Source organism: Acidovorax sp. 69, assembly GCF_002797445.1.
Classification (GTDB): Bacteria; Pseudomonadota; Gammaproteobacteria; order Burkholderiales; family Burkholderiaceae_C; genus Acidovorax.
On record NZ_PGEP01000001.1, the window covers coordinates 55,413 to 112,141 of the forward strand.

The 56,729-nt window shown below is 64.3% G+C and carries 51 protein-coding genes and 1 pseudogene (1 of these 52 only partly in view); 27 read left to right on the forward strand and 25 right to left on the reverse strand.

Annotated elements, in window-relative coordinates:
• Both CLU85_RS00275 and gstA read left to right on the forward strand, forming a co-directional pair.
• Positions 1–73: the final stretch of a class II aldolase/adducin family protein gene (locus CLU85_RS00275; RefSeq protein ID WP_100408536.1), read on the forward strand. Its footprint begins 698 nt before the window's first position; only the last 73 of its 771 coding nucleotides appear in the window; its start codon lies beyond the left edge, outside the window; the stop codon is at positions 71–73.
• A 116-nt stretch (positions 74–189) separates the two neighbouring features.
• Positions 190–798, forward strand: a complete 609-nt coding sequence (gstA, locus tag CLU85_RS00280) for a glutathione transferase GstA (RefSeq protein ID WP_100408537.1) — start codon at positions 190–192, stop codon at positions 796–798.
• 13 nt (positions 799–811) lie between these two features.
• Here the strand turns inward: gstA and CLU85_RS00285 are convergent, their stop codons facing one another.
• Positions 812–2,044, reverse strand: a complete 1,233-nt coding sequence (locus CLU85_RS00285; protein ID WP_100408538.1) for a YbfB/YjiJ family MFS transporter — start codon at positions 2,042–2,044, stop codon at positions 812–814.
• Positions 2,045–2,223: 179 nt separating this feature from the next.
• On the opposite strand from CLU85_RS00285, the gene CLU85_RS00290 reads away from it, so the two are divergent.
• Entirely contained in the window at positions 2,224–3,330 is a 1,107-nt protein-coding gene (locus CLU85_RS00290) for an alkene reductase (protein ID WP_100412289.1), read from the forward strand.
• A 107-nt stretch (positions 3,331–3,437) separates the two neighbouring features.
• On the opposite strand, the gene CLU85_RS00295 is transcribed toward CLU85_RS00290, so the two are convergent.
• The 3 genes from CLU85_RS00295 to CLU85_RS00305 form a co-directional block, all read right to left on the reverse strand.
• Positions 3,438–4,016, reverse strand: coding sequence for a hemerythrin domain-containing protein (locus CLU85_RS00295; protein ID WP_100408539.1), 579 nt, complete (start codon positions 4,014–4,016; stop codon positions 3,438–3,440).
• 215 nt (positions 4,017–4,231) lie between these two features.
• Positions 4,232–5,902, reverse strand: coding sequence for a methyl-accepting chemotaxis protein (locus CLU85_RS00300; protein WP_100408540.1), 1,671 nt, complete (start codon positions 5,900–5,902; stop codon positions 4,232–4,234).
• A gap of 118 nt (positions 5,903–6,020) precedes the next feature.
• Positions 6,021–8,372, reverse strand: a complete 2,352-nt coding sequence (locus CLU85_RS00305) for a cation-translocating P-type ATPase (RefSeq protein ID WP_100408541.1) — start codon at positions 8,370–8,372, stop codon at positions 6,021–6,023.
• A gap of 167 nt (positions 8,373–8,539) precedes the next feature.
• Between CLU85_RS00305 and CLU85_RS00310 the strand changes: the two genes are divergently transcribed.
• From CLU85_RS00310 to CLU85_RS00335, 6 genes and pseudogenes are all read left to right on the forward strand, one after another.
• Positions 8,540–8,743, forward strand: a complete 204-nt coding sequence (locus CLU85_RS00310) for a heavy-metal-associated domain-containing protein (protein ID WP_100408542.1) — start codon at positions 8,540–8,542, stop codon at positions 8,741–8,743.
• 96 nt (positions 8,744–8,839) lie between these two features.
• Entirely contained in the window at positions 8,840–9,391 is a 552-nt protein-coding gene (cueR, locus tag CLU85_RS00315; protein ID WP_232727685.1) for a Cu(I)-responsive transcriptional regulator, read from the forward strand.
• Positions 9,392–9,514: 123 nt separating this feature from the next.
• Positions 9,515–11,077, forward strand: coding sequence for a class I SAM-dependent DNA methyltransferase (locus CLU85_RS00320; protein ID WP_100408544.1), 1,563 nt, complete (start codon positions 9,515–9,517; stop codon positions 11,075–11,077).
• A pseudogene (locus CLU85_RS23205) lies at positions 11,074–12,006 on the forward strand (restriction endonuclease subunit S); the annotation flags it as partial. The gene CLU85_RS00320 and the pseudogene CLU85_RS23205, both read left to right, overlap by 4 nt.
• A 216-nt stretch (positions 12,007–12,222) precedes the next feature.
• Positions 12,223–12,513, forward strand: coding sequence for a nucleotidyltransferase family protein (locus tag CLU85_RS23210; RefSeq protein ID WP_100412290.1), 291 nt, complete (start codon positions 12,223–12,225; stop codon positions 12,511–12,513).
• Positions 12,510–12,878, forward strand: a complete 369-nt coding sequence (locus CLU85_RS00335; protein ID WP_100408545.1) for a DUF86 domain-containing protein — start codon at positions 12,510–12,512, stop codon at positions 12,876–12,878. The genes CLU85_RS23210 and CLU85_RS00335 overlap by 4 nt, the downstream gene beginning before the upstream one ends.
• A gap of 395 nt (positions 12,879–13,273) precedes the next feature.
• Here the strand turns inward: CLU85_RS00335 and CLU85_RS00340 are convergent, their stop codons facing one another.
• The gene (locus CLU85_RS00340) at positions 13,274–14,683 is read right to left on the reverse strand and encodes an ATP-binding protein (protein WP_232727686.1); all 1,410 of its coding nucleotides are present in this window, start codon (positions 14,681–14,683) and stop codon (positions 13,274–13,276) included.
• A 297-nt stretch (positions 14,684–14,980) separates the two neighbouring features.
• Here CLU85_RS00340 and CLU85_RS00345 point away from each other — a divergent pair, with 297 nt between their 5' ends.
• Both CLU85_RS00345 and CLU85_RS00350 read left to right on the forward strand, forming a co-directional pair.
• Positions 14,981–15,235: a helix-turn-helix domain-containing protein gene (locus CLU85_RS00345; RefSeq protein WP_094289931.1), complete on the forward strand. Its 255-nt coding sequence runs from the start codon at positions 14,981–14,983 to the stop codon at positions 15,233–15,235.
• Positions 15,232–18,711: a DEAD/DEAH box helicase family protein gene (locus CLU85_RS00350; protein WP_100408547.1), complete on the forward strand. Its 3,480-nt coding sequence runs from the start codon at positions 15,232–15,234 to the stop codon at positions 18,709–18,711. Before CLU85_RS00345 ends, CLU85_RS00350 begins: the two co-directional genes overlap by 4 nt.
• Before the next feature lie 97 nt (positions 18,712–18,808).
• On the opposite strand, the gene CLU85_RS00355 is transcribed toward CLU85_RS00350, so the two are convergent.
• Complete coding sequence (locus tag CLU85_RS00355) at positions 18,809–19,609, reverse strand: TetR/AcrR family transcriptional regulator (RefSeq protein ID WP_100408548.1); 801 nt, start codon at positions 19,607–19,609, stop codon at positions 18,809–18,811.
• Positions 19,610–19,758: 149 nt separating this feature from the next.
• Between CLU85_RS00355 and CLU85_RS00360 the strand changes: the two genes are divergently transcribed.
• The 7 genes from CLU85_RS00360 to CLU85_RS00390 all read left to right on the forward strand — a co-directional run bounded on the left by CLU85_RS00360 (position 19,759) and on the right by CLU85_RS00390 (position 27,261).
• Positions 19,759–20,622 (forward strand): ABC transporter ATP-binding protein, encoded by an 864-nt coding sequence (locus tag CLU85_RS00360; RefSeq protein WP_100408549.1) that lies wholly within the window; start codon positions 19,759–19,761, stop codon positions 20,620–20,622.
• Positions 20,619–21,500, forward strand: coding sequence for a branched-chain amino acid ABC transporter permease (locus CLU85_RS00365; RefSeq protein ID WP_100408550.1), 882 nt, complete (start codon positions 20,619–20,621; stop codon positions 21,498–21,500). Before CLU85_RS00360 ends, CLU85_RS00365 begins: the two co-directional genes overlap by 4 nt.
• A complete protein-coding gene (locus CLU85_RS00370) occupies positions 21,500–22,537 on the forward strand; it encodes a branched-chain amino acid ABC transporter permease (protein ID WP_100408551.1) in 1,038 nt (345 codons plus the stop codon). The genes CLU85_RS00365 and CLU85_RS00370 overlap by 1 nt, the downstream gene beginning before the upstream one ends.
• Before the next feature lie 16 nt (positions 22,538–22,553).
• Positions 22,554–23,735, forward strand: a complete 1,182-nt coding sequence (locus CLU85_RS00375; protein ID WP_100408552.1) for an ABC transporter substrate-binding protein — start codon at positions 22,554–22,556, stop codon at positions 23,733–23,735.
• 13 nt (positions 23,736–23,748) lie between these two features.
• The gene (locus CLU85_RS00380; RefSeq protein WP_100408553.1) at positions 23,749–24,570 is read left to right on the forward strand and encodes an ABC transporter ATP-binding protein; all 822 of its coding nucleotides are present in this window, start codon (positions 23,749–23,751) and stop codon (positions 24,568–24,570) included.
• Complete coding sequence (locus tag CLU85_RS00385; RefSeq protein ID WP_100408554.1) at positions 24,567–26,381, forward strand: long-chain fatty acid--CoA ligase; 1,815 nt, start codon at positions 24,567–24,569, stop codon at positions 26,379–26,381. Before CLU85_RS00380 ends, CLU85_RS00385 begins: the two co-directional genes overlap by 4 nt.
• A 94-nt stretch (positions 26,382–26,475) precedes the next feature.
• Positions 26,476–27,261, forward strand: coding sequence for an enoyl-CoA hydratase/isomerase family protein (locus CLU85_RS00390; protein ID WP_100408555.1), 786 nt, complete (start codon positions 26,476–26,478; stop codon positions 27,259–27,261).
• 11 nt (positions 27,262–27,272) lie between these two features.
• Here the strand turns inward: CLU85_RS00390 and CLU85_RS00395 are convergent, their stop codons facing one another.
• The gene (locus tag CLU85_RS00395) at positions 27,273–27,425 is read right to left on the reverse strand and encodes a diguanylate cyclase domain-containing protein (protein ID WP_100408556.1); all 153 of its coding nucleotides are present in this window, start codon (positions 27,423–27,425) and stop codon (positions 27,273–27,275) included.
• 323 nt (positions 27,426–27,748) lie between these two features.
• On the opposite strand from CLU85_RS00395, the gene CLU85_RS00400 reads away from it, so the two are divergent.
• A complete protein-coding gene (locus tag CLU85_RS00400; protein WP_100412291.1) occupies positions 27,749–28,498 on the forward strand; it encodes a gamma-glutamylcyclotransferase in 750 nt (249 codons plus the stop codon).
• A 6-nt stretch (positions 28,499–28,504) separates the two neighbouring features.
• Here CLU85_RS00400 and CLU85_RS00405 read toward each other — a convergent pair whose 3' ends face one another.
• Positions 28,505–29,569 carry a recombination-associated protein RdgC gene (locus tag CLU85_RS00405; RefSeq protein WP_100408557.1) on the reverse strand — a complete coding sequence of 355 codons (1,065 nt, stop codon included), beginning with the start codon at positions 29,567–29,569 and terminating at the stop codon, positions 28,505–28,507.
• Positions 29,570–29,903: 334 nt separating this feature from the next.
• On the opposite strand from CLU85_RS00405, the gene CLU85_RS00410 reads away from it, so the two are divergent.
• Positions 29,904–30,470, forward strand: coding sequence for a Spy/CpxP family protein refolding chaperone (locus tag CLU85_RS00410; protein ID WP_100408558.1), 567 nt, complete (start codon positions 29,904–29,906; stop codon positions 30,468–30,470).
• Between the two features lie 1,068 nt (positions 30,471–31,538).
• Here the strand turns inward: CLU85_RS00410 and CLU85_RS00415 are convergent.
• From CLU85_RS00415 to leuA, 4 genes are all read right to left on the reverse strand, one after another.
• Entirely contained in the window at positions 31,539–36,425 is a 4,887-nt protein-coding gene (locus CLU85_RS00415; RefSeq protein WP_100408559.1) for an EAL domain-containing protein, read from the reverse strand.
• A gap of 275 nt (positions 36,426–36,700) precedes the next feature.
• A complete protein-coding gene (locus CLU85_RS00420; RefSeq protein WP_100408560.1) occupies positions 36,701–37,810 on the reverse strand; it encodes a 3-deoxy-7-phosphoheptulonate synthase in 1,110 nt (369 codons plus the stop codon).
• A 174-nt stretch (positions 37,811–37,984) separates the two neighbouring features.
• A complete protein-coding gene (locus CLU85_RS00425) occupies positions 37,985–38,521 on the reverse strand; it encodes a C40 family peptidase (protein WP_100408561.1) in 537 nt (178 codons plus the stop codon).
• Positions 38,522–38,653: 132 nt separating this feature from the next.
• The gene (leuA, locus tag CLU85_RS00430) at positions 38,654–40,333 is read right to left on the reverse strand and encodes a 2-isopropylmalate synthase (protein ID WP_100408562.1); all 1,680 of its coding nucleotides are present in this window, start codon (positions 40,331–40,333) and stop codon (positions 38,654–38,656) included.
• 428 nt (positions 40,334–40,761) lie between these two features.
• Here leuA and CLU85_RS00435 point away from each other — a divergent pair, with 428 nt between their 5' ends.
• The 6 genes from CLU85_RS00435 to CLU85_RS00460 all read left to right on the forward strand — a co-directional run bounded on the left by CLU85_RS00435 (position 40,762) and on the right by CLU85_RS00460 (position 44,880).
• The gene (locus CLU85_RS00435) at positions 40,762–41,127 is read left to right on the forward strand and encodes a YciI family protein (RefSeq protein ID WP_100408563.1); all 366 of its coding nucleotides are present in this window, start codon (positions 40,762–40,764) and stop codon (positions 41,125–41,127) included.
• Between the two features lie 226 nt (positions 41,128–41,353).
• On the forward strand, positions 41,354–41,767 hold the full coding sequence (locus tag CLU85_RS00440; RefSeq protein WP_100408564.1) for a YciI family protein: 414 nt from the start codon (positions 41,354–41,356) through the stop codon (positions 41,765–41,767).
• A gap of 34 nt (positions 41,768–41,801) precedes the next feature.
• Entirely contained in the window at positions 41,802–42,338 is a 537-nt protein-coding gene (locus CLU85_RS00445; protein WP_100408565.1) for an SRPBCC family protein, read from the forward strand.
• Between the two features lie 61 nt (positions 42,339–42,399).
• Entirely contained in the window at positions 42,400–42,807 is a 408-nt protein-coding gene (locus CLU85_RS00450) for a VOC family protein (protein ID WP_100408566.1), read from the forward strand.
• Positions 42,808–43,028: 221 nt separating this feature from the next.
• Complete coding sequence (locus tag CLU85_RS00455) at positions 43,029–44,276, forward strand: RNA polymerase sigma factor (RefSeq protein WP_100412292.1); 1,248 nt, start codon at positions 43,029–43,031, stop codon at positions 44,274–44,276.
• 76 nt (positions 44,277–44,352) lie between these two features.
• On the forward strand, positions 44,353–44,880 hold the full coding sequence (locus CLU85_RS00460; protein WP_100408567.1) for a GFA family protein: 528 nt from the start codon (positions 44,353–44,355) through the stop codon (positions 44,878–44,880).
• 83 nt (positions 44,881–44,963) lie between these two features.
• Here the strand turns inward: CLU85_RS00460 and CLU85_RS00465 are convergent, their stop codons facing one another.
• The 10 genes from CLU85_RS00465 to dinG form a co-directional block, all read right to left on the reverse strand.
• Entirely contained in the window at positions 44,964–45,461 is a 498-nt protein-coding gene (locus CLU85_RS00465; protein ID WP_100408568.1) for a ribonuclease HI family protein, read from the reverse strand.
• Positions 45,458–45,724 carry a DUF3297 family protein gene (locus tag CLU85_RS00470; RefSeq protein ID WP_100412293.1) on the reverse strand — a complete coding sequence of 89 codons (267 nt, stop codon included), beginning with the start codon at positions 45,722–45,724 and terminating at the stop codon, positions 45,458–45,460. Before CLU85_RS00470 ends, CLU85_RS00465 begins: the two co-directional genes overlap by 4 nt.
• Positions 45,725–45,798: 74 nt before the next feature.
• Positions 45,799–46,380, reverse strand: coding sequence for an NnrU family protein (locus CLU85_RS00475; RefSeq protein WP_100412294.1), 582 nt, complete (start codon positions 46,378–46,380; stop codon positions 45,799–45,801).
• Between the two features lie 199 nt (positions 46,381–46,579).
• On the reverse strand, positions 46,580–47,200 hold the full coding sequence (locus CLU85_RS00480; protein ID WP_100408569.1) for a PolC-type DNA polymerase III: 621 nt from the start codon (positions 47,198–47,200) through the stop codon (positions 46,580–46,582).
• Between the two features lie 81 nt (positions 47,201–47,281).
• Entirely contained in the window at positions 47,282–48,121 is an 840-nt protein-coding gene (locus CLU85_RS00485; protein WP_232727688.1) for a PHB depolymerase family esterase, read from the reverse strand.
• Positions 48,106–48,561, reverse strand: a complete 456-nt coding sequence (locus tag CLU85_RS23215) for a hypothetical protein (RefSeq protein WP_232727689.1) — start codon at positions 48,559–48,561, stop codon at positions 48,106–48,108. The genes CLU85_RS00485 and CLU85_RS23215 overlap by 16 nt, the downstream gene beginning before the upstream one ends.
• Before the next feature lie 62 nt (positions 48,562–48,623).
• Entirely contained in the window at positions 48,624–49,046 is a 423-nt protein-coding gene (locus CLU85_RS00490; RefSeq protein ID WP_100408570.1) for a CopG family transcriptional regulator, read from the reverse strand.
• Positions 49,047–49,420: 374 nt separating this feature from the next.
• Entirely contained in the window at positions 49,421–49,924 is a 504-nt protein-coding gene (locus tag CLU85_RS00495) for a pyridoxamine 5'-phosphate oxidase family protein (protein ID WP_100408571.1), read from the reverse strand.
• A 164-nt stretch (positions 49,925–50,088) separates the two neighbouring features.
• Positions 50,089–50,448 (reverse strand): zinc ribbon domain-containing protein YjdM, encoded by a 360-nt coding sequence (locus CLU85_RS00500; protein ID WP_100408572.1) that lies wholly within the window; start codon positions 50,446–50,448, stop codon positions 50,089–50,091.
• Between the two features lie 51 nt (positions 50,449–50,499).
• Positions 50,500–52,677 carry an ATP-dependent DNA helicase DinG gene (dinG, locus tag CLU85_RS00505; RefSeq protein WP_100408573.1) on the reverse strand — a complete coding sequence of 726 codons (2,178 nt, stop codon included), beginning with the start codon at positions 52,675–52,677 and terminating at the stop codon, positions 50,500–50,502.
• A 163-nt stretch (positions 52,678–52,840) separates the two neighbouring features.
• Between dinG and CLU85_RS00510 the strand changes: the two genes are divergently transcribed.
• Positions 52,841–53,140 (forward strand): hypothetical protein, encoded by a 300-nt coding sequence (locus CLU85_RS00510; protein WP_100408574.1) that lies wholly within the window; start codon positions 52,841–52,843, stop codon positions 53,138–53,140.
• Positions 53,141–53,237: 97 nt separating this feature from the next.
• Here the strand turns inward: CLU85_RS00510 and CLU85_RS00515 are convergent, their stop codons facing one another.
• From CLU85_RS00515 to CLU85_RS00525, 3 genes are all read right to left on the reverse strand, one after another.
• Complete coding sequence (locus CLU85_RS00515; protein WP_100408575.1) at positions 53,238–55,118, reverse strand: radical SAM protein; 1,881 nt, start codon at positions 55,116–55,118, stop codon at positions 53,238–53,240.
• Positions 55,119–55,251: 133 nt separating this feature from the next.
• Positions 55,252–55,830: a gamma carbonic anhydrase family protein gene (locus tag CLU85_RS00520; protein ID WP_100408576.1), complete on the reverse strand. Its 579-nt coding sequence runs from the start codon at positions 55,828–55,830 to the stop codon at positions 55,252–55,254.
• 71 nt (positions 55,831–55,901) lie between these two features.
• Positions 55,902–56,582 (reverse strand): TetR/AcrR family transcriptional regulator, encoded by a 681-nt coding sequence (locus CLU85_RS00525; protein WP_100408577.1) that lies wholly within the window; start codon positions 56,580–56,582, stop codon positions 55,902–55,904.
• Positions 56,583–56,729 lie beyond the last annotated feature (147 nt).

Consider the following 56,729-nt stretch of genomic DNA (forward strand, 5'->3'; position numbering starts at 1 on the left):
CTTGGGCGGGGCATTTGCCTGGCCTGCGCTGTTGCGCAAGGTGCAGCGCGACCTGCCCGGGTACGACAGCTGACGCGGCACATCCCCGCTGCACAACGCAACGGGGGCCGGGGTTGCACTCCGGCGCCTGCAAGAATCCGGCACAGCGCATAGCATCAGCGGTTTCCGCCCGTTTTCAAGGACCGATCCATGAAGCTTTACTACTCCCCCGGCGCCTGCTCCCTGTCCCCCCACATCGCCCTGCACGAGGCCGGCCTGGCCTACACCCCGGTGCTGGCCAGCACCAAAAGCCACAAGCTGCAGGATGGCACCGACTACTACACCATCAATGCGCTGGGCTACGTACCCGTGCTGGAGCTGGACAGCGGCGAGCGCCTGCGCGAAGGCCCGGCCATCGTGCAGTACATCGCCGACCAGGTGCCCGACAAACAACTGGCGCCCGCCAACGGCACCCTGGCACGCTACCGCCTGCAGGAATGGCTGACCTTCATCGGCACCGAGCTGCACAAAGGCTTCAGCCCCCTGTTCAACCCCGCCACCCCCGAGGAATACAAGGCAATGGCCCGCGAGCGGTTGCTGCAGCGGCTGCAGTGGGTAGACGGCCAGCTCGCCAACAAGCCGTACCTGATGGGCGATTCATTCACTGTGGCCGATGGCTACCTGTTCACCGTGACCAACTGGACCCAGCCCACCAACCTCGACATTTCGGGCCTGGCGAATCTGGCCGCCTACCGTGGCCGCGTGGGAGCCCGCCCTGCCGTGCAGGCCGCCATGAAGGCCGAGGGATTGCTGAAGTAACGGCAGACAGGGGCTACAGCGGGCGCTGGCGCCATGCCACCAGCGCCCCCAGCCACAGTGCGCAGGCCGAGAACACCAGCCCCCGCGCCAGGCCCCCGGGGCCATCGGCGATCCAGCCCACCACGGTGGGCCCCACGATCTGCCCCGCCGCAAACACGATGGTGAACGCGCTGATGCCGCTGGCCCACAACACCTGCGGCAGGTTGTGGCGCACCAACGCGGTGGTCGATGCGACCACCGACAAAAACACCCCGCCAAACAGCAGGCCCGAGGCCAGCACCACCGGCCAGGCCCCGGTGAGCGCCGGCAGCAGGGTGGCCACACCCAGCAGGGCGTTCAGCCGCGCCAGCGCCTCGCCACCCCGGCTGCGGTCCAGCAACCCGGCCCACACCCGCGACGACGCCACCACAGCCAGCCCCAAGAGCGCATAAAACAGCGTCACCTCACCTGCGCCCCGGCCCTGCTCGCGCAACAGCGCCACCACAAACGTCATGTAGCCGATGTAGCCCACGCCAAACAAGCCATAACCCAGCAACGCCGGGGCCAAGGCTCGCCAACGCACCCGCTCGGGCGATGTGGCGGCAGGTGTGGCCCCTGCTCCGGCGGCCACGGGTGCTAGCGCCAAACCGCTCAACACCCGCGCAGGCCACACCAATGCCGCCGTTGCGCACACGCACGCCAGCGCCAGTGCCCACCAGGCCCAGGTCCAGCTGTGGGGTTCAGGGGCGGCCGCCAGCACCGCCGGCACCAGCAAGGCCGACAGGCTGATGCCCCACCCCGTGCCCCCGTAATACAGGCCGAGCAACAGCCCGCTGCGGCCCGGCACCTGGGCCCCCAGCCGCGCCGCCAGCAAGCCCCCGGCAACGAACACGAGTGCGCTGGCACCACCGGCCAGCAGGCGCTGCACCAGCAGCGGTGCCGCCTGCGCGAAGAAGCCGCTCAAGGCCATGAACACCGTAGCCATCACGGCCCCAGTCATCAGCACCGCACCCGGCGCCATGCGCCGCAGCAGCAGCGGCGTGGCCAGCGCGCCCAGCAGATAGCCCAGCGCATTCACCGTGTTCATGGCACCCGCCAGCGTGTACGACCAACCCAGGTCTTCGCGCATGGGCGGCAACAGCAAGGCATAGGCAAAACGGGTGATGCCCAGCGACAGGGCGGCGCCCATCGACAAAGCCACCGCCAGCCATACACTGCGGAAGGGAGAGGGAACGGAGGAAGGGGCGGGTTGGCTTGGCACAGACATAAGCGGATCATTCTCATACAGCCACGCCATGGCTGCAGACCGCCTGCGGGCAAACCACCAGGCAGCCGGGGTAGCACAAAACCGGAGCCCTTGTTGACGCCAGTGTGCTGCACGTTTTGCGTTGCAGCATTAAGCTTTGGGGCTGCTTTTATTGCACGAACCTTTTCAGGATGTTCCCCATGACCTCATTGTTTGAACCCACCCGCGCGGGCGACCTCCAGCTGACCAACCGCATTGCCATGGCGCCGCTCACGCGCAACCGCTCGCCCGAGGCCATCCCCACCGATCTCGTCGCCACCTACTACGCGCAGCGCGCCAGCGCCGGGCTCATCATCTCCGAGGCCACCGCCATCAGCCCCCAGGGCCAGGGTTATGCCGATGTGCCCGGCCTGTACGGCACCGAGCAACTCGACGGCTGGAAAAAAGTGACCCACGCCGTGCACGCGGCGGGTGGCAAGATCGTGGTGCAGCTGTGGCATGTGGGCCGTGTGTCGCACACCGACTTGCAGCCGGGCAATGCCCACCCCGTGGCTCCCTCGGCCATCCGCGCCCACACCAAGACCGTGCTGATCAAAGACGGCGTGCCCACGTTCACCGAGACCTCACAGCCCCGCGCACTCGATGCCGAAGAAATCCCCGGCATCGTGCAGGACTACCGCCACGCGGCCCGCAACGCCATTGCAGCGGGCTTTGACGGCGTCGAGATCCACGCCGCCAATGGCTATCTGATCGACCAATTCCTCAAGACCGGCGCCAACCAGCGCACCGACGATTACGGCGGCAGCATCACCAACCGCGCCCGCCTGCTGCTGGAGGTGACCCGCGCCATCGTGGAAGAAATAGGTGGTGGCCGCACCGGCATCCGCCTGTCACCCGTCACGCCCGCCAACGACATCGTGGACGCAGCGCCCCAACCGCTGTTTGACTACGTGGCCCGCGAACTCGGCGCATTGGGCCTGGCCTACGTGCACATCATCGAAGGCGCTACCGGCGGCCCGCGCGAAGTGGAGGGACGCCCGTTTGACTACGCTGCGCTCAAGGCTGCGTACCGCGCAGCAGGCGGACAAGGTGCCTGGATGGTCAACAACGCCTACACGCGCGAACTGGCCGACGCCGCCCTGGCGAACGGCGCCGACATCGTGGCCTTTGGCCGCCCGTTCATCGCCAACCCCGACCTGGTGGCGCGCCTGAAAGCCAACGCAACGCTCAACGAAGTGAACCGGGCAACGCTGTACGGCGGTGGTGCCGAGGGCTACACGGACTACCCCGCCCTGACAGCGGGCTAAACAAAGCGGGCTGAACAAAACCCCTGTCCACCCGCCTCAAAGCCGCGCCACAGCGGCTGATGCGGATACCGGCGCGGCCCTGACCAGGGCCGTCGCGCTGGGGGTTGTTACCCCAAACCGATGGGGCTGGGTGCCCGCATCACGATGCGGGTAAACAAGCGGTCATAGGCGGCATCGCGTGGCTTGCCTTGGGCCAGCGGATTGGTATTGCTGGCAAAAGCTGCGTCCATGGCCGCCCAGTCGCCCTCCTCCAGGTGCTGCTGGGCAGCCGGAATCACCACGGTTTCTTCCACGCGCATGTGCTCCAGGTAAAAGCGGATATAGCGCTCCAGCGCCTGCGCAAACGCCTCACGGCGTGCATCCCCCATCAGCTCCCAGCCCAACAGCAGGTGCTGCAACTCGCGCACGGCGGCTTCGCCGCCTTCGTGGTCACGCTCCAGTTGCGCAATGGCCTCGGCCGCCTCGGGTGAGCGCGCCGCCACCTTGGGAAAGAGCCACTGAGACTCCTTGGGATGGTGCTGCCGTTCCGGGAACTCATCGATGTAGAACAACATCGCCCGCATCACGTCGAAAAACGCGGCAGGTTCATCGCCCGGGCCCTGATCAAGCATCAGGCGCAGCGAGTGCAACACCGCTGCCAGCGACGCATGCTCCTCGCGAATGGTTCGCAGACTGATCGACGGCATGGCGCTCTCCCCAGGTTAGACAGGGCTCAAGGGTGCCACGCAGGCCCAGGCCGGCCCATGACGCAGGTCAATAAACACCACCGAAGGGTGGCCTGCGCGCAGGCGCGCACCGCCCCCCAAAAAAAAGGCCCTGCAAGCCAAACTTGCAGGGCATCGGAGGGGCGCCACTCCCGCAGAAGCCACACAGGGCGGCGGCGGGTAGCGTGCGGGCGAAATCAGCGGGCCAGCCGGGCCTGTGCAGGGCCCGAGGCCAGCACCTGCGGCGCATGGCGAGGCGCAGCCACGCCGCTGCCATGGCTTTGGTCGTGGCCATGCCCCATGGCATCCGCCAGGCGAAACTGCTGCACCACCTGCGACAGGCGCGCCGCCTGCTCGCGCAGCGAATCGGCCGCGGCGGCGGACTCTTCCACCAGCGCCGCGTTCTGCTGCGTCATGCGGTCGATCTCGCCCACCGACTGGTTCACCTGGCCAATGCCGGCCGACTGCTCGGACGCCGCAGCCGTGATCTCGCCAATGATGTCACCCACGCGTTGCACGCTGCTCACGATGTCCTTCATGGCCGTGCCCGCGTCTTCCACATGGCGCACGCCGCCGTCCACCGCCGTCACACTGCTCTGGATCAGCCCCTTGATGTCGCTGGCCGCTGCGGCCGAGCGTTGCGCCAGGCTGCGCACTTCACTGGCCACCACGGCAAAACCACGGCCTTGCTCGCCAGCGCGGGCGGCTTCCACCGCCGCGTTGAGTGCCAGGATGTTGGTCTGGAAGGCAATGGAATCGATCAGGCCGATGATGTCGCCGATCTTGCGGCTGGAGGTCGAGATCTCGTGCATGCTGGCCACAGCCTGCTCCACCACCGACCCCCCGCGGGTGGCGGTGCTGGAGGCCGACGCAGCGAGCTGGTTCGCCATCTGCGACGACGACGCGGTCTGCTGCACGGTGGAGGTGAGCTGGGTCAGCGAGGACACGGCCTCCTGGGCATTGCTGGCAGTCTGCTCGGTGCGCTGCGACAAATCCTGGTTGCCAGTGGCGATCTCCTGGCTGGCCGTGGCAATGTTGCCGCTGGCATCACGCACCTGCGCCACCAGCGCACCCAGGCCCTGCTGCATGTCGCGCAATGCGCGCTGCAGGTCGGCCACTTCATCTTTGCCCTCGGCCGAAATATGCTGCGACAGGTCGCCCCCCGCAATGGCCTGCGCCATCTTGCGGGCATCTTCCAGCGGACGGCAAATAGAGTTCATGTTCATCAGCGTGGTGGGCACCACCACCACCACCGTGATCAGCACGGCCAGCACAAACAGCCACTTGGTCTGGCTCGACACTTCGCCTTGGTCGGCGACAGACTGCGTGACCTCATTGCGCAGCACCACATCGAGTTCGCCCATCAATTTGTCGGCCTGGTCGAACTCGGCCACGGCCTTGCCGCTCATGCGGTTGGCAATGGTGGCGGTGTCATAGCCGCTGGCCTCCAGCTGGCGTGCCACATGGGCGAAAAGGTCCTTGTAGCTATCGAGCTTGGTGATGATTTTGCGCACCACCACGTTGTCTCCGTCCTCGGCGCCTTCCAGAAATTTGCCCGCAATCTTCTTGGCTTTCTCGTGGCTGGCCAGCCACTTGCCGTAGGCCGCTTTCACGGCCTCGGGCTTTTCGTAGCCGATGATCATGTCCTTCTCATACTGGCGGATGGCCCCCATCTCGCCCCGCAACTCGGCCATGTTGCTCACCTTGGCGAACGAGTTGTCCATGAAGTTCTGGCTCATGTCGTGAATGCGGAACATGCCCAGCATGCCTGCACCGCCCAGCAGGCCCAACAGGCCCAGAACCACCGCAATGGCGCCCAGCATTCGAAAACGTATGGTGAACTGCCGCATGAGCGAGAAAAGATTCATGATCTGTCGTCCTTGATATGGGGGTGGTACGCGCCGGACCTTCAGTCCGCTGGGGTCCACGATCTGCAACAAAACGTTGCAGTTTGCCAGACATACGTAACACGGTCGTACGTGTTTATCACATGCGCCACCGCTTGAGTAGCAGGGCATTCGCCATCACGCTGACCGAGCTGAGCGCCATGGCCCCGCCTGCCACCACCGGGCTCAGGTAGCCCAGCGCCGCCAGCGGGATACCCGCCACGTTGTACGCAAAGGCCCAGAACAGGTTCTGGCGGATCTTCATCACCGTGCGCCGCGAAATATCCAGCGCTGCCGCCACCAGCATCGGGTCGCCGCGCATCAGCGTGATGCCGGCAGCGTGCATGGCCACATCCGTGCCATTGCCCATGGCCATGCCCACATCAGCGGCGGCCAGCGCCGGGGCATCGTTAACGCCGTCGCCCACCATCGCCACATGATGGCGCTTTCCATCCGCACCCTGTTGCAACGCCACCACCTTGGCGGCCTTGTCGCCTGGCAACACCTCGGCCATCACCTCGCCCGCGTCCGGGTCCAATCCCAGGCGCCGGGCCATGGCCTCGGCCGCGCCCCGGTTGTCGCCCGAGATCATCACGGTGCGAATGCCACGCGCCTTCAGCGCCGCCAGCGCCTCGCGTGCGCCGGGCTTGGGTTCGTCCCCAAAGGCCATCAAGGCCCGCAAGACATGGTGAGCCCCCACGCTCGGCACTAGCGTGTCCTCGCTGCCCCCCAAGGGGGCGTTCGCGGCTTCGGGCGGCCGTGCGCCGCTCAACAACCCTTCGGTCACGCGCTGGGCCACCGCCGACACGGTGGCTCCCTCGTTCTGCAACTGTTGTGCCCGCGCCGCCAGCGCCCCCAGGTCCACCCCCAGCTCCTGCATCCAGCGCAGGCTGCCCACCAGATAGCTCTGGCCATCCACCTCGCCCTCGGTGCCGCGCCCGGGTACGGCGCGCACATCCTGTGCAGTGACCACGCTGATCTGCCGCTCACCCGCAGCCGCCACCACGGCACGCGCCAGCGGATGTTCGCTGCCGCTTTGCACCGCAGCCACCGCAGCCATCACGGCCGCCTCGTCCAGGCCGGGCACCACATCAAACGCAGTCAGGCGGGGCTGTCCCACGGTCAGCGTGCCAGTCTTGTCAAAGGCCACCACATCCACCTTGTGGGCCAGCTCCAGCGCCTGCACATCCTTGATCAAAATGCCGTTTTTCGCAGCCACCCCGGTGCCCGCCATGATGGCAGCGGGTGTCGCCAGCCCCAGCGCACAGGGGCAGGCAATCACCATCACGGCCACGGCGTGGATCAGCGCAGCCTCTATGCCCACGCCCGCCCACAACCAGCCCAACAGCGTCACCACCGCCACCACCAGCACCACCGGCACAAAAATGGCCGATACCTGATCCACCAGCCGCTGGATGGGCGCCTTGGCCGCCTGGGCGTCCTCCACCAGCCGGATGATCTGGGCCAGCACCGTCTCGGCCCCCACGGCCGTCACCGCCATCACGATGCGGCCGTCGCCATTGATCGAGCCACCCGTCAGGGCCGCGCCCACATCACGGGCCACCGGCAGCGGCTCACCGGTCAGCATGGATTCATCCACTTGCGTGTGGCCCTCGTGCACCGTGCCATCCACGGGAATGCGCTCGCCGGGCCGTACCACCAGTTGGTCGCCCACCAGCACCTCAGCCACGGGCACATCCACCTCGCCGTCTTTGCCCAGCAGGTGCACCACATCCGGCCGCAGCGCGTGCAGCGCACGAATGGCCGCCGTGGTTTGCCGCTTGGCGCGCGCCTCCAGCCACTTGCCCAACAACACCAGCGTGACGACCACGGCCGACGCCTCGAAGTACAGATGCGGCACATGGCCCGGATGGTCGGTGGGGGCCGTGAGCCACAGCCACATCGACAAGCCCCAGCCCGCGCTGGTGCCCATGGACACCAGCAAATCCATGTTGCCCGACAGCGCCTTGGCCGCATGCCATCCTGCCTTGTAAAACCGCGCGCCCAGAATGAACTGCACCGGCGTGGCCAGCACAAACTGCACCCAGGCGGGCAGCATCCAGTGCTGGCCGAACAGGTCACCCACCATGGGCAACACCAGCGGCGCCGACAGCAGCAGGCCAATGCCCACGGGCCAAAAGCCCGCCCAGGGCGACAGATCCTCCGGCGCATCCTCCTGCCCCGCCGCTCGCGGCTCGTAGCCCGCGTTGCGCACCGCACGGCGCAGCAGCGCCTCCATGGCGGCGGCATCCGCGCCCACGCTGGTGGCAAAGGCAATGCGCGCAGACTCAGTCGCTAGGTTGACCGAGGCCTCCTGCACACCTGGCACCTTGCGCAGCGCACGCTCCACACGGCCCACACAGCTTGCGCAGGTCATGCCGGAAATACCCAGGTCCAGCGAGTGGGCTGTCTCTGGCGCAGTGATGGGGGTTGGGGTGGTGGTGGTGTTCATGGCGGGGATAGTGATCCTTGACGTGATGGCAAGGTCAAGCATTGATATTGATCAACCCTCACATCATGAGTGCCTTGGAGCCCATTTGACTCTGCCACGATGTCAAGCTTCATCATTCGTTTCGGTCAATACAACGGCCCTCTTGAAAACCAACCCAAGGACACTCGATGACAACCACCACCACATTCCAAGTTCAAGGCATGACTTGCGGCCACTGCGAACGCGCCGTCACCCAGGCCGTGCAACAGATCGACCCCAACGCCCAGGTGCGCATCGACCGCGCCAGTGGCAAGGTGGACGTGGACAGCACCGCACCGCGCGAGGACTTGGCCGCCGCCATCGCCGAAGAAGGCTACACCGTCGCGGCTTGATGCGGGTATGCATTCAAAAATCTCAACCCGTTCACGCTGAGCCCGTCGAAGCGCCGCGCGAGGCTGCGACAAGCTCAGCCCGAACGGTTGTGATGGATGAACGCGAACAGACACTGCCCCCACCATGACCACGCCAACGCCCCAGCACGTACGCACCCCGCCCCCACACCTGGCAAACCAGCAGTGCCCCGCGCCGTCTCCTGGCCCGTGCCCATCGGCATCGCCGCCCAGCGCGCGGGCATCTCGGCGCGCATGGTGCGGCACTACGAATCGCTGGGCCTTGTCAAAGGCGTGGGCCGCACCGACAGCGGTTACCGCCAGTACACCGAGGCCGATGTGCACGCCCTGCAATTCATCCGCCGCAGCCGCGACCTCGGTTTTTCGATGGAAGAAATCGCCGACCTGCTGGGCCTGTGGCACGACCGCAGCCGCGCCAGCAGCCAGGTCAAACGCATCGCGCAGCAGCACATCGACGACCTGAGCGAACGCATCGCTTCCATGCAGGCCATGCAGCGCACGCTGCAAACCCTGGTGTCCTGCTGCCAGGGCAATGACCGGCCGGACTGCCCCATCCTGGACGACCTGGCGGCGGGACATGGTGAACCGGGCAGCAGCAGCCCAAAAAGGAAAACGCTACCAAATAAATAGCTGCCAGCGCTTATCCAAAAAGCGCTAGATGCCAAAAATACCAGGAACTTTCGCAACCCGACCCCCGGCGGCGCCCCATGGCAGACTCTCAGGCTCCCTTACAGCCCCCTACAGACTGCCCCCATGCTCACCGGTGACCTGCGCAACAAAGTCGATCAAGTCTGGAACGCCTTCTGGTCCGGCGGCATCGCCAACCCCATTGAAGTCATCGAGCAGATCACCTACCTGCTCTTTCTGCGCGCGCTCGACAGCGACCAGACCCGCGAAGACAACAAGGCCCTGCGCCTAAAGACCCAGCCGGTGCACCTCATCCCCACCGGCCAGGACGCGCAAGGCCGCCCGCACGACGACATGCGCTGGTCCCGCTTCAAGAACATGGCGCCCGCCGACATGTTCGACGTGCTCAGCAACCAGGTCTTCCCCTTCCTGCGCGGCCTGCAAATGTCGGGCGGCCCTGCGGCAGAGACCGCCTTCGCCCGCCACATGCGCGATGCGCGTTTCACCATCCCCACGCCTGGCCTGCTCGCCAAGGTGGTCGATTTGCTCGACACCATCCCCCTGGACGACCGCGACACCAAGGGCGACCTGTACGAATACATGCTCGGCAAGATCGCATCCGCCGGGCAAAACGGGCAATTCAGAACGCCCCGCCACCTCATCGATTTGATGGTGGCCCTGACGGCCCCCACACCGCAAGACACCATTTGCGACCCCGCCAGCGGCACCTGCGGCTTCTTGGTGGCCGCAGGCGAATACCTGCGCCGCACCTACCCCGACATGCTGCGCGTGCCCGCGCAAAACGCGCACTTCCACAACGGCATGTTCCACGGGTACGACTTTGACAACACCATGCTGCGCATCGGCAGCATGAACATGGTGCTGCACGGCGTAGAGCACCCCGCCATCGAATACCGCGACTCGCTCTCCGAAGGCGCCGCAGGCGACGCTGGTGCCTACAGCCTCATCCTGGCCAACCCACCGTTTGCTGGCAGCCTCGACCACGAGAGCACGGCCAAAGATTTGCAAAGCATCGTCAAAACCAAAAAGACCGAGCTACTCTTCCTCGCCCTGTTCCTGCGCCTGCTCAAAACCGGCGGCCGGGCGGCGGTGATCGTGCCCGACGGCGTGCTCTTTGGCAGCAGCAAGGCGCACAAAGAACTGCGCCGCAAGCTGGTGGAAGAGCAAAAGCTCGACGCCGTCATCAGCCTGCCCGGCGGTGTGTTCAAGCCCTACGCGGGCGTCAGCACCGCCATCCTGCTCTTCACCAAAACCATGAGCGGCGGCACAGACAACGTCTGGTTCTACGACATGCAGCAGGATGGCTGGAGCCTGGACGACAAACGCCAGCCCCTGCTGGATGCAAGCCTTTTAGGTCTGCAGCGCTTTGTGGACGGGCGCAACCAGCTATCAGAATCAGAGCATTCCAAGAACAACCTACCCGATGTGCTGGAGCGCTGGGGCCAGCGAAGCGGCACCGAACGCGACCGCCCCCGCACCGCCCAGAGCTTCTGCGTGCCTAAGGCCGACATCGAGGCCAATGGGTATGACCTGAGCATCAACCGGTACAAGGAGGTGGTGCATGAGCAGGTGCAGCACCGGGCGCCGGGGGAGATCTTGGCGGAGTTGCGAGAGTTGGAAGATGAGATTGCGCGGGGGATGGGGGTGTTGGAGGGGATGTTGAAGTGAATGCCGTAACAGCCCTTCTTGGAGACGTCACCATCTTGCAGGCGGGTATTGGATTTCCGCCAGCGCTACAGGGGCGCAGCAGTGGAGACTTCCCTTTTGCCAAAGTTGGAGATATCTCACGCTGCGGGAGATCCGACAGTTCAGTTCTTTCCACCGCAGATCACTATGTAAATCAAAGCGACGTTGAACAGCTTCGTGCCAAGCTTGTGCCCATAGGTAGTGTCTTATTTGCAAAAATTGGCGAAGCGATTCGGCAGAACCATCGCGTAGTTGCGGGCTGTCCTTTACTCATCGACAACAACGCAATGGCAGCGATCCCAAGTGACCGAATTGACAGCCGCTTTCTGTACCACTACCTAAAAACAGTTGACTTCTACGCTTTAGCACCGGCAACAACCGTGCCCGCTATGCGAAAAAGTGAGCTTGAAAAAATTCGCATTCCGCTTCCCAAAGCCGATGAACAACGCCGCATCGCCGCCATCCTCGACCAAGCCGAAACCCTCCGAACCCAACGCCGCACCGCCCTGGCCCTGCTCGACAGCCTCACCCAGTCTCTCTTTCTCGATATGTTTGGGGACCCGGTGGCGAATCACTTGAATTTGCCCAAGGCACCCTTGGGAAGTTTGATGAAATTGAGAAGCGGCAATTTTTTGCCCGCTTCACAAATGGCTGTCGATGGAGTGTTCCCCGTTTATGGGGGCAATGGCATCAATGGATCACACGATGCTTTCATGTTTGAAGAACCAAAAATTGTGATTGGACGTGTTGGTGCCTACTGTGGCTGTGTTCATGTGACAAAACCATGCAGCTGGATAACTGACAACGCGCTTTATTTAGACACCGTGAGTGACTCACTCCAGCCGGAATATCTGGCATTTGCTCTCAACGAGGCTCGGTTGAATCAGTACGCGAGCCAATCTGGTCAGCCGCTTATTTCTGGCGCTCGAATTGCTCCCATATCGCTTCTCGTCCCCCCGCTCCCCTCCAACAAACCTTCGCCACCCGCATCGCCTCCATCGAAGCCCTCAAAGCCACCCACCGCCACGCCCTGGCCGCGCTGGATGCGCTGTTTGTCTCGCTGCAGCAGCGGGCGTTTACAGGGGCGTTGTGATACAAGTTTCCCCTTGCACCCAGGAGCCCCCGCCATGCGCCCATCCACTGCTCTGCACACCCACCGCGACGCCATTCGCGCCATTGCCCTGAGCCACCGCGTGACCAACGTGCGCGTGTTCGGCTCGGTGGTGCACGGCGATGACACGGACGAAAGCGACCTGGACATTCTGGTGGAGCCCACGCCCGAAACCACGCTCATGGACATTGCCAAGATCCAGCTCGAACTGGGGCAGCTGCTGGGCATCCCCGTAGACGTGCTCACCCCCAAAGGCCTGCCCGCCAAGTTCCGCGACCAGGTCATCGCCCAGGCGCAGGCGCTGTGAGCAAGGCAGACGCACTGCGGGTGCCCGACTACCTGGCCCACATCGTGGAGGCCATCGACCGCATTCACCGGTATGTAGGCGGCATGGCCGAGGCCACCTTCCTGGCCGACGAAAAAACGCAAGACGCCGTGGTGCGCAACTTCGAGATCCTGGGCGAAGCCGCCCACAACATCGAGAAGCTGCACCCCGCCTTTGCAGCACGCCACGCCCAGGTGCCATGGGCGCTGATGTACACCATGCGCAACCGCGTGGCGCATGGGTACTTCAAGGTGGACTACGCGCTGGTGTGGAACACGATTCACGCGGATTTGCCGGAGTTGCGTGCGCTGGTGGGTGCACTGCTGACGGACGGTGCCGCAACATGATTTTTGTCACCGGCCGCAGAGCCTCCATCGAAGCCCCCACCGCCGCGCCCTGGCCGCGCTGGATGCGCTGTTTGCCTCGCTGCAGCAGCGGGCATTTGCGGGGCGGTTGTGAAGAACGACCACGACCTGGGGTAAAGAGAAAATCCCTGAATTTCCCAATGGATTCAATGACTTAGCCGGTGGTGCCCTCATCCGTGAGGGCACCAAAGCTTGGCCTTTTTAGTGTTGGGCGGGGACAGCAGCAGGCGAAACACGCCCAGCGCTCCGGACGAGCAATCGGCACCTCCATCAAGTACCCGTCAAACAAGCAAACTTTGCTAACTTGTTGTCAATAAAGGGAATTTTTGAAACCAGCGCTTCAGAAGCGCCTTTCCATCAAGTACCCATCAAACAAATCAGGCCCAGTGCGGCACATAGCGGCGCAGCTTGGGCGCCGCAGCTTCATCCTCCAGGCGGATAACACCAGCCGCCAGCGCATCCTTGAGCAGCCGAGAGGCTATGGCGCTGTTTTTGGGGTCAATACCAAAGCGCTGACGCAGCGTGGTGTTGTTCATGTACTCGCGCTGCACGTAGCGCAGGCAAGCGTGCAGGTACACAGCGCGCACCCGGTCCTCGCGATCCATGCCCGCCAGGGGGCGCGGGGCAAACAGGGTGGCGCGGGTGGATTCGCCCACCACGTCAAACGCAGGGGCTGGGAGCTGGTACAGCTCGGCTTCGGCCACCACCTTGTCAACACCACTGCCACGCTCCTCACAAATACCCACCAATCGCATGATGGAGGCCAGGCTCTCATTGCGCGACCGGGGCGGGTGATCCAGCATGCGGTGGGGCTCCATGAGCGGCTTGCCGGGGTTGGTGATTTCCATCCGGTCATCAAAGATTTCGACCATGGGGCCGCTGCCTGTCACGCTCAGGTCTTGATGGATCAGTGCGTTGGCCACCAGTTCACGAATGGCCAATTCGGGGTACATGCGCACCGATCTGCGCAATGCCTGCCCAATCACCTCATTGATGGGCAGCAGATTGTTCACGAATCCCACCAACCCTTCAAAGCCCGCCGCGTAGCCGCGCATGCCTTCTTGCTCGCGCAGGGTTTTGACGCGCCCGGTCCCTTCGTAAACCACCACGCGCACGGCCTTGCGTTGCAGGCGCGGAAAGTCAGCTAACCGCTTGGCAAATAGCAATGCCCCCAAGTTGAAGATGCGCCAATGGCCCCCACCCATCGGTTCAATCATGCGATGTGCCTGCAACCCGGCCAGCATGCCATCGCGATGATTGGGGACCGGCTTGTCCAGCAGCTCAAAAAACGCCGGGTAGTCGATGAGTTTCAAGACCTCATCGGCGCCGAGTTTCTCGGCGGCAGCCAACATTTCGAAGGGAGTGGCGTCCAACATCCGCCATAGCGTGCGCTCTTTTTCAGGAAAGTCTTTGAGCGGCTTCTTGTAAGAGCCAACCCGGATGTACTCCGCCCCTTGAAACTTCACCGGGTGCCGAAACGCAGAATCAATCTCCAGCAAAACGACCGAACGCCCGTCGATCTCAATGCGGTGAAAATGAAAGCCGATACGCGGGCTCAACAGGCGCAACAACCAGCTTTCCAGCTCTTCGTTACCTTGCCGAACAGTTCGCGGGTCAAAACTCGTACCCACAATGGCGTGCCCCTGGTCGGCAACGCCCCAAAGCATGTACGCATGGGCCCTGCCTTCCAAAGCAGCACTGTTGGCCAGTGCAGAGATGTACTCGCCAATGTCTTGCGGGTCGGCCTTGTTTTCCTTGAACTCCAGCCAGCCCGTTTCAGATGGCATGGCCGCAAACTCAAGTACCAAACTGCGCAAGTAATTTTGGTCTCGCAAGTTCATCTCTCTTCACAGTTTCCAGATTGCATATTCGGTCGCCAATTCTTGAGATGGGACCACAGCGCAGTATCGCAGCAGCCTGCATGAAACCGACACAAGCACTGAGCGTTGTCACCGGGTGAGCCTTCGCAACAAAAAAACTACCCATGGCTTGTGAAGCAAGCCCATCACTTAAAGTGTCCTCATAAGAGCAAAAGCGACCAAAAAAGCTGATTCGGTGTTGAGATTGCTCTTATAGGGACAAAAATGAACCTCACGCCTACCAACTCTGCCCAACTGGCCCAAGCCCTTGCCACTGAACGCAAGCGCCAAGGCATGACACGTTCACAAACAGCCGCCGTGTGCAATGTCAGCCCGTCGTTCATTCGTGATGCAGAGAGCCACCCAGAAAGTTGTTCGCTGCAAAAATTGGTTTTGCTGGTGTGCGGGCTGGGGTTGACGCTGAACATCGAGGGTTGGTCTAAACCACCCGCAAACAACGAACAGGGAGAGAGTGCATGAGCACAGCGCCATCCAACTTCGCCTTCCTGCAACCTGACTGGCCCGACCTGCTGGCCGAAGCCCGCCGTGCCGAGGGCGCTGCCCACGCCGACCCACGTACCGCCTGCTTTTACGCCCGCCGCACGCTGGAGCTGGCCGTGGCCTGGCTGTACCAAGCCGAAGGCGGCCGGGGCGGCTGCTTGCGCATGCCCTACAAGGCGGATTTGTCGGCGTTTTTGTTTGAGCCCAGCTTTCAGCAACTGGTGGGCAATGCTGTGCACGCCAAGATGGATGTGATTCGCCGCCTGGGCAACCAGGCCGTGCACCACACCCGCCCGGTGCCGCCGCAAGATGCACTGGCCGCGCTGCGTGAGCTGTTCCATGTGGCCTTCTGGCTGGCGCAGCACTATGCGCGCCGCGTAGCAGACCGGCCTGCTGCGGCGCTGCAATTCCGTGCCGACCTACTGCCCCGGCCTGCCGCCACCGACACGGCCCAGGAGCAAGCCGCCAGCCGTGCCGCACAGGCCGCCGCACAAGAGGCGCTGGCCAAGCAGGCCCAAGCCCTGGCCGAGCGGGACGCCGCGCTGCGCGAGGCCGCCGCCCGCCATGCAGAACTGGACGCCGAACTGGCCCGCTACCGCGCCGAGATTGCCGCCGCCAAGGCCGTCAATGCGGCGCAGCCCACACAAGCGCACGACTACAACGAAGCCGCCACGCGCGACCTGTTCATCGACCTGCTGCTGAAAGAAGCCGGCTGGGCGCTGGACCTGCCGCGGGACCGCGAGTTTGAAGTGCAGGGCATGCCCAACCATCAGGCGAAGGGCTTTGTGGACTATGTGCTGTGGAGCGGCGAGGTGCCGCTGGCCATCGTGGAAGCCAAGCGCACCCGCCGCAGCGCCAAGGAGGGGGAGCAGCAGGCCCGCCTGTATGCCGATTGCCTGGAGAAAAGCACCGGCCACCGCCCCGTGATCTACGGCACCAACGGCTACGAGCACTGGATGTGGGACGACACCACCAGCCCGCCGCGCCCAGTGCAAGGCTTTCACACCAAGGATGAGCTGGAACTGATGGCCCAGCGCCGCACCACGCGCAAGCCGCTGGCAGGGTTGCCCATCGCGGCGGGCATTGTGGAGCGCCACTACCAGCAGCGCGCCATCCGCCGCATTGCCGAAACCTTTGAGCGCGACCAGCACCGCAAAGCGCTGGTGGTGATGGCCACGGGCGCAGGCAAAACCCGCACAGTGATTGCGCTGGTCGATTTGCTCATGCGCGCGGGCTGGGCAAAGCGCGTGCTGTTTTTGGCCGACCGCGTGGCGCTGGTGAACCAAGCGGTGAACGCCTTCAAGACCCACCTGCCCGACGCCGCCCCCGTGAACCTGGTGACAGACCGCGCCACAGAGGGGCGGGTGTACGTATCGACCTACCCCACGATGATGGGGCTCATCAACGAGAGCGCCAATTCAGGCACAGGCGGCAAACGCCGCTTTGGCGTGGGGCACTTTGACCTGATCGTGGTGGACGAGGCGCACCGCTCCATCTACCAAAAGTACCGCGCCATCTTCAGCTACTTCGACGCCCTGCTGGTGGGACTGACGGCCACGCCCAAGGACGAGATCGACCGCAACACCTACAGCCTGTTTGGTCTGGAAAGCGGTGTGCCCACCGACGCCTACGGGCTGGACGACGCGATTTCCGAGGGCTACCTGGCACCGCCCCGGGCCATCTCCGTGCCGCTGAAATTCCAGCGCCAAGGCATTCGCTACAACGAGCTGAGCGACGATGAAAAAGACCAGTGGGACGCGCTGGAGTGGGACGAGGAAGGCGGCGAAGCGCCCGACGAGGTGAGCGCCGAGGCGGTGAACCAGTGGCTGTTCAACACCGACACGGTGGACAAAATGCTGGCCCTGCTGAGGGAGCGCGGCCACAAGGTGGCGGGCGGCGACCGGCTGGGCAAGACCATCGTTTTTGCCAAGAACCAGAAACACGCCGAGTTCATTCAGGAACGCTTCGATATCAACTACCCGGAATACCGGGGCGAATTTGCGCGCACCATCACCTTCAAGACGGAATACGCGCAGTCGGTGATCGACGACTTTGCACAAAAAGACCGGGCACCGCACATTGCCATTTCGGTGGACATGCTGGACACGGGCATCGACGTGCCCGAGGTGGTGAACCTGGTGTTCTTCAAAATCGTGCGCTCCAAGACCAAGTTCTGGCAGATGGTGGGGCGCGGCACGCGGCTGTGCAAAGAGCTGTATGGGCCGGGGCAGGACAAGAAGGATTTCTTCATCTTCGACTTCTGCCAAAACCTGGAGTTCTTCAGCCAGGATCTGGAGTCCAGCGAAGGCGCGCTGGCACAACCGCTGTCGCAGCGGCTGTTCAATGCGCGGCTGGAGCTGATCGAAGTGCTCGACAAGCGTTTGGCCAGCAACGGCGTGGCCGATGAAGCGCAGCAGTCACCCGTGCTGACCGAAACGATCATTCGCCACGACACCGCAGCGCTGCTGCACAGCATGGTGGCGGGCATGTCGCTGGATAACTTTGTGGTGCGCCCGCAGCGCCGCTGGGTGGAGGCCTGGGCGCAGCCTGATGCCTGGAAACGCCCCACATCGGAACAACTGACCGACGTGGCCACGCACCTGTCAGGTCTGCCCACAGCGGTGCGTGATGACGACGAAGACGCCAAACGCTTCGACGCGCTGATGCTGGGCACCCAACTGGCCCTGTTGCGCACCGAGCCCGCCTTGGCCCGCCTGCAAGCCAAGGTGCAGCAACTGGCCCACAGCCTGCTGGAGCTGGCCAATGTGCCCAGCGTGCGCGAACACCTGCTGCTGATCGAGGCCGTGGCGGGCGACGAGTGGTGGCAGGACGTGACCCTGCCCATGCTGGAGCAGGCACGGCGCAAGCTGCGCAACCTTATCAAGCTCATTGAAAAATCTGGCCGCACGGTGGTCTATACCGATTTTGAAGACGCTATTGGCGAGACAACCGAGGTGGACCTGCCCCTGGTCGCCAGCGCGGTGGACTTCGAGCGTTTTCGCGCCAAGGCCAAGGTGTTCTTGCGTGCTCACGAAGACCGGCTGGCGCTGCACAAGCTGCGCCGCAACCAGCCCCTGACCGCCGCCGACCTGCAGGAACTCGAAGCCCTGCTGCATGAAGCGGGTGGCACCGACAGCGACATCCAGCGAGCCCGCACGCTGCACACCAGCCTGTCGGTGTTTGTGCGCTCCCTGGTCGGGCTGGACCGCGAATCGGCCATGGCAGCATTTGCCCATCTGATTGCAACAGGCACCGCCAGCGCCAGCCAGCTGCAGTTCGTTGAAGAAATCGTGCAACACCTGACCGAACACGGCGCCATGCCCGCGGCGCGCTTGTATGAGTCACCGTTCACCGACATCCATTCCGAGGGACCGGACGGCGTGTTTGACGGGAACAAGGTTGAGCAACTGTTCCAGGCGCTGCATGGGTTTGAGTTGCAGCAAGCCACAGCCTAAGAACAACCAACAAAAACTATCAAATCAGTAGCTACCAGCGCTTATTCAATAAGCGTTAGAGGCCAATTTAGCTTGAAGTTTTGCCTAAAGAGGCCGATCAGCCTCCGCGAGACCGTACAGCGGTCTTGACTTTGCCGCTCGCCGCCCTGCGTTTGGGGACAGGCACAGTTGCCGCCTTGAGCGAAATGTCATCCGCGGAGCGCCGCAGCACCCCCCCACACAGCGTCGCAATACACTGCTGCGCCACCTGCTCGGGGCTGTATTCGCCGACCGGCTGGTACCAGCGGCCAATCCAGCTCAGCGCGCCCGCGATCACAAACGCGGTCATCTTCGGATCACACGGCTGTAGCGACCCTTCCTCGACCCCCTCGGCCACTAGGCGACGGAACTCCTGGTCGATGGCGGCCTTGAGGCGGCGCAGTTCCTTGCGGCTTTCGGGCGGCAACTGCTCGTCGCCGACGCGGATCAGGCACATGCCAAAGTCCTGCGTCACGATGCGCGCATACACCTGCATGCAGGTCATGAGCTGGTCGATGGCCTTGCCGCCCGCTGCGCGCGAGGCGTCGATGCCGTCGAGCATCATCGTGAGCCCCTTGCTCACGCACTGCAACAGGATCTCGTCCTTGTTCTTCACGTAGTAGTACAGCGTGGGCTTGGTCACGTTCAAGCGCGCGGCGATGTCGTCGAGCGAGGTGGCGTGAAAACCGCGTTCGTTGAACAACTGGGCCGCCGCCTGCAGCACCGCGTTGCGCTTGGCTTCGCGCTGGCGCTCGCGCAGCGATACCGGCGCCCAAGGCGATGCGGCGGGTTGCCCAGACACCGGCTGCGTCGGGGGTCCAGATGGCTTGGGCGCAGCCGGGGCAATGCTGCGGCGGGATGCCGCTTTGGCAGTGGGCATGGGTGGCGATTCCTCGGGAAAGTACGGATGCTGAATGCGGTGGCGGCTTCCAGAATCTACTCGCGAGTAAACAGTTTACGCACAAGTAGGGAATTTCTGCAGAGTCTGCAGAACCTTTCTGGTCAGCACAAACCCGCATTAGAAAGCCAATGGAGACAACCCTTTCCGGCACCCCTGCTTCCACGCCCCTGCTCCAGGTGCAGGGCGTCACCCTGGCGTTTGGTGGCGTGAAGGCGCTCACGGGCGTGGGGTTTGATGTACAGGCCGGCTCCATCACCGCCGTGATCGGGCCCAACGGCGCGGGCAAGACCTCGCTGTTCAACACCATCTCGGGCTTTTACCGGCCCAGCCAGGGCTCCATTCGGTTCCAAGGCCAAGACATCACCCGCATCCCTGCACCGCAGCGCGCCAAGCTGGGCCTGGGCCGCAGCTTTCAGAACATCGCACTGTTTCGCGGCATGACGGTGCTCGACAACATCAAGCTCGGCCGCCACGCGCACCTGAAGACCAACGTGCTCGACGCCCTGTTCTACCTGGGCCGCGCGCGCCGTGAGGAGGCTGAACTGCGCCGAGATATTGAAGAGCGCATCATCGACTTCCTCGAAATCGACCACATCCGCCATGCGCCCGTCTCGGCCCTGCCGTACGGCCTGCAAAAGCGCGTGGAGATGGCCCGCGCCCTGGCCATGCAGCCCCAGATATTGATGCTGGATGAGCCCGTGGCCGGCATGAACCGCGAGGAGACGGAAGACATGGCGCGCTTCATCCTCGACGTGCGCGAGGAATGGGGCGTGACCGTGCTGATGGTCGAACACGACATGGGCATGGTGATGGACCTGTCGGACCACGTGGTGGTACTCAACTTCGGCCAGGTCATCGCCCAGGGCACACCCGCCCAGGTGCAGGCCAATCCCGAGGTGATCCGCGCCTACCTGGGCGCGGGCGATGTCGGCGACTTGCGCGCCAGACTGCGGGCGGGCGCACCGCAAGCCGACGCGCAGGGAGCCGCATGATGGACTGGGCCTACCTGTTTGAAATCAGCCTCACCGGCATCGCGGGCGGCGGGCTTTACGCACTGGCGGCCCTCGCGTTCGTGATGGTCTACAAGGCCACGCGTGTCGTGAACATCGCCATCGGCGAAATGCTCATGGTGGGCGCCTACCTGTTCTTCACCTTCTCCGCCACGTTTGCGTTGCCGCTGTGGCTGGCGATACCGGCGGCGGTGCTGGGCTCTGGCCTGCTGGGCGCGGTGATCGAACGCACCATGATCCGCCCGCTGCTGGGCGAGCCGCCGATCTCCGTTTTCATGGTCACCGTGGGCCTGGCCTCGGTGCTGGTGGGCCTGGTCGAGATGATCTGGACGGCCGACCAGCGGCGACTGCCCGACTTCATGCCCAGCAAGCCCATCCTGATTGGCGACGCCTTCCTCGCGCCCAAGGTGTTCTGGGGCGCGGCGATTGCGGTGGTGTTCATCGCGGCCGTGCTGCTGGTGTTCCGCTTCTGGCGCGGTGGCGTGGCACTGCGCGCCACTGCCAGCGACCAGGCGGCGGCGTATTCCGTCGGCATCAACGTGCCGCGCGTGTTCTCGCTGGCCTGGGTGGCCTCGGCCATGCTGGCTGCCATCTCCGGGATCATCGTGGGTTCGATTGGCGGCATCTCGTCCAGCATGGGCGTGTTTGGCCTGTCGGTGCTGGTGGTGGTCATTGTGGGCGGGCTCGACAGCGTGCTCGGCGCGCTCATCGGCGGCATCCTGATCGGCCTTATTGAGGCGCTGGCCGGGGCCTTTCTGGGCGGCGAATACAAGCTGCTGGCCACCTTCATCGTGCTGGTGGCCGTGCTGCTGGTGCGCCCCTACGGCCTGTTCGGCACCCATGAGATAGAGAGACTCTGATGCGCATCGGAACCCTCAAGGAAACCTACACCGCCGACGCGGCGCTGTTCGACTCGCGCACGCAAAAAGTGTGGCTGGCCGTGGGCGCAGCGCTGCTGGTGCTATTCCCCTTCATGGCCAGCGACTACTGGCTGTACCTGGCCTGCCTCGTCAGCATCAACGTGGCCAGCGCCACAGGGCTCAACATCCTCACGGGCTACACCGGGCTGGTCAGCCTGGGGCAGGCCGCCTTCATGGGCCTGGGCGCGTACACGGTGGCGGTGCTGGAGACACGCCTGGGCACGCCCTTCTTGCTGAACCTGCTGGCGGGCGGCCTCGTCGCCATGGTGGGTGGGCTCATCGTGGGCATTCCGTCGCTGCGCGTCAAAGGCTTGTACCTGGCCATTGCCACCATTGCCGCGTCATTCATTGCGCACTTCATCTTTGCCAACTGGAAGTTCACGGGTGGCACCGGTGGCCTGAGCGTGCCGCCCGCCAAGCTGTTCGGCATGCCGCTAGAGACGTCGTTTCGCCTGTACTGGCTGATCGTGCCCGTCACCCTCCTGATGCTGATGGGCGCGGCCAACCTGTTTCGCACGCGTGTGGGCCGCGCCTTCATCGCCATCCGCGACCGCGACATCTCGGCCGAGGTGCTGGGCATTCCACTGCTGCGCTACAAGCTGCTGTCGTTTGGCCTGTCGTCGTTTTATGCCGGTGTGGCGGGCGGCTTGTGGGCCTACTTCTTTCGCGTGGTCACGCCCGAGAGCTTCCCGCTGCAGATGTCCATCTTCTTCCTCGCGGCCATCATCGTCGGCGGCATGGGCTCCATCCTGGGCGGCATCCTGGGCGCGGTCTTCATGACCATGGTGCCCGAAGTGCTCAAGCTAATCGTCGACCTGCTGCCCGGCGGCAACGAGTTGACGGTGTTCCTCTCGCCCGTGCGCACCGTGATCTTCGGTCTGCTCATCATCGGTTTTCTCGTCTTCGAGCCCCACGGCCTGGCCGAAGTGTGGCGGCGCATCCGCCGTTTCTTCCATCTCTGGCCCTTCCGCAACTAAATCAATAGGAGACAACATGGACACACCACGCACTTCCATCCCACGCCGCCACCTGCTGCTGGGCGCCGCGGGCGCTGCCGCACTCGCCAGCCCCCTGTCGGTGCTGGCGCAGTCGGCCGACGAGATCGTCATCGGCGGCTCGATCCCGCTCACGGGCGTGTTTGCCTTTGCGGGCGTGGGCATCAACGCGGGCATGGGCGACTACGTGAAGATGGTCAATGACGCCGGGGGCATCAAGGGCCGCAAGCTCAAGTACGTGCCCGAAGACACGGGCTACAAGGTCGATGTGTCGGTGGCCGCGTACAAAAAAATCACCAGCCAGAACAAGGTCAACCTCTACTACGGCGACTCCACCGGTTTTGCCAAAACCATCAACCCCGAGCTGGACCGCGCGGGCACCACCTTGATGGCCGGCGCCTCGTTCGCCTCGGAGCTGAATGACCCCGTGAAGTACCCGAACCAGTTTCTGGTGGGACCCGACTACACCGAGATGTTTGGCATCTTGCTCAAGCACATCGCCAAGGAAAAGCCCGGTGCCAAGGTGGCGTTTGTGTACTCCGACTCCGAGTTCGGACGCGACCCCATCGACAAGAGCGAGGCTGCCGCCAAGGCGCTGGGCCTGTCGGTGCCGATCAAGATCATGACGCCCGCAGGCAGCGTGGACGTGTCGGGCGAAGTCATCAAGCTGCGCCGCGCCGCGCCCGACTACACCATCTTCCACGGCTACATCCTCGCGCCCATCCCCGAGTTCATCACCCAGGGCAAGCAGCAGGGAATGACCAGCAAGTGGATGGGCACGTTCTGGACCATGGACAGCTCCACCGTGATGAAGATGGGCGAGGCCGCCGACGGCTTCATGGGTGTGATGCCCTACCGCTACTACTACGACACCGAGAAGGCGCCGATGCTGGAGAAGATCCGCGCGCTGCGCCCGGAGTACCAGAGCACGGCCTACATCCAGGGCTTCCTCGCGGCCATGCTGTTCACCGAAGCGGCCAAGCGCACGCTGGACGCGGGCAAGCCGCTGGATGGCAAGAACCTGAAGGCCGCACTGAACAGCATCAAGGACTTCGACACCGGTGGCCTGATCGGCGTGCCGATCACCATCAGCGGCAACTCCATCCCTGTGGGCCGCGTCTACCGCGCAGACATGAAGGCGCAAAAGATGGTCGCAGCCTCGGACTGGATCAAGCTCTGACATTGCCTGCGCCATGACCCAGCACGCCCTGGCCAACGTCCTCGAAGTCAACAACATCGAGGTCATCTACAACAAGGTGGTGCAGGCCCTGCGCGGCCTGTCGCTGGTCGTGCCGCGTGGGCAAATCGTGGCGCTGCTGGGCAGCAATGGCGCCGGCAAGAGCACCACGCTCAAGGCGGTGTCGGGACTGCTCGGGCTGGAGGATGGCACCGTGGAAAGCGGGCGCATTCTGTTCAACGGACAACCCACCGCCACGCTGGCACCGCAGCAGCTGGTGCGCAATGGTCTCAGCCATGTGATGGAAGGGCGGCGCGTTTTTGAAGACCTCACGGTCGAAGAGAACCTCATTGCCTCCACCTATGCGCTCACTGGCCGAAGCGATGCACCGAAGCCTGATTTCGATCTGGTCTACAGCTACTTCCCGCGCCTGCACGAGCGGCGCAAGGGCCTGGCCGGATACCTCTCAGGCGGAGAGCAGCAGATGCTGGCCATCGGCCGCGCGCTCATTGCCCAACCGCAACTGATCCTGCTCGACGAGCCCTCGCTCGGCCTATCCCCCAAGCTGGTCGAAGACATCTTCACCATCATCGCGCGCATCAACGCCGAGCGTGGCACCAGCATGCTGCTGGTCGAGCAGAACGCCACCGTGGCCCTGGCCGTGGCGCACCGGGGCTACATCATGGAGAACGGCAAGATCGTGATCGACGGCACGGCCGAGCGCTTGGCGAACGACCCTGACGTGCGCGAGTTCTACCTCGGCATGGGCGGTGGTGGCGAAGCCAAAAGCTTCAAGGACATCAAGCACTACAAGCGCAGAAAGCGCTGGTTGTCATGACTCTTACCGAACTCACCCTGCCCCAGATGCTGCGCGAACGCGCACGCACCGATGCACACCGCATCGCCATCCGGCAAAAGGACTTTGGCATCTGGAAGCCCGTCAACTGGGCGCGCTACTACGAGCGCGCCAGCCACTTCGGTCTGGGCCTCCGTGCGCTGGGCCTGCCCGCAGGCGGCCATGTGGGCGTGATCTCGGAAAACCGCATCGAATGGGTGCTGGCACAGATGGGCGCAGGCCTGGTGGGTGCCGTCACCGTGGGTGTGTACCCCACCAGCCCCACCAACGAGGTGGCCTATGTGGTGGGCCATGCCGACATCGAGATCATGGTCTGCGAAGACCAGGAGCAGACCGACAAGCTGCTGGCCGCGCTGCCCGAGCTGCCGCGCCTGAAAAAGATCGTGGTCATGGAGACCAAGGGCCTGCGCAGCTTTGCGCCCGAGGTGCGGCAGTTCATCGCCACCTTTGACGAGGTCGAAAAGCTGGGGGCATCGTCGGCCCAACAAACACTGATCGACGCAGCGCTGGCACGCCAGCAACTCGATGATGTGGGCCTGATGATCTACACCTCGGGCTCCACCGGCAAGCCCAAGGGCGCGATGATTTCGTACCGCAACATTCGCGGTGTGGTGCCAGGCATTGTCGACCGGCTGGAGCTCAACGCCGACACCACGCACCTGTCGTACCTGCCGCTGTGCCACGTGGCCGAGCAGATGCTGACCAGTTTTGTGCCGCTGTACATCGGCTCGCAGGTGAACTTTGGCGAATCCATCCGCACCGTGCAGGAAGACCTGCGCGAGGTGGCGCCCACCATGTTCCTCGGCGTGCCGCGCATCTGGGAAAAGATGCACGCCGCCATCAGCATCAAGCTGCAAGAAACGGGGGCCTTGCGCCGCACGCTCTTCCACAAGGCCTACAACGCCTGCAAACCGCTGGCCGAGAAACCCCGTGCGCGTTGGAGCATCGGGGACATGTTCACCTACACGGCCTGCTACTGGCTGGTGTTCCGCGCACTGCAAAACTTCATCGGCCTGCGCGAAGCCAAGGTGGCGCTCACCGGCGCCGCGCCGATCCCGCCCGACGTGGTGCGGTTCTTTCGCGTGCTGGGTGTGCCGCTGGTCGAGGTGTATGGGCTGACCGAGTCGACCGGCATGGTCACCGGGCACCGGCTCCACGATGTGGTGGTGGGCACGGTGGGGGTGCCCGCCAGCGGCGTGGAATGGCGCATTGCCAAGTCCGGCGACGAGCTGGGCGGCGAGCTTCACATCAAGGGCGACATGGTGTTTGCGGGCTACTACAAGAACCCCGAAGCCACGGCCGCCAGCATCGTCGACGGCTGGCTGCATACGGGCGACGTGGTGCGCGCGGTGGAGGGCCAGCTCAAGATCGTGGACCGCTTGAAGGACATCATGATCACTGCGGGCGGCAAGAACCTCACGCCATCCGAGATCGAGAACACGATGAAGGGCAGCCCCTTCATCAAGGAATGCATCGTCGTGGCCGAGGGCCGCAAGTTTGTGGGCGCGCTGGTGATGATCGACCACGAAACCGTGGGCAAGTGGGCCGAGGCACGGCGCATTCCGTTCACGCACTTTCGCTCCCTGGTGGAGCACCCTGAGGTGCGCGGCCTCATCGGCACCGAAATCAACACCGGCAACCAGCGCCTGGCGCAGGTGTCACAAATCCGCCAGTTCCACCTGCTCACCAAAGAGCTGGACCACGACGATGGCGAGGTCACGGCGACGATGAAGGTGCGCCGCTCCAGCATCTACAAGACCTACGCCGCCGAGATCGAAGCGCTGTACCACTAGCCAGCCGTTTGCAATCCGCTCGCACCGCCGGATAAACACTATCAAAACAGGAGCTATCAGTGCTTTACCATTAAGCGCTAGAGGCCAATTTGACATGAAACCTACCGCGCCCCCTTTGCTGCTGGAACGTGACGGCCCCATCGCCACCCTGCGATTCAACCGGCCCGATGCCCTCAACGCCATCGACGTGCCCCTGGCCAACGCCTTCCTCGCGGCGGTGCAGACCATTGCGACCGACGCGAGCGTGCGCGCCGTGGTGCTGTGTGGCAACGGCAAGGGCTTCATGGCCGGTGGCGACCTGGCAACCTTGCGCGCCGACCCCGTGCAGGGTGCCATCGACATCCTCACCCCGCTCAACGCCGCCCTGCTCCTGCTGGCCCAGATGAACGCGCCTGTCATCGCCCAGGTGCACGGCGTTGCAGCGGGTGCGGGCCTGAGCCTGCTGCTCATGGCCGACTACGTGATGATGGCCGAAGGCACGCGGCTGAACCTGGCCTACATCAACCTGGGCACCAGTTGCGACGTGGGCGCCTCGTGGGCGCTGCCGCGCGTGGTCGGGTTGCGCAAGGCGCTGGAGATCGCGCTGCTGGGCGATGCCTTCACCGCCGACGACGCACTGCGCCTGGGGCTGGCCAACCGCGTGGTGCCGATGGCAGACCTGCAAGCGGCCACCACCGCCTTGGCCCAACGCCTGGCCGCTGGGCCCACCCTGGCCTACGGCGCCATGAAGCGGCTGATGCGCGAGTCGATGGACCACACGCTGCCCGAGCAATTGGCCGCTGAAAAAAAGGCGTTTGTGCAGTGCGCGGGCACCGAGGACTTCCGCACGGGGGTGGAGGCTTTTCACCAACGCCAAAGCCCACGGTTTGCGGGCCACTGATCAGCCGCGAGTCACCGCGTCGCTATCGCGCACCACCGTGCGCAGCCGTGTGCCACCTCCACCAGCAGCTGGTCGCCCACCTCGTGGCCATGCTGGTCGTTGAGTTGTTTGAAGCGATTCAGGTCCAGCAACGGGCTGGAGCACTGACCACATGCCTCGCCCATGGGCCATTGACGACAGATTCAGGACGGTGAGTTCGTCGATCGCATGTTGATACACCAACCGGGGACCATTAAAGTTCAGCCCATCATGGGCCTGTGCAACAGGTCCAACCGCAGCACAAAAGGCCTGCACAACCACTGAACCCATCCTTGACTCGCAAGGGCCATCACCATGAAATCCGCTACCGGGGCAAATACGCAGAGTGCCCAAGCCATGCGTCCAGTGGCAGGTTGTCGCTGGCGAACAGGGCTGGCACTCCACCCTGGCCAGCAAGCCGGGATGCCAGTGCAGGACTTGGCTGGCGGATGATGATGGCGCTGCACCCATGACTACCACCCACACTGTTCACCCCTCACACGCCTTTGTGCATGTGCCCGAACTGCTGGACCGCCTGACCCCGGCCCACGCCTCAGGCCTGCGGCTGACCGACGAAGTGCTGGCCGAGTGGGATGCACAGGCACGCTGTCAGGGCCTTCCATCCAACTGGCGCTGGCCCGACGCAGATGTGGAACGCTCGCGCCGCGAAGTGCTGCCAGAGGTTGCGACGCACCCACAGGACCTGTGGGTGTTTGCCTACGGCTCGCTGATGTGGAACCCAGGGTTTCATTTCGACCAGGTGCGCAGAGCCCATCTTCAAGGCTTTGCGCGCCGTTTCGCGCTGTGCACCCACATCGGCCGTGGCACCCCCGATTGCCCCGGCCTGGTGCTCACGCTGCAGCCCGATGCCGACCATGCCTGTGAAGGTCTGGCGTTTCGCATACCCGCTGCACTCGTCGATGCGGAATCTCGCCTGCTGTGGCGCCGCGAGATGATCACTGGCGCCTATTGCCCGGCACTGTTGCCCCTGCAAACACCCCAAGGCCTGGTGCACGCGCTGGTACTGACCGCCAACACGGCGCACCCTCATTACCGGGGTGATTTGTCAATGCAGGCCACGGCCGCCACCATCGCAAAGGCCTGCGGCCGCATAGGCAGCAACCGGGAGTACCTGGATCAACTGGTGGGGCAGTTTGGCGTGCTGGGCATACAGGATGGGTATGTGAACCGGCTGGCCGATCTGGTCGAAGCGGCCTGACCTCTGTCAGAACGGTGCCGACTCCGGGTCTGTATCGACAGGTACCTCTTTCGGCCCGGTCACCACACCACCACCCACTGTCTTGCGCGCGGGTGGGGTGGGGGCTGAAGGTGCGGCTCCACGGGCTGATGCGGGCGCCGCAGACGTTTCATTCACCACCGCCTGAGCCGCACTGGCCACACCACTTTCCGCCTCGCCCCCCAGCGCTTCGATCAGGTCAGGGATGAGTTTGACCAGTTCGCCCGTCGCAATCGCCACATCGGTGTCAAAACCGCCGTCATCCGACTTGGTGCCTTCAAACACCGTGTCGAGGAACGACACTTTCTTGATCTGCAGGCCTTCGGTGAGCATGAAGCTCACGCGGTCGTCCCAGGTGAGGGCCAGTTTAGTGGGCAGCTTGCCTGCGTCAATGTGGGCCTGTACCTCTTCAATATCCAGGGGATGGCGGGCGTAGCGCACCACGGCTTTTTCCTCGTTGGCGCTTTTCAGTTCGCACTCACGGTCCACCGTGAAGCCCACGGGTGGTTCCTGCTCTTTCAGCCAGTGCGACATCGCCGCCTGCGGACTGGTCTGGGTGTTCAGCAACGACACCGACAGCCCGGGCAGTGCTTCGATCAGCAAAGTCACCACTTCATCTGCCCGCCCCTGGCTGGAGGTGTCCAGCACCAGCAGGCGCGAGGTGGTGTCGATCCACACCCACATGGAGCCCTGTTTGGTGAAGGCCATGGGCAGCAGGTCGAGCTTGGCCTCGTCCTTCAATTCCTTGCTTTCCTTCTTGCCAGGCTTGCGGCCGGTTTCCTGCTCAATGCGTTCGGCCTTTTCCTTCACGCGGCGGGCCAACACGCTGCCGGGCAGCACCTTGGACTCGACCATGAAACGCAGGATCCACTGACCCCCGACCGATTCGGCCAGCGGGCCATGTGGATCGCCGCGTGGGGGCACCCAGCCCAGGGACTTTTCCTGCGTGGCGCCACATTCCAGGAAAGGCACCTTGGCCAGGGCTTCTTCCACTTGCGTCAATTCGACCTGCCATTGCGGGGCAATGCGGTACACGATCATGTTCTTGAACACGGAAAACCTTTGGTTGGAAGTCGTTGCGGGGTCGTCCGCAGAGACGGAACCCCTGATTGTCGGCGGTCACCACCCACAGGCCGGCGGGGGGCCGTGGTGCGGTGCGTGAAAAACGAAAGACTTACTCCCCTATTGATAGCGTCTCGCGCTTATTCATAGGGCGCTACACCGGAATTTTAGGTATATCCAGCCCCCAAAGCCTTGAAGCTTCTTGTCGCAACTTTACACAGCCTCACCCAATGCGCACGGGGGCGATACATGCCGGGCGGACACTGACCCTCAATCGCTGAAACGGTCGTTGCAGCGAGCTAACCACTGTGAAAGGACTCACACCATGGCATCCACACTCCAACGCCGCTTCGCTGCCACCGCATTTCTGGCCGCTCTGGCCCTGCCTGTACTGGCCCAGCAGGCCCCCACAGCGCCGCCTGCTGCGTCCGCCAAGGCCCCTGAAGGCCGGCACCAGCGCCACCACGGCGACATGGCCCAGCGCCATGCCAAGCACCTGGCCGAACTCAAGGGTCAGCTCAAGCTGACGGCAGCCCAGGAACCCGCCTGGACGGCATTCAACACCGCCATGCAGCCCGGCGATCGCCCCGCCCGCCTGGACCGTCAGGACATGGACAAGTTGACCACCCCTGAACGCATCGACCGCATGCGGGCCCTGCGTGCCCAGCACGCCGCCGAGGCCGACCGCCGGGGCGAGGCCACCAAAACCTTTTACGCGACCCTCACGCCTGAACAGCAAAAGACGTTTGATGTCCAGACGCACCGTGGGCACCGCATGGGCGGCATGAAGGGGGGCGGTGAAGGCCGCCACGGCCGTGATGGCGACCACCACGGCATGCGCGGTGGCATGCATGGTGGCGATGGCAAGCCAGGCCCCGCACCTGCCAAATAAATCAACAGGTACATCCACAAGCCCGCCATGCCCCCGGTGGGCGCTGGCTTCACTGGCGGGGGCAACCCTGATCGTGTCGCGGTCCTGTCCTGGCATCACCCACGCCCGGCGTCTATGCAAAGACGCCGGGCGTTTTGCTTTGCAACGCCGTAAACAAACCGCATCAACCACCCCCACAGGTGCGCCAAGCAGCGGCGATCCATGAATTGTGGATAAGTCTGGGAACAGTTTTGGAACAACCATGCAGTTATCCACACAAAAAACCAGCGCGCCCCACTTGTTATCTGTGAGCCCCGCCCTTTGTGCACGCCGCCACACAGACTTTGAAGCAACGCAAGTCCGCGTCAGCATTGATGAAAAGAGCGTTGTCCACAGAAAAGTGCTTGCTCTACTACTACTGCTATTTATAAATAAAGCTATAGAAGAATAACCAGAACCCCAAAAACCGGAGCCTTGAACCGCCCTGGGTGCTGCTTCAAAAAAACCGGTCGTCGCCGGTTGCGACCTGAATGGCGGGGTCGCTGATGGGCTGAGTGCCCACGCCGTGCCGAGCCCATGGATCTTCTGAGTTGTGGGGGAAAAATGAGCACGCCTGTGAGAGAACGCTATAAATTAAATAGCTGCCTGCGCAATATTCACGGTCACTACAGGCACTTTTGATAAGAAATCACCACTGCCAAGGGCCCGGTGCGTAAAACTGGGGATAGTTGTGGCACAACTGAGCAGTTATCCACAGAAATGGGCACATGCCGGCGTTTATCCCCGTTGCGGTGACAGCAGCAAGAGGGATCGCTGCACAGGGTTGGCCTGCAGCTAAGTGCGCACCGGCCCTCAGGAAAAAGCACTTGTCCACACAGAAGGCCGCCCTCTACTACTACGACTATGTATTTATAAAAGATATAAGAAGAAAGACAGAGGACAACTACAACGCCCGAACCACCGCCATTCACGCTTCAGGACCCGAACCCGCCAGGGCGCCACGGTTGGGGTCTGAGCGCAGGCAGAGGGCGAAAAAAAACCGCAGCCCAAGGCTGCGGTTTCATCCAGTCGGGTGAATCGGGAAGCCCTCTAGGTGGGCGGAATGCGCAGGAAGGCGTCCAGAACGTCCACAGAGAGGGGGCGGCTGAAGAGGTAACCCTGGTAGAGCTGGCAGCCTGCACGGGCCAGCAGCTCGCGTTGCTCGGGGGTTTCCACGCCCTCGGCAATCACTTCCAGGCCCAGGCTGCGTGACAGGCCGATGATCGTGTCCACGATCGCCGCGTCGTTGGGGTCGGTCAGCAGGTCGCGCACAAAACTCTGGTCAATCTTGAGCTGGTCCAGCGGCATGCGCTTCAAGTAGCTCAGGCTGGAGTAACCGGTGCCAAAGTCGTCCAGAGAGAACCCCACCCCGTAAGAGCGCAGCGCTGTCATGGTGGCGATGGTGGTTTCCATGTCTTCCACCAACACACTCTCGGTCAGCTCCAGCTTGAGCTGCCCCGAAGGAGCGCCGGTAATCGCCAGGACCCGGGCCACGTCATCCACAAAGCTGGCATGGCGGAACTGGCGCGAACTCACGTTGACGGCCATGGTCAGGTGCGCCAGGGCCGGGTCGTCCTGCCAGCGGGCCAACAACTGGCATGCCGTGTGCAGCACCCAACGGCCCAGCGGCAAAATGAGCCCGGTTTCTTCGGCCAGCGGAATGAACTGGGCCGGTGACACCATGCCCCGCTGCGGATGGGCCCAGCGCACCAGCGCCTCGACACCGACGCAGCGGCCGGATTGGTGCATCTGCGGCTGAAAGTGGAGCAAAAACTCTTCTTGCGCCAATGCCGAGCGCAAATCGGTCTCCAGCCCGGCGCGGGCCGTTACAACGGCCTGCATGTCGGGGTCAAAAAAGCGCAACGTGTTGCGCCCGGCGGTTTTTGCCTGGTACATGGCCAGATCGGCCTGTTTGAGCAACTCGCCCACCGTGGTTTGTTCACCCGTGAACGGTGCAATGCCGATGCTGGGGGTGCTGCGGTATTGGTAGCCCGCCAGTGCATAGGGCACAGCCAGCATGGTCAGAATTTTTTCGCCGACGCCCCGGGCGTGCATGGCCAGCTCGTGGGGCTTGGGGCTCAGCTCTTCCAGCATCACCACAAACTCGTCACCACCCAGGCGGGCCACGGTGTCCACACTGCGCACGCAGGTGTTCAGGCGCTGTGCCACCTGCTGCAGCAGCAGGTCGCCCTGGTCATGGCCCAGGGTGTCGTTCAGGGTCTTGAAGTTGTCCAGGTCGATGAACAGCAACGCCCCGCCCTGCTGGCGCCGCTGGGCGGTAGCCAAGGCCTGGTGTATGCGGTCCATGAGCAGCATGCGGTTGGGCAGGCCGGTCAGGGCGTCATAAAACGCCAGGCGCTGGATTTCACGCTCACTGGCCTTGCGCTGCCGAATGTCGGTGTTGATGGCCAGGATGGACTGCGGCTGGCCGTCGTCACCGCGCACCAGCGTCCAGCGGCCTTCGACCTCGATGGTGCTGCCATCACGGTGGTACTGCACGATCTCACCGGTCCATTCACCCTGCTCCAGCACCGCCTGTGTGGCATGCCGGAAATGCGTGGGGTCGTCATAGAGCAGCGTCTCGATGGATTGCCCCAGTGCCTGCAGCTGCGACCAGCCATACAGGCGCTCGGCGCTTTTGTTCCAGTAAATGATGCGGTGGTCCAGGTCGCGCACCAGGATGGCGTCTTGCGCCTTGTCCAGCAGCGAGGCCTGGTGCCGGATGCGGGCATCCGCCAACTGGCGCCCGATTTCCGCCGAGGCCCGCGAGGCAAAGATCTGCAGCGTGGAGGTGATGAAGTCGGTCTCGGCAATGGGTTGACGGAACAGCACGAACACGATGCCCACCACTTCGCCATCAGCGTTGTACAGTTGTTGTCCGGCATAGCCCATGGCACTCACCAGCCGCAACATCGGGGCCCGTGGGTATCGTTGTTGGACCCCATCGACGACGACATATTCGCGTTGGGACAACAGCATCAGGCTGGGCGTGTCTTCCAGGCTGTACTCGTCGTTGGGCAACATGTTCCCATCGAGGACCGCAGCCAGGGTGATCACCCGAGGGGGCTGCCCTTCAATGGGCGGCTGCAGCCGCACCACACAGCCACCCTGTGCACCCAGTGCATCGGCCATGTTGCGCACCAGCTGCACAAAAAACTCGGTGCCTGTGCTGGCCGACACGGCCGCTGCGACCTTGAGCACCGAGGCCTGCAGCCGCTGCTGCGCCTTGTGCGCGCGCAGGCTGGTGATGCCAAAGGCCAGGTCGTTGGAGAGCTCCTGCAGCAAAGCGGCTTCCTCGGTGCTGATCTGCAGGATGTCTGGCGCGTACAGGTACAGCAGGCCAAAAGTGCGATCGAGGTCGCGGTCCCGGTCTTTCAGCGGCAGGCAGATGACGCCGTGAAAGCCGTTGTCCAGCATGCGCTCGGTCCAGTCGGCAAAGTCTCCCTCGATGCGGATGTCCTGCACGATCACGGGTTTGCCGGAGCGCACGGCCATGCCGGCCGGTCCCCGGCCATAGGGGTCGTCAGCGGACCAGCTCAGGTGCAGGTTGTCGAGGTAATTCTCGTTGTAGCCCGCATGGGCCACGGGCTGGATGGATTTGCGCTCATCGTCCAGCACAAACCCGACCCAGCCCATGCGGTAGCCACCGATGTCCACGGCAATCTGGCAAATGGCTTGCAGCAGTGCCGTTTCGGACGTGGCGCGCACCAGGGTTTCGTTGCAGGCGCTCAATAGGCGCTGGGCGCGGCCCATGCGGGCCAGCTCGCGTTCGGTGCGCAGGCGCTCAGTCACATCGGTGGCCAGTACCTGGCGCGCAGGGCGGCCATTGAAGCCGATGCTGCCGGCTGTGATTTCCACATCCATCAGCGTGCCGTCTTTCTTGATATGGCGGCTGATGACGGGTTTGTTGCGCTGGTCCATGGCAATGGCCACGATGCTGGCGCGCACCCCATCGCGCCGCTCCAATGGCCACAGGTCGGTCATCGACATGGTGAGCAACTCGGCCTCTGTGTAGCCGTAGTGCATCTCCATGGACCGGTTCACGGCCTGTAGGCGCAGCGTTTCCTTGTCGTACACCCACATCGGGTGCGGGTGTTCGTCAAACAGCATGCGGTACTGCAGCTCGGATGCGCGCAACTGTCCCGCCACATGGCGCAACTGCACCATGGCACCCAGCGACTCGGTCAGGATCTCCAGATGGGCCACGTCGCGGCGCGAGAAAGCGTTGACCTTGTCGGAGGTGACCTTGAGTGAGCCCACGATGGCATCGCCACTGCGCAGCGGCACAGCCATCACTGAACGCACGCCGTGGCGGTGCGGAAGCGAGACCATGTCCCAGCCCTCAGACTCGGTGTCGTTGCACACCACGGTGCGCCCCTCGCTGAGAGCGGGCCACAACAGGCTCTGGTCCACGGCCAGCAGGTTTCCCACGGGCCGCACATGGTCGCCCGCCGATGCCTGTGCCACCAGTTGGCGACCCTGCAGCAGCTCCACCATGGCGCCGCGTGCGCTGGTCTGGCGCAGCACGGTGTCGGCCACCAGTTGCAGCACATCGGGCAGAGGCATTTCCAGCGAGGAGATGCGTTGCTGCACCTGCAGCAGGTCGGCATGGTTCTGGGCATCGCGCTGGGCATCCAGGTCCGCCATTTTCTGCGCGCTGATGTCGGTCATGCCGCCCACCATACGCACTGCTTTGCCCTGCAGGTCGCGGATCAGGAAACCCCGGTCCAACACCCAGGCGTAGCTGCCATCGTGGCGGCGGAACCGGTATTCCGCCGACCAGTGGTTGGCTGCTCCATCAATGGCGTGGTGAATGCCGCTGAGCACCTCTTCACTGTCGTCCGGGTGCAGCCGCAATGTCCAGGAGGTGCTGTCGGGGGGCAGCTGGTCCAGTGGCACACCAAAGAGGGTCTGCATGCCCTCGTTCCACCACATGGCGTCGGTGTGCAGGTTCCAGTCCCACACCGCATCGGCCGTGGCGCGCGACACCAGTTGAAAGCGCTCTTCGCTTTCGCGGCGCGCCTGCCGGGCCTGGTGCTGGGCTGAGATGTCCTGGAACGCGCCCTGCACCCGCACGATGCGGCCGTCACCATCGCGCACCGCCTGCCCGGTGATGCGCACCCGGAAATGCCGCGCATCCCGCGTGACGAGTTCGGCCTCCATGTCAAACGGGATGCCGTGGTGGATGCAGTTCTCAAAAGCCATTTGTATGGCCTGTCTGTGGGGCGGCAGGTACAGCTCCAGGATCTGCTCCACCGAACCCATGCGATCCACGATGCCGAAGGTGGCGGCGATCTCTTGCGACCAGTTCAACTGCAGGCTGGGCAGTTCCACGATCCAGCCGCCGATTCTGGCTATTTGCCCGGCCACGCGCAGGGTCTCGCTCTGGGCCATCAGCTCGGCATGCATCTGGTCGCGCTGCTGTACCAGGTCGGCCAGCACGTGCTTTTGCCGGCGCAACTCCAGTTGCACCATGGCCTGCTCGGCAAGAATGCGCAGGCCTTCGAGCTGTTCGGGCTGCATGCTGCGTGGAACAGCATCGAGCACGGCCAGGGTGCCGAGTGCGAATCCATCGTTCGTTACTAACGGCACACAGGCATAAAACCGGATGTGGGGTTCTTCGAGAACCAGGGGGTTGTTGGCAAACGTGGGGTGCTGGGTGGCGTCGGGCACCACGATGGGCTCGCGGCTGCCGTTCAGCGCGTGGGCACAGAACGCAATGGCGCGGTCTGTTTCCCGAAAGGGAACCCCCACCGCCGCCTTGAACCATTGGCGGTCACTGTCCAGAAAGTTGACCACGGCCATGGGGCAGCTGCACACCTGCGCGGCCAGCTTCGCCAATTGGTCAAAGCTGTCTTCGGCCGGAGTGTCGAGGATTGCGTAAGACTGCAGTGCGTGGAGCCGTGCGGCCTCTGCGGTGGCTTGCGCGGGTGGCATGGTCAGGCAGCGGCTGTGCCTTGGGGCGCACACCTGCCTTGCCGGGTTGGTGTGACCAGGTCATTGGCGAGGGTGTGGGACAGCGTCAGCAAGGCAATCGGGCGGTTGGTGGATGCGGGTGAGCGGGCGGCAGCTGAGGTCAAATCCGGTGCGGCCAGAGCCCGCCTGGCCCAAACTTCGATGCTACACCGCATAGGTGGTGCTTTGGTTCACTGGCCATGCGGGTTTGTCCCAAATAAAAAGGCTGCAGCGGCCAGGGCGTTTGTCGGGGTCGATCACCCTTGGCCGTGGAACTTGCGCCGCGCGCGCACCGCTGCGGCCAAGCCCTCCAGCACTGGCACGGTCTGCGCCAGGCTGATGCAGGCATCGGTCACCGACACCCCGTGTTGTAGCGGCTGGCCGGGAACGATGTCCTGGCGGCCTTCCTGCAGGTGGCTTTCGATCATCAGACCCGTGATGCGTGCATCGCCCGCAGCAACCTGCTGAGCGACTTCGTCCGCCACCGTAATCTGGCGCTGGTGCTGCTTGCTGCTGTTGGCATGGCTCACGTCGATCATCACCTGCTCACGCAGCCCTGCGGCCTTGAGCACGGCGCAGGTCGCATTCACATCGGCGGCGCTGTAGTTGGGCTGCTTGCCACCCCGCAGGATCACGTGGCAGTCGTTGTTGCCGCGTGTCTCGAAGATCGCCGCCTGGCCCATCTTGGTCATGCCCATGAAGGCATGGGAGGCCTGCGCAGCCTGCATGGCGTCGCTGGCCACCTTCACGCCACCATCGGTGCCGTTCTTGAAACCCACGGGGCAGCTCAAGCCACTGGCCAGCTGGCGGTGGCTCTGGCTTTCGGTGGTGCGGGCGCCAATGGCGCCCCAGCTCACCAGGTCGCTGATGAATTGCGGGCTCAAAAGGTCCAAAAACTCGGTGCCCACCGGCAGACCGACCGCCAGTACATCCAGCAGCAACTGGCGCGCCAATTCCAGCCCCTCGTTGATGGCAAAGCTGCCATCCAGGCGCGGATCGTTGATGTAGCCCTTCCAGCCCACGGTAGTGCGGGGCTTCTCAAAGTACACACGCATCACGACCAGCAGGTCGGCCTGCAGCGCGTCGGCCTGTTGCTTGAGCTGGTGCGCATATTCCATCGCCTGGCCGTGGTCGTGGATGGAACAGGGCCCCACCACCACGATGAGCCGGTCGTCCTGGCCATGCAGCACGCGCGAGATGGCGGCGCGGCTGGTTTCGACCAGGGTCAGCGTGGTGTCGGGCGTGGGCAGCCACTCTTGCAGCAGTGCGGGCGTGATGAGTGGGCGCACGGCCTTGATGCGCGTGTCATCAATGCGCGTGGTGTCGTGGGTGGAAACGGGGGTGGCAGAGTGGTGTGCGTGGGTCATGGTGGCCCCGATTGTCGCGCTGCCCGGCCCGGCCTTCGCAGCTGCCAATGCTGCGCACACTCTTCAACCCTGGCGTGACCCGAGCGAGAGACGCAGAGCAAGGGCCGCCCCGCAGCGAATGCGCCGCCCCCCTGCCCGCATCGCGCAGCGGCGAAGCCGCTCAGGGGGGTAAATTCAAGGTCTCCGAAACGCTGCGTTCTGCCGCGCCCAGTGGCGGGCCTGCAGGTGGTCCAGCCGCACCGTTCCGCCGGTGGAGGGTGCGTGCACAAAACGCCCTTCACCGACATAGATGCCTGCATGGTTGGGCTGGCGGCCGGTGCCGAACACCACCAGGTCTCCGGCGCGCAACTCGCCGCCGTCGATCGGGTAGCCCCAGCCGTTGAGCTGCGCCACCGTGCGGGGCGGCGGCGTGCCCACCTGGTTGCGGTACACGTAGCCGATCAGCCCGCTGCAATCGAAACCTGTATCGGGTGTGTTGCCGCCGTAGCGGTACGGCGTGCCCACCAGGCCCAGCGCGTGTATGGCGATGTCGTGCGCCTGCTCGGCGCTCAGGGGCGGGGTGGTGCGTACCGGCGCCGATGACGAAGGTGACGAAGGTGACGAAGGTGACGAAGGTGACGAAGGTGACGGGGGCCGGGAGGTGCCGCAGCCACCCAGCACCAGCAGGGCGGCGATCCAGGCAGCAAGGGTCAGACGGTGGAAAACGCGCATGGGACGAAGGGTAACGGATGGGGTTCGGTGCATGCGCTGACCCCGTTCCTGCTCTGGGGATATTGGTAAAAATTGCCACCAGTGCTTGTGTATCAAGCGCTGGTAGCTCTCTTTTTTATAACACTCGGGGCCTCACGCTACCGCAGCGACTTCGGCCGCCTGGCGCCGCAGCAGCAACCGGTTGGCGACGCTCACGATGGCCAACACCGATGCGGTCACGATGTTGTGGCTGGCGCCTGCGCCAAAGGTGGAGCCTGTCACGCCCTCCATGGCGGCTTCCACGATGGCCAGCGCCTGGGCGTTGGCCCCGGTGCCGGTGGCCCGTTCTTCGTAGTGGTCCACGCGCAGCGGCAGGCCCAGCGCATCCACCGTGGCAGCGATGGGCCCGTTGCCCTGGCCGCGCAAGTGCTGGTGTGTGCCGTCGATGGTGACATCCAGCTCGATGCCCTGGCCGTCTTCATCGATTTTGTGGCCGTGGCACACGATCGCCGCTTGAGCAGGCGCCCGCAGGTAGGTGGTCTGGAACAGGTGCCACAGCGCATCGCCCGTCATTTCGCTTTCGCTCGCGTCGGTCTGGCGCTGCACCACGGCGCTGAACTCCACCTGCATGCGCCGGGGCATCACCACGCCGTGTTCGCGCTCCAGCAAAAACGCGATACCGCCCTTGCCCGACTGGCTGTTCACGCGGATCACGCTGTCATAGGTGCGGCCCAGGTCGGCCGGGTCGATGGGCAAATACGGCACCTCCCACAAAGCGTTCGGGTCCTGCGCGGCAAAGCCCTTCTTGATCGCATCCTGGTGCGAGCCTGAGAACGCGGTGAACACCAGGTCGCCCGCGTACGGGTGGCGCGGGTGTACGGGCAGCGAGGTGCATTCTTCGGCAATGCGCGCCACCGACGTGATGTCCGAAAAATCCAGGTTCGGGTGCACACCCTGCGTGTACATGTTGAGCGCCAAGGTCACGATGTCCACGTTACCGCAGCGCTCGCCGTTGCCAAACAGGCAGCCTTCCACGCGGTCGGCGCCAGCCATCATCGCCAGCTCTGCCGCGGCCACGCCGGTGCCGCGATCGTTGTGCGGGTGCACCGAGAGCACGATGTGCTCGCGGGGGGCGAGGCGCCGGTCCATCCACTCGATCTGGTCGGCGAACACGTTGGGCGTGGCGTTCTCCACTGTGGTGGGCAGGTTGATGATGATGGGGCGGCCAGGGCCGGCGTTCCAGGCCGCGATGGCGGTCTGGCAGGCCTTGAGCGACACGCTGAGTTCGGTGGCGCTGAAGGTCTCGGGCGAATATTGCAGCGTCCACTGCGTGCCGGGCTGCGCGTCGGTGAGCTGCTTCAAGTAGCCCACGTGGTGCGCGATGAGCTGCATCACCTGCGTCACGTTCATGCCGAACACGATGCGCCGCCACGCGGGCGCCGTGGCGTTGTACAGGTGCACGATGGCGCGGGGCGCGCCCTGCACAGCCTCCACCGTGCGCGCAATCAGGTCCTCGCGCGACTGGGTCATCACCATGATGGTCACGTCGTCGGGGATCAGGTCTTCGTCAATGAGGCGGCGCACAAAGTCGAAATCGATTTGTGATGCGGCAGGGAATCCCACCTCGATCTCCTTGAACCCGATGCGCACCAGCTCTTGAAAAAGCCGCATCTTGCGCTCGCCGTTCATCGGCTCGAACAAGGCCTGGTTGCCATCGCGCAGGTCGGTGGAGAGCCACACGGGCGCGTGGGTGATGCTGCGGTTGGGCCACTGGCGGTCGGTCAATGCGACGGGGGCAATGGGCTGGTATTTGGTAGCGGGCTTGGCAATCATGAGAGGCTCCACGAACGGTATGTGCGGTGCGCCATACAAGCGCGGTGCACAGGTCAAACGAAATGAAGAAAACAAAACGTGTGACATCCCCTGCAGCCCTTTGCAAGAGTGCAAAGGCTGGTTCGCGGGCCGGGGTCAGGGGGAAATCAGGTGTTGCGCTGAGCGAATCAGGCAACGGTGGCGAACGCAGGCAGACCCCGGCCAGGCACTAGTAGGCCTAGCGATAGGGTGGGTAGGAGCATGCTGCGTTGCATAGAGGGTTAAAGATAGCACAGGCTTTCTGCTGCGTGCAAGAATTTGATAGAAAAGTGCTTGTAGCGCCCGTTGAATAAGCGCAGACAGCTATTAAATTGATAGTAATTGATGCTGCTAGGATGGCGCTTTTCGCCTTGTCCCCCTCCCCATTGGCTTCAGAAGGAGACCCCGCCATGCCCTACATGCTGCTCATCATGGAACCCCACGGCCAGCGGGCCGAGCGCGGACTGGCGGGGGGCCAGGAGGCCTATGCACGCATGTTGCGTTTTGGCGAAGCACTTCAGGCGCGGGGCCTGTTGCGTGCGACGGAATCCCTGGCCTCCACCGAACAGGCTGTGCGCCTGCAGGTGCGCGAGGGGCAGACCCGATTGGTGGATGGCCCGTTCGCCGAGACCAAAGAGATGGTGGGTGGCTTTTTCCTGATCGACTGCGCGACGCGCGAAGAGGCGGTGGCCATTGCCCGTGAATGCCCCGCCGCAGAATGGGCCACGGTGGAGGTGCGCGAACTGGCGCCCTGCTACCACGGAGCAGCTGGTTGAGGGATGCGGCAGCGCCTTTGCGCGGCCTGCGCCCTGCTGGCGCCGCATGTGGGGCTTTTCGATGTGTTTTTCAGGCGCAAGACCTGCTGCACCGCGCATGGCAATGGCAGCACGCAGTACTTTCGACTTTTTTGCTGAGTTTGTCGATCTGACCGTTGCTCGTTCGTCGTAGGGGGTGAAGGCCGCAGATCTGCTGCGGCTCCCCGCCCGAACCAGGAGAACCTCCATGCGATTCATGATCATTGTCAAAGCCACGGCCGAAACCGAACAAGGCTGCATGCCCACCGCTGCACTGATGGCCGAGATGGGCCGTTACCACGAAGAACTTGCCCAAGCAGGGGTGCTGCTGGACGGCAGCGGTCTCAAGCCCACGGCGCAGGGCTGGCGCGTGCGCTATGCCGCCGGTGGCCGCACTGTCACCGACGGGCCGTTCACCGAAACCAAGGAACTCATCGCCGGCTACACCCTGATCCAGGTGCGCAGCCGCGACGAGGCACTGGAATGGACGCGCCGTTTCCCCAACCCACGCGGCCAAGGGCTGGAGGCCGAGATCGAAGTGCGCCAGCTGTTCGAGATGGAAGACTTTGCGGGCATCGAAGGCGTGGAGAAGTTCACCAGCCTCGACGCCATGCGCGGCTGATCGCAGCTTTTTGACCTGCATAGGACACACCACCATGATCAAGACCATTGCGCTTGTGCTGCTGGCAGCGTTGGGGCTTTTCCTGGCCTTTGCCGCGACCCGCCCCGATAGCTTTCGCGTGGAGCGCAGCCGCGTCATCTCGGCTCCTCCCGAGCGCGTGTATGCGCTGGTGCACGACCTGCGCCAGTTCAACACCTGGAACCCCTACGAACGCAAGGACCCCGCCGCCAAGGGCGAGTACAGCGCCACCACCACGGGCCCCGGCGCGCGATACGCCTGGCAGGGCGACAAGATAGGCACCGGCAGCATGGAAATCGTGGAAGCCACAGCCCCTGTGCGCGTGGGCATGAAGCTCGATTTTGTGGCTCCGTTTGAAGCCCACAACCAAGTGGAGTTCTCGTTGCAGCCAGAGGCGCAGGGTGCCACGCGTGTGACCTGGGCCATGCACGGCCCGGTGCCTTATGTGGCCAAGATTGCGCACCTGGTCTTCAACATGGACCGCATGGTCGGTCAGGACTTTGAAGATGGCCTGGCCAATTTGCAGGCAGAGGCCCAAAAGCCGGCGAGCTGATGCCGGTGTGTTTTGCCAAACCTTCTGTTTCCGCTGACCGTTTCACCCCCAGGAGTTCTTCATGCACAAGCAAATCTTCGTGAATCTGCCCATCGACAACATGGCCCGCTCGCAGGCTTTTTTTCGGGCGCTGGGCTACGAGTTCAACCCCGATTTCACCAACGACCAAGGGGCGTGTCTGGTCGTGGGGGACAACCTTTTTGTGATGCTGCTGGTCAAAGACTTCTATGCTACCTTCACCAGCAAGACCATTGCCGATGCGCGAACAACGTCCGAGGTGCTGCTGTGTTTCTCTTGCGACAGCCGCGAAGAGGTCGATGCACTGGTCGCCAAGGCCGTGGCTGCGGGCGGCACCACACCCCGGCCAGCGCAAGACCTCGGTTTCATGTACTCGCAGTCGTTTGACGACCTGGACGGCCATACCTGGGAATTTGTGCACATGGTGGACGCCAGCAAAGCGCTGGGCTAAGAAGGTAATAACGAATCCGCCATGCCCGCGCGACCTGCAAAAGTGCTTGCCCTCGGCGTTGCAAATGCTTGCCATGGCCCGGGCCCGGGCCAGGGCTGCGCCTTGCGCCTTGGTGGCGCGCGTTTGTTCGGCCCGCTCGGGTGCGCCGGACTCACGAACCACACCTTCTTCACGGCGTGAACACCCCTGCCCTGCCCGACCGCGACGCCCTGCACCGCACCATGGATACGGTGTGGCGCATGGAGGCCGCACGCGTCATTGCCAGTGTGGCGCGCATGACGCGCGACGTGGGCCGCGCCGAAGAGCTGGCGCAAGACGCCTTGGTAGCCGCGCTGGAGCATTGGCCCACCACCGGCCTGCCCGCCAACCCGGCGGCCTGGCTCATGACCACGGCCAAGCGCCGCGCTATCGACCACCTGCGCCAACGCGCGCTGCACCAGCGCGAGAATGAGGCGCTGGGATTGGATCAGGACGCTCTTCAAGCGCAATACGCGCCCGATGTGGTGGACACCCTCATGGATGCGCAGCAGGACGACATCGGCGACGACCTGCTGCGCCTGATCTTCACCGCCTGCCACCCGGTGCTGCCGACCGAAGCGCGCGTGGCCCTCACCCTGCGGCTGCTGGGCGGCCTTTCCACCACAGAGATCGCGCGTGCCTTTCTGGTGCCTGAACCCACCGTTGCGCAGCGCATCGTGCGCGCCAAACGCAGCCTGTCGGCCGCCCATGTGCCGTTTGAAGTGCCCGGTGCGGCTGAGCGCGTAGCGCGCCTGGGCTCGGTGCTGGAGGTGATCTACCTCATCTTCAACGAGGGCTACGCGGCCACGGCAGGCGACGACTGGATGCGCCCCGCGCTGTGTGGCGAGGCGCAGCGCCTGGTGCGTGTGCTGTGCAGCCTGGTGCCCGATGAGCCCGAGGTGCATGGTTTGGTCGCGTTGCTGGAGATTCAGGCCTCGCGCCTGCCTGCGCGCACCAACGCGCAGGGCCAGCCCGTGCTGCTGATGGAGCAAGACCGGGCGCGGTGGGACCACCTGTTGGTGCGCCGTGGCCTGGCCGCGCTCGACAAAGCCGAACAACTGGCGCGCGCGGGCCATGCCTGGGGGCCGTACGCCTTGCAAGGCGCCATTGCGGCTTGCCATGCGCGTGCTCTGCGCGCGCAAGACACCGACTGGACGCACATCGTTGCGCTGTACGACGGGTTGCTGCAGGTAGCGCCCTCCCCGGTGGTGGCGCTCAACCGCGCCGTGGCCGTGGGCATGGCCGAAGGTCCGCAGGCCGCGCTGGCGCTGGTGGATGCGCTGACCGCTGAACCCAGCCTGCGCCACTACCACTGGCTGCCCAGCGTGCGTGGCGACCTGCTGGCCAAACTGGGTCGCCAGGACGAGGCACGCGCCGAGTTCGAGCGCGCGGCCAGCCTCACGCACAACGCGCAGGAAAAAGCACTGCTGCTGGCGCGGGCCTTCGGCTGAAGGCGGCACGGTGCCTGTGCGCCCCCGCGGGACTGCGTGGTAGCCACAATGATCATCCCTTGAGAACGCCATCGCCATGCCACAACCTGCCCTTGCTTACCCGCTGGAAGGCGGCTGCACCTGCCGCCATGTCCGCTACCGTGTATTGACGCCGCCGCTGTTTGTGCACTGCTGCCACTGCCGCTGGTGCCAGCGCGAAAGCGGCGCTGCGTTTGCGCTGAACGCCATGATCGAGGCCGACCGTGTGGCGCTGATGGCAGGCACCACGATGGCGGTGCACACCCCTTCTGACAGCGGGATGGGCCAGAGCATCGTGCGCTGCCCGCACTGCCATGTGGCAGTCTGGAGCCACTACGCTGGTGCAGGGCCGCTCATGGCCTTTGTGCGCGTGGGCACCTTGGACATGCCCGACCACCTGCCGCCCGACATCCACATCTTCACGGCCTCCAAGCAGCCGTGGGTGGTACTGCCGCCAGGGACGCCCTCCGTGGCGGAGTATTACGAACGCGAAGCCCTGTGGCCGCAAGACAGCCTGGCCCGCCGCCACGTGCTGTTGCCGCGCATCCAGGCTTACCGGGTTGCCGCAGGGCTCGACACGGCCTGATGATTTGCGTGGCGTGGCGTGGCGTGGCGTGGCGTGCCTTGCAGCGGCGGTCTGGGATGGCGATTGACGGTGGGGGTGCGGTCTCAGCGCCGACGGCGTTTTTTGATCGTCTGGCCTTGCGGTGTGGCTGCCTTGGGTGCCAGCCCCAGCGCAGCGCGTGCCAGCGTGTCGGCCGCCCCATTGCGGTGGCGGGGAATCCACACGACCTGAACCTGCGGGAACCCCCGCAGTGCCTGACGCGCTTCGTCAAACAGCGGCGCCAGCCGTGCGACAGGGGCCGCAGCCGGTGTGCCCAGCTGCTCCACCAGCACGCTGTTGTCGCTGAACACCTGCACGGGGGTTGATGCCGCTGCACCCCGCTGCGCCAGCCACTGCAGTGCCACCAGCAGGGCGCGCAGCTCGGCCTCGTTGTTGCAGCCGGTGAAGGTGGTGGCTTCAGAGATCTGGTGCTGCACGGTCCCGTCGGGGCCCGTCAGCACGGCCCCCAGGCCCATGCGCCCGGGGTTGGGCCAGGCACTGCCGTCGCAGTGGATCACCCAGGTGCCCTGTGGGAGCGGCGCTGCCGCTCCGGCGGGCGTCACTTGTAGAACGCCTCGACTGTGCCCTTGATCTTGATCAGAAGCGGCTGGCCCTTGCGGTCCACGGTCTTGCCTGCAGGGACTTTGACCCAGCCTTCGCTGACGCAGTATTCCTCCACATCAAAACGCTCTTTGCCGTTGAGGCGGATGCCGATGTCGTGCTCGAACACGGCAGCCACATGGTGCGGGCTGCGGGGGTTGACCGACAGGTGGTCTGGCAGAGGGGGCTGGGCGGGGTTGGGGGGGTGTGGGCTTCGGTCATACAGATCTTGGGGAGAAAGGAGAAAACGCAAAACGCGGATTCTCCGGCATTTGCGATGGGGGCCGCTTCAGGGGCTTGTCAGCGCCCCAGGGGCGCAACCCCGATCAGCCACGCATGCGCCCAGAACGCAAAGGCCGCCCACGCCACGGCGCCTCCCACCACGGCCATGCCCGTGCCCGCTGCAGTGCCGGGCGCGTACACCGTGTTGTGCGCCCGGTCGCGCTGGCGCGCCGCCCGAAAGCTCAGCACCGCCCACAGCAAGAAGCTGCCAAACAGCAGCACATCGGCCAGGTTGCCGTTGGACAGCACATGCGCCAGGGCCCACACCTTCACGCTCAGCACCATGGGGTGGTGCAGCCGGGCCTTGATGGCATTGCGCGGCACGTAGGTGGCGGCCAGCAAGATGAACGCCACCAAAGTGAGCAGCGCCGCAGCGTGCCGCATGCCGATGGGCGGAACCCACAGCACCACGGGTTGCTGCCGCGCCTGCCCGTAGCCCCAGACGATGAGGCCCAAGCCCACAGCAGACACCACGGAATACAACCCCTTCCACGGCCCCTCGCCCAGCCGCGCCAAGGTCTGCATGCGCCAGCCATCGGCCACGATGCGCACCGAATGCACGCCCAAAAACAGCACCAATCCAAGAACGAGGAACCACATGGCAAAGCCTTTCATCGGGGGCGTGAAGCGCGTACGGACATGGCAGCTGCTCGATAGGGCTTCCTGCACAGGGCCAGCCGCGAGTATGCCGGGGTTTCGCCAAAAAATTCAGTCAAAAGTGCCTCTAGCGCACATCTAACATGCACTAGCAGCTATCAATTCAGTAGTGGATGGCGCCACTGTTCGGGGCCATGCGCGCTCAGTCCGCCGCCACCGCAGCATGCTGGGCCAAAAGCGCGCCCACCTTGGGTTTGGCGCACCGCTGCACCTGTTGCAGCAGCGCGTAGCTCGGTTCGGCCACGCGCCACTGCGTGCGCAGGTCGTGCTGCATGCGCGCCAGCAGCGCGGCGGCCATTTCCGCATCGGCCAGTGCCCGGTGGGCCTGGCCCGTGCGCGGCAGGCCGTGGTAGTCCACCAGCACCCCCAGCTTGTGGCTGGGCGCTTGCGGGTACAGCCGCCGCGACAGCAGCACCGTGCAGGCAAACGGCTGCGGCGCGGGCAGCCCGGCCATTGCCAGCTCTGCCTGCCAGAACTTGCTGTCGAACGACGCGTTGTGCGCCACCATGGGCGCGTCGTCCACAAAACGCGCGGCATCCTGCATCACCTGTGCCGCCTCGGGCGCGGCGTTGACCATGGCGTTGGTGATGCCCGTGAGCTGCGTGATGAACGATGGAATCCAGACCCCGGTTTTCATCAGGCTCTGGAACCGGTCCACCACCTGCCCTTGCTCCAGCAGCACGATGGCCACCTCGGTGGCGCGCGCACCCTGGCCGGGCGAGATGCCGGTGGTTTCAAAGTCGATGACGGCGATGGGGGGCATGGGCAATCGCAAAGCGGCAGTTCAGAAGGCCGGAATGGCCTTCACGCAGCGAGATTGTGACGCCCTGTGTGTGGCCCACCGTCATCGGGGGCTTGGTTGGGCATGCTCTCCAAAAAACCGCAGCATCTCCTGCGTGGCGCTCACACCGCGTGGGTCGGTGTGGCTGCCCTGCGCATGCCCGCCGGCCCACGCGTGCCCCGCGCCGTGCAATACCCAGTGCTCTGCCACCACCTGGCCGGGCGAGGCGTTGGTGGTGGGGGCACCGCCCGCCATGGAATACACGGTGCGTGTGTAGCCTTGCCCGTGGGGTGACTGGCCCTTGTGAACCGCCTCCACCGTCGATTGCGCCCCGCCCGGCGCAGTGGGCAAGGCAGCGAGCGTGGCGTCGATCAGCTGTTCACCGTTGTGGACGTGCACGGTGGTGTCCGCATCGCCATGGAACACGATGATCGGCGGAGGCGGCAAGGCGACCGGCGCATCCGATGCGCGCGCAGCCGTGGCAGCGCCCGGTTTGGCCCCGTTTTTCATGGCCGACAGCGCGCCCATCACGTTGTGTGCGGCGCCCGCCTGCAGGCCGGAGTGCACACCCACGGCCGCAAACAGGTCAGGGTATTCGCGGCCCAGCAACGCGGCCATGGCGCCACCCGCCGACAGGCCTGCCACGTACACACGCTGCGCATCGACGCGGTGGCGCGCCATCACGTCCTGCACCATGGCCACCAGCAGCGCGGGCTCGCCGCTGCCCCGGTGCTGGTCACCGGGGCGAAACCAGTTCCAGCAGCCATTGGGGTTGGCACTGTGGGGTTGCTCGGGGTACAGCACCAAGGCGTTGGCGGGGGCGGCGGCCGCGTTCATGCCGGTGCCGGTGGCAAAGTCTTCGGGGTTCTGGGTGCAGCCGTGCAGCATCAGCACAAGGGGCATGGGTGCGCCGACGGCTGCGCCCGGGGCACGTACAGGTGGTAGTGGTGTGGGTGGTGCCGCGTGCCTGTGTGGGTGAAGGCGATGCGCGTGAAACTGCCGGGCGCCTCTGCCTGTGGGTGCGTGGCGGTTGCTTGTGTGCCAGTGCCCTGAGCGTTTTCATGGGGCGCAAGGGGGCGATGGTGGTCCACGACCACCACGTCCTCGATATCGGCCTGGGTGCCAGGGCGCCGCCACGGCGTGGGGTGGGCCGTGGCAGTGGCTACGTCCGGCTCCAGGCCGCCCGGCGGGGTGGCACCCGCATGTGCTGGCGGGCTGCCGTCGCGCGCCACGGCGCTGCCCAGCGCCTGCTGGAGCGTGCGCGTGGCATCGGCCAGGTGGCCGCTGCGCACCAGCTGGGTGGCTTCGCCCATCAGGTGCTTGAGTTTGGTGTTCCAGTCCATGGGGACTCCTTGGTGGTGGGCGCGCGCGCCGGTGGCCCGCTGTGGGCCGCGTAAAGACTCATTCAGTGCAAGCGTCCCGCCAGCGCGGCTTTGACCTCTGCACTCGCATGGAAGGCGCCCAGCACCGTCACCGAAGCAATGGTGGCCTGCGCCAGTGCGGGCGGTACGTCGTCGTCAATGCTGGCCAGCCCCAGCACCCGGATCTCCAGCGCTTGGCCCGCTGCCTGCACGGCTTCCAGCTCGGTGCGGCCAAAACGCTGCAGCCCCAGCACAAGCATCTTGCGGGCCACCACCTGGCGCACGGCGTCGTTCTGTGCGGTCAGCTGGTTGCGGATGGCGGTACGGATGAAATCGGTGCGGTTGGCATAAAAGCCTTCAGACACCAGCAGATCGATGTGCCCGAGGTCGACAAAACCCAGGTTGATGGTGACTTTTTCAGACTCTGGAACCTTGCTCCGAGGGGCGATGGGGACCACATTGCTCATCGACGAAACTCCTAGTTGCATCCAATTTGATGGTACATGGAAGGCCATTGGATGGCTGGTGGATGGTAGCTGGATGTCGATGGCTGAGTTTTCAAGAGGACGGCAAACCATCGGCCAAGGAGTTCGTCGAAGAAAGGCCAAAGAAAAAGAGCCCGTGGGCTCTTGTGGGAGGTGTTTGCTATTGAATGCATAGCTATCAGCGCTTTATGTACATGCGGTAGAGTCCAAAAACGCTCAAATTCCTGAGTCACCCGGCCTGCCTGGGTCATTGAAAGCGTGCAGCTTGCTGGGCCCAGTGCCCGAGCGTGGGGCATGTGCCGGTCATACCGCCTGGCGTGCCCGCTTTGGGGGCGCGCGTCGTGGTGGCGGTGGCCTCAAGACAAGGTCAGCTCTTTGTGCTCACCCAAATCGCGCGGTTGCTCGCCCGTGATGGCTGCCTTGGCCATCTTGAAGATTTGCACCATCTTGCTTTCGTCCACATCCCAATACTCGGCATGGCGGATGCGCACGACGAGCAACGCAAGATCGGGGTCCGACACACCGCCTGGGAACCACACTTTGGCCATGGGCGACCACAGCGCTTCTACCTTGGCGCGATCATCCAGAAACCGGGCCTGGCCCGACAGCGACACATAGCTGTCGTCGTCAGGATTGGCGTAAGACACGTTGACCTCTCCATCGGTCAGCAGGCGTTCGTACAGCTCGCCGGATTTCGAGATAAAAAAGTACAGCGCACTTTGTTCGTCAAACTTGCGGTTCTGCGTAGTGAGCGGGTGCGCATGCAGCATGCCGGTGGCCGTGCGGTGGGTCAGCATCCCAAACCGGATGTCCTTGATGCGTTTCCACACGGTTTCGTGGGCGGCGGTGTCGTGTTGCATGGGGGCTCCAGTGAAAAGGGCGCAATGAAAAGTGCGTATGGCTTCACTGTAGGTTTCAGCCGCATGGGGCCGCGTCGTCCCCCAGGCCGCATGCGCGTGGGGGGTGTCTGACAAACGCAGCCGCCCGTGGTGCCCCAGCGTGTGCCGGCGGCAACGCCCCCCCGTCACGCCTTCTTCAAAAACTCCGACTTGAGCAGCATGCTCCCCAAATCGGTTTTGCAGTCCACGTTGTGCCCATCGGCGCCATCCACGAGGCGGATGCTTTTGATCTTGGTGCCCTTTTTCAACGAGGACGACGAACCTTTGACCTTGAGGTCTTTCACCAGAATCACGGCGTCGCCGTCGGCCAGGGGGTTGCCGTTGGCGTCACGCACCACGCCATCACCGGCATCTGCAGCGTCTGCGTCTGCACTGTCCGCCACCTGGGGCCATTCAAACGAGCAGTCGGGGCAGACGTAATTGGTGCCATCGGGGTAGGTGTTCTCTTGGCCACATTGGGGGCAGGCAGGCACGGTGTGGGGCATGGGGTTCTTTCTGATTGTTGTGGGTGAAAAAGGCTGGCGACTTTACAGGCGTTACAGCGGCGCGCGTTGCTCCAGCGCAAACGGCGGCAAACCTTTGAGCAGGCGCTGGCCGTAGCTGGTGCGCGTCAGGCGCTTGTCGTAGCAATACACATGCGCCTGGTCTTCTTCGGTGCGGATGGCGCGGCCGACCCATTGCGCCAGGCGGATGGCGGTGGCGGGCACCACCAGTTCGCTGAACGGGTCGCGGCCCACGGCACGCAGCCATTCGGCGCGGGCCTCGCCCACGGGGTCGTCGGGCGGGGCAAACGGCAGCTTGGTGATGAAGACCGACTCGCACAGGCGCCCGGGCAAATCCAGCCCCTCGCCAAACGACTGCATGCCGAAGATGACCGAGGGCTCGCCGTTCTCCACCCGCTCGCGGTGGCGCTTGAGCAGCTGCGTGCGCGGCAGCGCGTTTTGCACCAGCACCACGCTGCGCATGGCGGTGGGCAGCGCATCGACGGCCTGGCGCATTTGCTCGCGCGAGGTGAACAGCACCAGCGCGCCGTATTCCACGCGCGCAATGTCGTGCAGCAGCGCATCGACCATCTCGGCGGTGAACTGCGCGGCGTTCTTGGGGTCGGCGTGGGTCTCGGCGGCAATCAGCGTGCCCTGCGCGGCGTAGTTGAAGGGGCTGGCCACCTCCAGCGACGTGGTCGCATCGTCACCATGCAGCCCCGCTTCGCGCAGGAAAAACTCAAAATTGCCGCAGCTGGTGAGCGTGGCTGATGTGAGCACCGCGCCGCGCACCGCGCTCCACAGGTGGTTGCGCAAGGTGGTGCCGGGCAGGATGGGGCTGGCGTGCGCCTTCACCACAATGAAGTCGCCATCCACCTCCAGCGTGAACCACTTGGCGGCGGGCACGAAGCTGCGGTCGGTGCCTTGCGGCGCATCTTGCAGCAGCAACTGTGCGGTGGCGTGCAGCTCTTCCAGGCGCGGCGCCAGCATGCCGATCTGCGCGTACAGCGTGGACAGGCGCTTGGCCTCGTCGGGCTTGTCGCGCATCTCGGCACGCAGGGCCTTGCTGATGGCACGCAGCGCTTCGAGGAATCCATCAGCGCTGGCGGCCAGCAGGCCCAGGGGCGCGATCAGCGGCTCGGGCAGCTCGCCCCGTGGCACGCGCACACGCGCCGGGCCCCAGGTGTCGCGCTGGCTTTTGAGGTTGTCGCCATACACATCCATCACGATGCGCGCCAGGTCCTGCATCGTCTGCCGCAGTTGGGCGGCGTGGCGTGGAATGTCGGCAATCTCCTCGACCTCCAGCAGCGCACCAATGCGCAGGCCCCGGCTGGACAGCCGCTCGATCCAGGTGATGCGCGACAAATCCATGCTGCACGCAAACTGCTGCAGCGCCGTGGCGGGCAGGTGGTGGGCCTCGTCCAGGATCAGCAGGCAGTTGTCCAGCTCGGGCAGCACGCGCGCGCCCAGCGACGACAGCAGCAAATCATGGTTGGCCACGATCACCTGCGCGCCGACCAGCTCCTTGCGCTTGTCGTAGTAGGTGCACTGGCTGAAGGCCGGGCAGTGTTTGCCTGTGCACGATGCGCCCTCGGCTGCCACGGGGCTCCACACCTCGGGCTCGGGGGGCGTATCGAGGCTGTCGCGGTCGCCGTCCCAGGCACCTTTGGCCAGCGTCTGCGACATCGTCGAATAGAACTGCATGCGCGCCTCGGTCTCGTGCCGGGGGCGTTTGGCGCGGGCGGCGGCTTCCTCGTCGGCAAACAGGTCGTCGTCGCCCTCTTCTTCCGCCTCGCCCGTGCCCGCCAGGCGGTCCAGCTTGAGCTTGCACACATAGCGCCCGCGCCCCTTGGCCAGCGCAAATTTGAAGGGCTGGGGCATCAACGCCAACAGCGCGGGCAGGTCCTTGTTGACCAGCTGCTCCTGCAGCGCCACGGTGGCGGTTGAGATCAACACCCGCGTGCCCCGCGACAGCGCCAGCGCAATGGCGGGCGCGCAATACGCCAGCGACTTGCCCACGCCCGTGCCCGCCTGGATGACAGCAATGGCGCGCGTGGGCGTCGCTTCTTCACCGCCCTCAGCATCCACCTTGCCCAAGGTGGCGCTACTGAAGGTGCGCGCCACCTGCTCGGCCATCAGCCGCTGGCCAGGGCGGCTGCGAAAACCCTCGGTGGCCGAGACCACCGCATCGAATGATTCAAGGGCTTGCGCGGCCCACACCTGTTGAGACATACAGTAGTGTCGCATGGCTGGGGCGCCAACGATTGCATTGGAGATTGCACGCCGTCTCCATCGCCCTTCGGGCGCATGGGTTGTGGGCCTACAAGGCCGCAGCGGGGCTTTTTTTAGGATGTATCAGGCCGATTGAGCTGTTGTCCGAACCCAAGGAGATCCGATGCCCCACCCCTCAAATTCCGAAGAGCCCAATCAGGCCCCCAGCGGACCCGAACCATCGGTCGACACCACCAAACGCCAAGCCCCAGGCCCCAACACACAGGGGCCATTGAGGGTGCAGCAGCCTCCAGCGACAGCAGAGAAGCCCAAGCTGCCGCACGAACGCGACGAGTCGGTGGACATGACCCACGGCAAGCCGGACGTTCAAATCGAGCAGGCTTACCGAGATGTGCAACGGGGCCTGCAAGACACCGATCGTGGACCACCGGCCGACAAGGCCTACCAAAAGCAAAAGCGTTGATCGCTTGGAATTGCTACTTTATTGATAGCTGTCTAGGCTTGTTATGAAAGCACCCGCAGCCGTTTTGACTTGAGGGCGCTGGTTCTGCGGGTTGCCCTCACCCCCGCTCGCGCAGGGCCCGCTCAATCCGGTCCCGTCGCACGGTTGTTTTGGGCACTTTGAACGGGAACCAGCTGCGCACATCTTCTTCGAGCCCGATGCCGTGCATATAGTTGTAGATGGCTTTCTTGAGCGCGCCGCCCAGCGCGTCGTGGTCCACGCCCGTGGGGTCGATGAAGGCCACGTCGTTCTTGGCAAAGTCGCCCGGTGGCAGCGGCGCCAGCGTCACCCCGTATTCTTCGGGGTTCTTGCCCACGGGTGAGTGCACCGTGCAGGCAAAGCGGTGAAAGAACCCGCTCTGGATGCAGCCGTTGGCAAACAGCTGGCGCACGTATTCGAGCGCGTCCACGGTGTCCTGCACCGTCTGCGTCGGAAAGCCGTACATCAGGTACGCATGCACCAAAATGCCCGCGTCGGTGAAGGCCCGCGTCACGCGTGCTACCTGGTCCACAGACACGCCCTTTTTCATCAGCGTGAGCAGCCGGTCTGACGCCACTTCAAGCCCACCCGAGATCGCGATGCAGCCACTGTCGGCCATCAGCTCGGCCAGGTCGGGCGTGAAGGTTTTCTCAAACCGCACGTTGCCCCACCAGCTGATGCCCGCGTTGCGTTTGATCAGCTCGGTGGACAGGGCCTTGAGCGCCTTGGGCGGGGCGGCTTCGTCGACAAAGTGAAAGCCGGTCTGCCCCGTCTCGCGCACGATCTGCTCAATGCGGTCGGCCAGCACCTCGGCGCTGGCGCCCTCGTAGCGGCTGATGTAGTCCAGGCTCACGTCGCAAAAACTGCACTTCTTCCAGTAGCAGCCGTGCGCCACGGTGAGCTTGTTCCAGCGCCCGTCGCTCCACAGGCGGTGCATGGGGTTGAGCATGTCGAGCAGCGACAGGTAGCGGTCCAGCGGCAGGCCGTCCCAGGTGGGTGTGCCCACCTCGGCAAAGGCGATGTCGGCTTCCATCATGTTGATGTACTGCACGGCGCCATCGTCGCCTTCTCCATCGTTGCGCACAAAAGTACGCACCAGCCGCTGGCGCCCGCGTTCGCCGCGCACATGCTCCAGCAGCGCCAGCAACGGGCGCTCGCCCGCGTCCAGCGTTACGTAGTCAAAGTGGTCGAAGACGCGTGGGTCGGCCAGTTCGCGCAGCTCGGTGTTCACAAACCCGCCGCCCAGTACGGTAACGATATGCGGGTGGCGCGCCTTGATGGTCTGTGCAATGCGAAACGCCGCGTACACCGAGCCGGGGAACGGCACGGACAGCAACACCACATCGGGCGCATGGCGCTCCAGGGCCGCGAGCGTGAGCTGTTGCAGCATGTCGTCGACCAGCGTATGGGGTGCCGCCAACGCCTGCGCCAGCGGGTCAAACGTGGGCTGGCTGCCCGCCAGTGATTCGGCATAACGCACAAACTCAAAGCGTTCGTCCACCGCATCGCGCAGCACATCGGCCAGGTCGTTCAGGTACAGCGTGGCCAGGTGCTTGGCCTTGTCGTGCAGGCCCAGGGCGCCAAAGGCCCAGCCCAGCGGGTCGCCGCCTTCGTCATCCACGTACACATCCAGCGTGGCGAAGCGCGGGCCCTCGGGCAGGTAGTTGCGGCCTGCGATGCGGTGCGCCAGTGTGCTGTCGCGCCCCTGCAAAAACGCGATGGCGGGGCCGATGGTGGCCAGATACCGGTCTTTCTGCGCCGCAAAGCTCTGCACGGCGGGGCTTTGCTTTTTGGGAGGCAGCGCATCCACCTTGTCCGCCACGGCGCGCAGGCCTTGGGGTGATAGCAATTGCAGCACCAGCGCCAGTGCCAGGTCTTCCTGCTCGGCCACTACGCCGCGCGAGCGCAGAAACCCCGTGAGGTAGGCGGTGGACGGGTACGGCGTGTTCAGCTGCGTCATCGGAGGGATGACGGACAGAACGCGCAGGGTTTTCGAATCGGGGGCGACGGCAGACATGGTGGGCAGGGGGCAATCGGGCGATGTGGTGCCGCCGCTGTGGATCGTGGAAGCCCCCGATTATCCCGGCGCGGCCTTATCCCTTGCTCGCTGGCGGCTCCGGGGGCTGCGCTGCGGCGTCAGGGGCGCCCGCAAGGTAGTTGTTCTTCACCCGCACATAGTGCTCGGCCGAATACTGGAGGTAAGCGATCTCGGCCTCGGTCAGCGCGCGCTGGCGCACGGCGGGGCGGCCGATGTAGAGGTAGCCGCTCTCCAGCACCTTGCCGGGCGAGACCAGGCTGCCCGCGCCCAGCATCACGCGGTCTTCGATCACCGCGTCGTCCATCACGATGGAGCCCATGCCGATGAGGCATTCGTTGCCGATGCGGCAGCCGTGCAGGATGACCGAGTGGCCCACGGTGACGTAGTCGCCGATGACCAGCGGCGAGCCTTCGGGTTTGCTGGCATTGCGGTGCGAGACATGGCCCATGGTCAGGTCTTGCACGTTACTGCAGCGGCCCACGGTGATGCGGTTCACGTCGCCGCGCAGCACGGCGTTGCACCACACCGAGCTGTCGGCACCCAGGGTGACGTCGCCGATGACCTGGGCGGAGTCGTGGATGAAAACGCCGGTATCCAGCGTGGGGCGGGTGTCGAGATAGGGGGCGATGGGCATGGGGCGCGGTCAAGAAAGATAGAACGTGGAACGGCAAGCGTAGTGCAGATCGCCCGGTACTGCGGTCGTGTTCAGCGCCGTGCTGCCCGCCCCTTGGTGGGGGCAGCGGTGGGGGCGGTTGCCACGGTGGGCGGCACGGCGTAGAACCCCAGGAACATGTCCACCGCATCGCCCAGCACTTGCGTTTGCTGCGCGGGCGGGAGCGGCGGCTGGCCCATGGCCAGCTGCGGCCAGAAGGCAAACGCCTTGACCATGCCCTGCAGTTGTTGTGCGGCGTAGGGCACGTCCATGGTGGTGCGCAGGCGGCCATCTTGCTGGGCCGCACGCAGCCAGCGCGGCAGGCCCTCTTCTTTGGCAGACAGCTTGGCCGTGATGGCACGGGCGCGCTCGGGCGTATGCATCATGTCCGCCATGGCCACGCGGCTCAGGTCGATAAAACTCGCGTCGTTGAGCAGACCCATCTTTTGCCCCAGCAGCGCCAGCAGTTGTTTGCGCAGCGGCTGTTGTGCGTTGTAGGCCTGCTCGTCCAGCGACTGGCTGCGCTCCCACATCAGCAGCAAGATGGCCTCGAACAGCTCTTCCTTGCTGGGGAAGTGGTTGTACACCGTGCGCTTGGAGACATCGGCGGCGGCCGCCACGCGGTCCATGCTGGTGCCATTGAAGCCGTGTTCGCGGAACTCGCCAATGGCGGCCTGCACGATGGCATCGCGCTTGCGGTCGGTCAGGCGGGTGGGCGGGGAAGCAGCAGTCATGGCTTAATTTTACACCGAGCAGTTTACTTTTTGATAAAGTGAACTACACTGTGCAGTGCACTTTTCACCTATTGCCGTGCTCTGTGCACCGTCCCGCCCTTCGCCACTGCTGCTCGTTGAAGGCGTTGTGGTTGTTTTTGTTGTTCA

Bases quoted from the DNA above. Each gene is read 5' to 3' on its own strand.
- CLU85_RS00510 (WP_100408574.1), top strand. From the start codon at position 52,841: ATGCCCCACCCCTCAAATTCCGAAGAGCCCAATCAGGCCCCCAGCGGA.
- CLU85_RS00390 (WP_100408555.1), top strand. From the start codon at position 26,476: ATGAAACCTACCGCGCCCCCTTTGCTGCTGGAACGTGACGGCCCCATC.
- CLU85_RS00485 (WP_232727688.1), bottom strand. From the start codon at position 48,121: ATGCCCCTTGTGCTGATGCTGCACGGCTGCACCCAGAACCCCGAAGAC.
- CLU85_RS00400 (WP_100412291.1), top strand. From the start codon at position 27,749: ATGACTACCACCCACACTGTTCACCCCTCACACGCCTTTGTGCATGTG.
- CLU85_RS00310 (WP_100408542.1), top strand. From the start codon at position 8,540: ATGACAACCACCACCACATTCCAAGTTCAAGGCATGACTTGCGGCCAC.
- CLU85_RS00380 (WP_100408553.1), top strand. From the start codon at position 23,749: ATGACCCAGCACGCCCTGGCCAACGTCCTCGAAGTCAACAACATCGAG.
- CLU85_RS00480 (WP_100408569.1), bottom strand. From the start codon at position 47,200: ATGCCCCCCATCGCCGTCATCGACTTTGAAACCACCGGCATCTCGCCC.
- CLU85_RS00300 (WP_100408540.1), bottom strand. From the start codon at position 5,902: ATGAATCTTTTCTCGCTCATGCGGCAGTTCACCATACGTTTTCGAATG.
- CLU85_RS00305 (WP_100408541.1), bottom strand. From the start codon at position 8,372: ATGAACACCACCACCACCCCAACCCCCATCACTGCGCCAGAGACAGCC.
- CLU85_RS00495 (WP_100408571.1), bottom strand. From the start codon at position 49,924: ATGCAACACGACACCGCCGCCCACGAAACCGTGTGGAAACGCATCAAG.
- CLU85_RS00350 (WP_100408547.1), top strand. From the start codon at position 15,232: ATGAGCACAGCGCCATCCAACTTCGCCTTCCTGCAACCTGACTGGCCC.
- CLU85_RS00360 (WP_100408549.1), top strand. From the start codon at position 19,759: ATGGAGACAACCCTTTCCGGCACCCCTGCTTCCACGCCCCTGCTCCAG.
- CLU85_RS00295 (WP_100408539.1), bottom strand. From the start codon at position 4,016: ATGCCGTCGATCAGTCTGCGAACCATTCGCGAGGAGCATGCGTCGCTG.
- CLU85_RS00290 (WP_100412289.1), top strand. From the start codon at position 2,224: ATGACCTCATTGTTTGAACCCACCCGCGCGGGCGACCTCCAGCTGACC.
- CLU85_RS00395 (WP_100408556.1), bottom strand. From the start codon at position 27,425: ATGGGCGAGGCATGTGGTCAGTGCTCCAGCCCGTTGCTGGACCTGAAT.
- CLU85_RS00435 (WP_100408563.1), top strand. From the start codon at position 40,762: ATGCCCTACATGCTGCTCATCATGGAACCCCACGGCCAGCGGGCCGAG.
- CLU85_RS00285 (WP_100408538.1), bottom strand. From the start codon at position 2,044: ATGTCTGTGCCAAGCCAACCCGCCCCTTCCTCCGTTCCCTCTCCCTTC.
- CLU85_RS00370 (WP_100408551.1), top strand. From the start codon at position 21,500: ATGCGCATCGGAACCCTCAAGGAAACCTACACCGCCGACGCGGCGCTG.
- gstA (WP_100408537.1), top strand. From the start codon at position 190: ATGAAGCTTTACTACTCCCCCGGCGCCTGCTCCCTGTCCCCCCACATC.
- CLU85_RS00490 (WP_100408570.1), bottom strand. From the start codon at position 49,046: ATGAGCAATGTGGTCCCCATCGCCCCTCGGAGCAAGGTTCCAGAGTCT.
- CLU85_RS00365 (WP_100408550.1), top strand. From the start codon at position 20,619: ATGATGGACTGGGCCTACCTGTTTGAAATCAGCCTCACCGGCATCGCG.
- CLU85_RS00425 (WP_100408561.1), bottom strand. From the start codon at position 38,521: ATGCGCGTTTTCCACCGTCTGACCCTTGCTGCCTGGATCGCCGCCCTG.
- CLU85_RS00320 (WP_100408544.1), top strand. From the start codon at position 9,515: ATGCTCACCGGTGACCTGCGCAACAAAGTCGATCAAGTCTGGAACGCC.
- CLU85_RS00345 (WP_094289931.1), top strand. From the start codon at position 14,981: ATGAACCTCACGCCTACCAACTCTGCCCAACTGGCCCAAGCCCTTGCC.
- CLU85_RS00500 (WP_100408572.1), bottom strand. From the start codon at position 50,448: ATGCCCCACACCGTGCCTGCCTGCCCCCAATGTGGCCAAGAGAACACC.
- CLU85_RS23210 (WP_100412290.1), top strand. From the start codon at position 12,223: ATGCGCCCATCCACTGCTCTGCACACCCACCGCGACGCCATTCGCGCC.
- CLU85_RS00440 (WP_100408564.1), top strand. From the start codon at position 41,354: ATGCGATTCATGATCATTGTCAAAGCCACGGCCGAAACCGAACAAGGC.
- CLU85_RS00450 (WP_100408566.1), top strand. From the start codon at position 42,400: ATGCACAAGCAAATCTTCGTGAATCTGCCCATCGACAACATGGCCCGC.
- CLU85_RS00525 (WP_100408577.1), bottom strand. From the start codon at position 56,582: ATGACTGCTGCTTCCCCGCCCACCCGCCTGACCGACCGCAAGCGCGAT.
- CLU85_RS00520 (WP_100408576.1), bottom strand. From the start codon at position 55,830: ATGCCCATCGCCCCCTATCTCGACACCCGCCCCACGCTGGATACCGGC.
- CLU85_RS00355 (WP_100408548.1), bottom strand. From the start codon at position 19,609: ATGCCCACTGCCAAAGCGGCATCCCGCCGCAGCATTGCCCCGGCTGCG.
- CLU85_RS00410 (WP_100408558.1), top strand. From the start codon at position 29,904: ATGGCATCCACACTCCAACGCCGCTTCGCTGCCACCGCATTTCTGGCC.
- CLU85_RS00385 (WP_100408554.1), top strand. From the start codon at position 24,567: ATGACTCTTACCGAACTCACCCTGCCCCAGATGCTGCGCGAACGCGCA.
- CLU85_RS00340 (WP_232727686.1), bottom strand. From the start codon at position 14,683: ATGCCATCTGAAACGGGCTGGCTGGAGTTCAAGGAAAACAAGGCCGAC.
- leuA (WP_100408562.1), bottom strand. From the start codon at position 40,333: ATGATTGCCAAGCCCGCTACCAAATACCAGCCCATTGCCCCCGTCGCA.
- CLU85_RS00420 (WP_100408560.1), bottom strand. From the start codon at position 37,810: ATGACCCACGCACACCACTCTGCCACCCCCGTTTCCACCCACGACACC.
- CLU85_RS00460 (WP_100408567.1), top strand. From the start codon at position 44,353: ATGCCACAACCTGCCCTTGCTTACCCGCTGGAAGGCGGCTGCACCTGC.
- CLU85_RS00415 (WP_100408559.1), bottom strand. From the start codon at position 36,425: ATGCCACCCGCGCAAGCCACCGCAGAGGCCGCACGGCTCCACGCACTG.
- CLU85_RS00375 (WP_100408552.1), top strand. From the start codon at position 22,554: ATGGACACACCACGCACTTCCATCCCACGCCGCCACCTGCTGCTGGGC.
- dinG (WP_100408573.1), bottom strand. From the start codon at position 52,677: ATGTCTCAACAGGTGTGGGCCGCGCAAGCCCTTGAATCATTCGATGCG.
- CLU85_RS00475 (WP_100412294.1), bottom strand. From the start codon at position 46,380: ATGTGGTTCCTCGTTCTTGGATTGGTGCTGTTTTTGGGCGTGCATTCG.
- CLU85_RS00515 (WP_100408575.1), bottom strand. From the start codon at position 55,118: ATGACGCAGCTGAACACGCCGTACCCGTCCACCGCCTACCTCACGGGG.
- cueR (WP_232727685.1), top strand. From the start codon at position 8,840: ATGAACGCGAACAGACACTGCCCCCACCATGACCACGCCAACGCCCCA.
- CLU85_RS23215 (WP_232727689.1), bottom strand. From the start codon at position 48,561: ATGGACTGGAACACCAAACTCAAGCACCTGATGGGCGAAGCCACCCAG.
- CLU85_RS00445 (WP_100408565.1), top strand. From the start codon at position 41,802: ATGATCAAGACCATTGCGCTTGTGCTGCTGGCAGCGTTGGGGCTTTTC.
- CLU85_RS00455 (WP_100412292.1), top strand. From the start codon at position 43,029: ATGGATACGGTGTGGCGCATGGAGGCCGCACGCGTCATTGCCAGTGTG.